We start from the raw sequence: 57671 nt of genomic DNA, 5'->3' as shown, positions 1-57671 counted from the left end.
CCGAGCGCGGGGGAGCGGTGCGGTCCCACGGGGATGCGCCGCCCGTCGTGCGACGCGGGCACGGCCCGTACGACGAGGTCGCCCACCTCCACGCGCGTGCCCGGCTCGACCTCCGTGAGCCGCAGGTGCGTGAGTTTGCGCAGGCCGGGCACCGCGCGCCGGGCCCCTCGCGGGAGCAGGACCAGGGTGCCTGGGGCGAGCCGGGCCAGGGACGGGACGTGCAGATGGTCGGCGTGCAGATGCGAGACAAGGACGACGTCGGCGACGGCGGCCTCGGGCGGCGGGGGCGCCCCGCGGCGCCGGCGCAGATGGGCGAGGCGGCGCGTGAAGAGCGGGTCGGTCAGCACACGGATCCCCGAGTCCTCGACCGTGCAGGTGGCGTGACCCCACCAGGTGATCTCCACCGGCACCTCCAGGACCTCCTCCGTGCGACTCCCCCCGAGCCTACGGGCAGGAGTAGGGTCGTCGGGGAAACCGGAGGTGAGGGGGACACCATGGGTGAACCGGCGGAAGAGACGGCGGCCGGCGCGGTCCGCGTCACGGCGATCGCCAGTCTGACCCCGCTGGAGGAGCTGGACGCCGACCCCTTCCTCGTGGACTCGCGCAGCCAGCACGCGATGTGCGCCCGCTGGGCCGCCGACCGGGGCTACGTCGTGACCAGAGAACTCCTCGTCCACTCACTGCGCTCCGACCACGACGTGCTGTGGACGGACGTCGACGCGGGCCTCGTCGACCTGTTCGTCGCCCCGAGCGACCGGGTCCTGCGGGCCGCGCTGCGCTCCGTCGAGGAGTTCACGGCCGAGTGCGAGCGCCGCGGCGTCCGCCTGGAGACCGCGGGTCTCGCGGAGCCGTCGTACGACGCGGAGATGAAGAAGCGCGTCCACCGCCGCATGTCGATGCCGACGGCCGGTTACGACGGCTGCTGAGCCGGCACCCCGCGCGTCCCGCGCCGGGCACTTGTGTTCGCAGTCAGGGGAAAACCCGGACGTATCGCGCTCATATGACACGCTTGGCCCGGGGTCGACCAGACAGCGAGAGGGTGAGCGAGGCGTGGGCGAGGGGCGGTGGCGGCGGTTCGCCGGCACGTGGTGGCGGTCGATCGCCGTGTGGGCGGTCAGCACCGTCACGATGCTCGTGCTCGCCGGGATCCTGCCGGACTTCCAGCTCCAGTCGGACAACGGCGACAGCGCCACCCGCATCGCCGTCACCGCCGCGCTCGGCGCGGGCGCCTTCGGGATCCTGTCCGCGCTGGTGTGGCCGCTCCTCGTACGCGCCCTGCTCCTGGTGCCCGCGCTCGTCCTCGGCCTCGTCGTCTTCTTCCTCAACGGCGGCCTGCTGATCTTCGCCCTGGCCCTCGTCCCCGACGGCCGGGGCGAGGCCAACCCCGAGACCGCCGTCGTCGTCGCCGCCGTGATGTCCGCGGTCGCGTCCGCCACCGGGGGAGCCCTCGCCGTACGCGACGACGACGCCTACCGCCGCCGCCTGTACCGCCTCGCCGACCGGCGCCGCCGCAGAGGGAGCGCCGGAGCGGGACCGTCCACCCACGGCACGGTCTTCCTCCAGCTCGACGGCGTCGGCCACGACGTCCTGCGCGACGCCGTGGACCGGGGCGTGATGCCCACCGTCGGAGCCTGGCTCGGCGCCGGCACCCATCGCCTCACCCCCTGGCGCACCGACTGGTCCAGCCAGACGGGCGCCAGCCAGCTCGGCATCCTGCACGGCAGCAACTACGACGTGCCCGCGTTCCGCTGGTACGAGAAGGACACCCGCGAGATCCAGGTCTCCAACCGGCCCACCAGCGCCGCCGAACTCCAGCGCCGCGCCATCCAGCACACCGGCGACGGCGGCCTCCTCACGCTGGACGGCGCCAGCCGCGGCAACCTCTTCAGCGGTGGCGCCGAACAGGTCGCCCTCGTGCTGTCGGTCGCGGCCCGCCGCGGCAAGGAGAACCGCTCGCGGGCCGGCTACTTCGCTTACTTCAGCGACCCGGCGAACGCCGTGCGCACCGCCCTGTCCTTCGTCGCCGAGGCCGGTCGCGAGATCGGCCAGTCCACCCGGGCCCGCCTGACCCGGCAGAGCCCCCGCGTCGGCCGCGGCGGGCTCTACCCGTTCATCCGCGCGTTCGCGACCGTCGTGGAGCGGGACGTCGTCGTCGCCGCGGTCGTCGGCGACATGCTCGCGGGCCGCAGCGCGGTCTACGCCGACCTCGTCGCGTACGACGAGGTCGCCCACCACTCCGGGCCCGTCAGCCGCGACGCGGAGAAGGTCCTCGCGCGTCTCGACCGCTCCCTCGCGCTGATCGCGAAGGTCGCGGAGCACGCCCCGCGTCCGTACCGGATCGTCGTCCTGTCCGATCACGGGCAGAGCCCCGGTGAGACGTTCCGCGCCCGCTACGGTCTCGGCCTCCAGGACCTCGTCCGGGCGGGCTGTGGCCTGCCCGTGCCGCGCCGTGCCCGGCGCACGCACAGCGGCGCCGAGGCCCGCGCCGCCGTCAGGGCCGCGCTGCGCAGGCCCGTCGAGGAGGGCGGCGAGAAGCACCGCCCGGCGTCGCGCCGCTCCGAGCCGATCGTGCTCGCCTCCGGAAACCTCGGCCTGGTCTCCTTCCCGGACGTGCCGCACCGCATGAGCAAGGAGGACATCGACGCCCGCCACCCGGCGCTCCTGCCCACCCTCGCCAACCACCCCGGCATCGGCTTCCTGCTGGTGCGCAGCGAGGAGCACGGCGCCGTCGTCCTCGGCGCGCGCGGCGCCGAGATCCCCCTGGCCGACCTCGACGAGCGCCCGGGCCCCCTGGCCGACTTCGGCGCGCACGCCGCCGACGCGGTCCGCCGCACCGACTCCTTCCCGCACACCGCCGACATCATGGTGAACTCCTGGTACGACCCGGCCGAGGGCGAAGTGCTCGCCTTCGAGGAGCAGATCGGCTCCCACGGAGGCCTCGGCGGCGCCCAGGGACACCCGTTCCTGCTGGCCCCGAAGGTCTTCTCGCCGCCCGTCGCCGAGGGCGCCGAACTGGTGGGCGCCCAGCAGGTCCACCACGTGCTCCGCCGCTGGCTGCGCGAGGGCAGCGGACCTCAGGTCCCGGTGGACGAATCCCGGCACGAGCCCGCCCCCGACACATCATTTACGGCCGCGACGGTCCCTCCGCAGGACAAATCCGCCTGATTTTGAACGATGTGTGCCGGGGGCCGACCATGGAACGTCGCCCGGCGATCCCGGTCGGCGCCCGCACGAGAGAGGCGCACCACCCCATGCCCCACACCGGAACCGTGACGAAGCCGGCTCCGGCCCCGCAGCACGAAGAGCACCCCGGCAAGCACGCCCGCCGCTTCGGGCTCCCCATCGCCACCGCCCTCGTGATGGGCAACATCATCGGCGGCGGCATCTTCCTGCTCCCGGCCTCCGTCGCCCCCTTCGGCACCATCAGCCTCGTCGCCTTCGGTGTCCTCACCGTCGGGGCCATCGCGCTAGCGCTCGTCTTCGGCCGCCTCGCCCGCCGCCATCCCCAGACCGGCGGACCGTACGTCTACGCGCGCGAGGCGTTCGGGGACTTCGCCGGGTTCCTGGCGTCCTGGTCGTACTGGATCACCACCTGGGTGTCGAACGCGGCCCTCGCCGTGGCCGCCGTCGGCTACCTCGACGTGCTCCTGCCCATCCACGGCTCCCGGTTCTGGACCATCGCCGCCGCGCTCACCGTCCAGTGGCTGCCCGCCCTCGCCAACCTCGCGGGCACCCGCTACGTCGGCGCGGTACAGCTCGTGTCGACGGTCCTGAAGTTCGCGCCGCTGCTCCTCGTCGCCGTCGGCGGCCTGTTCTTCTTCCACGCCGACAACCTCGGACCGTTCCGGGCGAGCGGCGACTCCTCGCTCGGCGCCGTCTCCGCGTCCGCCGCGATCCTCCTCTTCAGCTACCTCGGCGTCGAGTCCGCCTCGGTCAGCGCCGGCGAGGTCCGCGACCCCGAGCGCAACGTGGGCCGCGCCACCGTCCTCGGCACGGGCCTCGCCGCCCTCCTCTACCTGCTGTGCACGGTCGCCGTCTTCGGGACCGTCGCCCACGACCGGCTCGTCGACTCCAGCGCTCCCCTCACCGACGCCGTCAACGCCATGTTCGGCGGCACCTGGGGCGGCACCGCCGTAGCGATCGCCGCGATCGTCTCCATGCTCGGCGCCCTGAACGGCTGGACGCTCCTGAGCGCCCAGACCCCGTACGCCGCCGCCAAGGACGGCCTGTTCCCCGCGGTGTTCACCAAGAAGAAGCGCGGCACCCCGACCGTAGGCGTCCTCGTCGCCGTCACCCTCGCCTCGCTCCTGACGGTCTACAACTACACGGCGGGCTCGGCCGGGGTCTTCGAGACCCTCGTCCTTGTCACCACGTTCACCGCGACCGTCCCCTACCTCCTCGCGACCGCCGCCCAGATCTACTTCCTGCTGTCCGGGCAGGGCCACCGCGTCAGCGGCCCGCGCCTGGCCCGCGACATGGTGCTCGCCCTCGCCGCGTTCGGCTTCTCCCTGTGGCTGGTCGGCGGCGCCGGATACGCGGCCGTCTACCAGGGGGTCCTGTTCCTCTTCGTCGGGGTCCTCGTCTACGCGTGGATGGCGGCCCGCAAGAAGCGCATCACCGCGGACGTCACCGACTGATCCGTGCCCCGTGCGCATTCCGGCCATAAGCGGTCCGGGTGTGGTCGGATGGTGCCCAACGCCCCAACCGGCACCCGACTGAAGGGAATCACCGTGGCTACCACGCGCTCCGCGCACACCGTGTGGGAAGGCGATCTGCTCAAGGGGAGCGGCGTCGTCACCTTCGACTCGTCCGGCATCGGCCAGCAGGCCGTGTCCTGGGCCTCCCGCGCCGAGCAGGCCAACGGCAAGACCAGTCCGGAGGAGCTGATCGCCGCCGCGCACTCCAGCTGCTTCTCGATGGCCCTGTCCAACGGTCTGACGACCGGCGGCAACCCGCCCACCAAGCTCGTCACGTCCGCGGACGTCACGTTCCAGCCGGGTGAGGGCATCACCGGCATTCACCTCACGGTGGAGGGCTCGGTGCCCGGGCTCGACGAGGCCGGATTCGCCGCGGCGGCCGAGGACGCCAAGAAGAACTGCCCGGTGAGCCAGGCCCTCACCGGTACCACGATCACCCTCACGGCAAAGCTCGTCTGACGGCGCACACGCAGCCTTCACGTGCCGCGGTCCCGCAGAGACGGGCCCGCGGCACTGCTGTCACGACGCGTCGGCGGTCACCATGCGTCGGCGGTCTCGACGCGTCGGCGGTCCCCATGCGTCGTGTGTCAGAGCGCGCCGCGCTTCTCCCGCAGCAGCTCCACCGTGCGCTCCGCGGACGCCGCGTGCGCCGCGATGTGGTCGAGCACCTCCAGATGGGTGCCCACCTCGGCCCGGCCGTCCAGATAGAGCGCGCCCGTGACGTACTCGCTGAAGACCATGTCCGGCAGCTCGCGCACCGGGAACCGGAAGAGCGTGAACGGGCCGAACGTCCCCGGGTGCGGGCCCGCTGCGAACTCGGCGATCTGGAGCGTCACTTGAGGCAGTTCGGCCGCCTCGATGAGCCGGTCGAGCTGGTTGCGCAGCACCTTGGGGCCGCCCGGCGGCCGGCGCAGCACCGTCTCGTCCATCACGACCCACAGGTGAGGCGCGTCCTCACGGGTCAGCAGCTCCTGCCGGGCCATCCGCAGCGTCACATGGCGTTCGAGGTCGCCGGGCCGCGTGCGGCCGACGGTGCCCGCGTCCAGGACGGCCCGCGCGTACTCCTCCGTCTGCAGCAGCCCCGGCACGAAGTGCGGCTCGTACGATCTGATGAGCCCGGCCGCGCTCTCCAGGCTCACGTACAGGCTGAACCAGTCGGGCAGGATGTCGTGGAACCGCTGCCACCAGCCCGGCAGATTCGCCTCCTCGGCGAGCCCGACGAACGCCTCGGCCTCCTGCTCCGGCACCCCGTACAGCTCCAGGAGCATCTGTACGTACGGGATCTTGAGGGCGACCTCCGCGGTCTCCATGCGGCGTATCGTCGCGCCGGTGACGCGCAGCGCGCGGGCGGCCTCGTCGCGGTTGAGCCCGGCCGACTCCCGCAGTTCCCGCAGGCGTCTGCCCAGAACCACCTGACCCACGGTCGGCGCGGGCCGACGTTCACTCACGTCACGTCTCCCCACGTGCCGGGCGGCGAGCGGATTCGGGAGCCGGTGCGCTCCCAGCCGCGGCACTGCGCGCACTGAACATGTGCGCGAGCCGCGTGAACGGTACCAGTGCGATGAGTGGCCTGCCCACTACCGCGTGGGTTCCGCCACGAGGTCCCCGACTACGGCGCGAGCGACCGCAGATACTTCACCGTCGCCGGGTCGGCGGGCAGGAACGTCTCGATCGCCAGCTCGGCCACCGTCACGTCCATCGGGGTGTTGAACGTCGAGATCGACGACACGAACGACAGGACCTGCCCGTCGTGCTCGATCACCATCGGCAGCGCGAAGTAAGGCACCGCCTCGCCGCCCTCCCCACCGTCCCCGTCCCCGTCCTCGTCCCCGTCCCTGTCCGCCACCGGATACGCCTTGACCTCGTCGTACACCGCGCGCAGCGCCTCCGAGCGGTCCAGCGCGATCTGCCGCTCCATCTGCGCCAGGAGATGCCCCCGCCACTCGCGCAGGTTCCGGATCCGTGGCGCGAGGCCCTCCGGGTGCAGGGTGAGCCGCATCGCGTTGAGCGGCGGGGTCAGCAGCGACTCGGGAATCCCCTCCATCAGCATCGCGATGCCCCGATTGGCGGCGACCACCGTGTATGTCGCGTCGACGACCAGCGCCGGGTACGGCTCGTAGCCGTGCAGGAGCCGGTCCAGGCCCTCCCGCAGCGCCCCCATCGACGGGTCGTCGAGCGGGGTCTCCGCGAACCGCGGCGCGTAACCCGCCGCGAGCAGCAGCGCGTTGCGCTCCCGCACCGGCACGTCCAGGTGCTCCGCGAGCCGCAGGACGAGCTCCTCGCTCGGCCGCGACCTGCCCGTCTCCACGAAGCTGAGATGCCGGGCGGAAGAGTCCGCGCGCAGGGCGAGCTCCAGCTGGCTCACCCGCCGCCGTTCCCGCCACTCCCGCAGCAGAGGACCGATTCCGGACTGGCGAGCACGCGTGGCAGTCGACATGCCACGACCGTAGTCGAGGGGCGCGCGGCACCACCCCTGTGGGACGCTGGGACTCTTCGCACATCACAGGGAAAGGACCTGGTCATGTCCGTGGAGCCGCTGTCCCAGAAGGAGATCGAGGACCGTCTCGCCGAGCTGCCCGGATGGAGCGTGGCCGATGACAGACTCACCCGCACCTACCGCCTGGCCAACCACTTCGCGGCCACGGCCCTCGTCGTGCACATCGCGCAGATCCAGGACGAGCTCGACCACCACTCCGACCTGACCCTCGGCTACAACACGGTCGACTTCTCCGTGAACACCCACAGCGTGGGCGGCGCCCTCACCCGCCTCGACTTCGGCCTCGCCCACCGCGTCCAGGAGATCGCCCCCACCCACGGCGCGAGCTGACCGCCGGTGCTGGACTACGACAAGGAAGCCGCGGTCTACGACGCGACGCGCGGCGGCATACCCCGCGCCCGGTCCGCCGCCGAGGCTGTGCTCGGCCTCGTGCCGCCCACCGCCCGCACCCTCCTCGACCTGGCCTGCGGCACCGGGCTCGTCACCATGCGGCTCACCCGGCCGGGCCTGCGCGCCGTCGGTATCGATCTCGCCCCCGGCATGCTGCGGGCCGCGGCGCCCCGCCTCGACGGCGCCGCCGTCCGCGGCGACAGCCGCCAACTCCCTTTCCGCAGCGCCTCCGTGGACGTCGTGACCGGGATCTGGCTGCTGCATCTGCTGCCCGACGCGCGCCCCGTCATAGCCGAGGCCGCCCGCGTCCTGCGGCCCGGCGGCGTCCTGGTGACCACCGTCGACAAGGCCGCCGCCCACGACGTGGGCAGCGACATCGACGCCCTCGTGGCCCCCTACCGCGGCCGCCTCCCCTCCGACGCGGCCGCACGGGTCGCCGCCCACGCCGCAGGCCACGGACTGCGGCCGAGCGGCGAGGCTCGCTTCCCCGGACACGGCCAGGGCCGCACCCCGAGGCGCCTCGCCGACGACGTACGCCGCGGCAGGGTCTACGCGGCCGGGGGCGCCGGGCTCGCCGATCGTCTCGCCGCGCTCCCCGGCCCCGAAATTCCGCGCGCGGAACCGCAGTTCACCGTGCACGCCTTCATACGGCCCGCCTGACCAGGCGCACCTGACGTGGCATCAGTGGGCCGCGTCGAGCCGAGCCCGCTGATCCGCCGTCAGTTCCAGGTCGACCGCCGCCAGGCTCTCGTCGAGCTGGGCCACCGATGACGCGCCCACCAGAGGGATCACCGGAACCTCGCCGCCGATGAGCCAGGACAGGATCACCTGGTTCACCGTGGCGCAGGCCTCCTTCGCCACGTCGCGCAGCGCGGCCAGCCGCGCCGGCGTGCCAGGATGGTCGTACTCGGCGCCCAGCGGCTTGTCGTCCCGCACATACGCGCCCGCGAGCAGCGGCGAGTACGCCACGAGCGCGAGCCTCTCGCCCTCGGCCCTTACATAGCTGAGGAGTTGGCCGTCGACCAGGCCCTGGCTGCCGTCCGGCGACAGATCCGCCGGCAGGTCGGTGCGCGGCCGCAGATAGCTGTGCCGGTACTGCAGCACCTCGTAACCCGGCAGCCCCGCCCGCTCGGCGATCCCCCGCGCCCGCTCCACCTTCCACGCCCAGTGGTTGCTGACCCCGAGCAGTCCGACGCTGCCCTCGGCGACCAGACCCGCGAACGCCTCGACGGTTTCCCGGAGTTCGACCTTCGGGTCCTCGATGTGCGCGTACAGCAGGTCGAGCCGCTCCATCCCGAGCCGCTCCTTGCTGCCCTCCACGGCCCGCCGGATCGCCCCGGCGGACAGGCCCTCCGGGTTGTCGACGTACCCCGTGCCGGGAGTCAGCGGGCTCGCTCCGAGCTTCGTCGCGACGACGATCTCGTCACCGACGCCCCGGCTGCGCCGCCACCGGCCGAGCACGCCCTCGCTCTCCCCGCCCCGGCTGCCGGTGTGCCAGAACGCGTAGTTGTCCGACGTGTCGACGAACGTGCCGCCCGCCGCCACGTACCGGTCGAGGATCGCGTACGACGTCTCCTCGTCGGTCAGCGTGCCGAACAACATCGCGCCGAGACTCAGCACGCTCACCTCGCGGCGGGTGGCCGGATCGGCACCGATCGTACGGAACTTCATGACGGGTCCTTCCCGTGGCCGGCGCGGATGCCGGGCCACGGGAGGGAGTCTCGGCGTTGAAGCGCACACGAAGTCAAGGCGCGACGCAGGACCGGCGCGACGCAGGACCGGTTCAGGCGCGACGGGTGAACGCCATCGTCCAGTTCGACAGCCACGTGTCCCCGCCGTCCGCCGAGAAGAACTGCTCCCAGTGCGCCGTCGTCGCCGAGATCCCCGACCAGACGAACCGCACCCGGACGTCCTTGCCGTCATGGGTGTCGTCGCCCTCGAAGACGCCCCGCCCGGCCCCGTCGAAACGGCCGATGACCGGCGGGAACAGGACGCCCGTGCGGCTGGACGACCAGTTCAGCGACCAGGTACCGGCCGCGTGGTCGAAGAGCCGCAGTGTGAGTCCCTTGAAGCCCTGGGCGGGACAGTCCATCTCGTCGATGTTCGCCGCGCCGTCGAACAGGCTCCAGCAGCGGTTCGTCGCGGCGAACTCCTCCCAGCCGCTGTCCGCGTCGAGGAAGTCCGTGCGCCTGCGGTGGGCGACGTCCCAGTCGCCGAAGAAGAAGTCGAAGTCCTGAGCGGTGCTCATCAGCGGTCTCCCGTGGTGCCGTCGGTGAGTGAATCGGCCAGATATCCGTCGAGGTCGGGGGCGCCCGGGGCCAGCATGTGCCGTACCCACGCGTCGCGTTCGTGCAGCACCGGCGGCAGCTCCCACACACAGCCGATCCACGGCAGGTCGAGGATCACGAACCGCGTCGGATCGCTGTCGGGGCAGCCGATCACCGGCTGCCCCGCCGCCGCACCCCGGAAGTGCAGGACGTTGTCCCACACCCAGCTGTACGCGTTGACGTACGCCCCGTCGTCACCGCCGCGGTGCAGCACGACGAACGTCGCCGGCGGCGTCCCGTCCGGCTCCGGAAGCAGCTCCGGCAGCATGGCGTACGCCGCCTTCTCCACATCCGGCGCGATCCCCGCCGGATCCGCGCTCACGTGATAGCGCTTGACGCGCCGGCCAGCCACCTCGACGGGCGGCAGCGACCACAGCAGTTTCTCCTCGAAAGCCATGGCTGGAAGCTAAGGCCACTTCACTGACATCCTGTGTCAGTGAAGTCCAGCCGACTGGTGTCCATCCTGCTGCTGCTCCAGACCCGCGGCAGAATGACCGCCGCCCAGCTCGCCGCCGCACTCGAAGTCTCCGTACGCACCGTGTACCGCGACATCGACGCCCTGCACGCGGCGGGCGTACCGCTCTACGGCGACGCCGGGCACGCCGGCGGATACCGGCTCATCGACGGCTACCGCACCCGGCTCACCGGCCTCACCACCGACGAGGCCGAAGCCCTCTTCCTCGCCGGAGCACCAGGACCCGCCGCCGAACTCGGCCTCGGCCCCGTGCTCGCCGCCGCCCAGCTCAAGGTCCGCGCCGCGCTCCCCGCCGAACTGCGCGCCCACTCCGAACGCATCAGCGCGCGCTTCCACCTCGACGCCCCCGGCTGGTACGCCGACGAGGACGACGTCCCCCACCTCCCGGCCGTCGCCACCGCCGTCTGGAACAGCCGCGTCCTGCACGTGCGCTACCGGCGCTGGCGCGCACCCACCGACGTCGACCGCCGCCTCGAACCCTACGGACTCGTACTCAAGGCGGGCCGCTGGTACGTGATCGCCGCCGCCGGAACGGAAGGCGCTCGCGCCTACCGCGTCGACCAGATCCTTCAACTCCACCTCGGGGAGGAGCAGTTCGAGCCACCCGCGGACTTCGATCTCGCCGCGTACTGGCGCGCCTACCAGGACGACTTCCACGGCCGCCTGCACAGTGGCGACGCCGTCGTACGCCTGGCCCCGGGCGCCGCCGACCGGCTGCCGGGCCCCGTGCCGCGCGAAGCGGCCCACGCCACCGCCCGCCCGGAACCCGACGGCTGGACCAGAGCGGTCGTCCCCATCGAGTCGGTCGACCACGCCCACGACGAGTTCCTCCGCCTCGGCGCCGACATCGAGGTCCTGGAACCCGCCGACCTGCGCCACCGCATCCAGGACACCGTCAAAGCCCTCGCCGGCCTCTACGGCCGCCCCTGATGCCAGGCCTCACACACGTGTGCCCCGCCTCCGGACGGAGACGGGGCACACGAAGCCGTACGTGTGAAGCGGTCAGGCCACGTCGAACGTCGCCGGGTCGGGGCCCAGGCGGCGGTCCTCGTTCAGCGCGCTGATCGCCGCGATGTCCTCGATGTCCAGCTCGAAGTTGAACACGTCGATGTTCTCCACGATCCGCGACGGCGTCACGGACTTGGGGATCACGACGTTGCCGAGCTGGACGTGCCAGCGCAGCACGATCTGAGCCGGCGTGCGCCCGTGCTTCTGGGCGATGGCGACGATCGCCGGGACCTCGAGAAGGCCCTTGCCCTGACCCAGCGGTGACCAGGCCTCGGTGGCGATGCCCTGCTCCGCGTGGAACTCGCGCGCGGCGCGCTGCTGGAGGTGCGGGTGCAGCTCGATCTGGTTGACCGCCGGGATGATCGACGTCTCGCCGAGGAGGCGCTCCAGGTGCTCCGGATGGAAGTTGGAGACACCGATGGCCTTGGCGCGGCCGTCCGCGTAGATCTTCTCGAAGGCCTTGAACGTGTCGACGTAGCTGTCCTTCGAGGGCAGCGGCCAGTGGATCAGATACAGATCGAGGTAGTCGAGGCCCAGCTTGTCGAGGGAGGCGTCGAAGGCGCGCAGCGTCGCGTCGTAGCCCTGGTCGGCGTTCCACAGCTTCGTGGTGACGAAGAGCTTCTCGCGGGCGATGCCGGAGGCGGCGACGGCCTTGCCGGTGCCTTCCTCGTTGCCGTAGATCGCGGCGGTGTCGATGCTGCGGTACCCGGCCTCCAGGGCCGTCGCGACAGCCTTCTCGGCCTCGGCGTCCGGCACCTGCCAGACGCCGAAACCGAGCTGGGGCATCTCGACGCCGTTGTTCAGGATGATCGGGGGGACCTTGCTCACGAGCTCTCGATCCTTCGCGTTGTCGGTTGGTACTCCCATCGTCAACGATCACGGCCCAGGACGCATTCCCGTTCACGACGTGTTCACAGGGGGTGCCCCGGGCCCCGCTCACCCGGCGGAACCGAGATAGGCGTCCCGCACGGCCGGGTCGGCACGAACAGCCGCCGGGGTGCCCTCGGCCAGCACGGTCCCGAGGTCGAGAACGACTATGCGGGAACAGAGGTCCATGACGAAGGCGACGTTGTGTTCGACGAGGAGCACGGCGCAGCCCTGTTGGTCTGACAGGTGACGGATGACAGATTTCAGCTGACAGATTTCATCATCTGTCATTCCCGACGCAGGCTCGTCGAGCAGCACCACCCGCGCCCCCTCCACCCCCGCCCGGGCCAGTTCCACCATGCGTGCCTGGCCCACGGGCAGCGCCCCCGCGTACTCCCCGGCGAGCGCGTCGAGGCCGCACGCGCGCAGCATCGACGAAGCCCGCTCACGCCGCTGTCGCTCGTACGTCCGTCTGGTCGGCGCTGCCAGCAGGTCGGCGGCGAGCCCGCCCCCGCCGCCCCGCCACTCCTGTGCCACCAGCAGGTTGTCCGCGACCGTGAGCTGGCCGAAGAGCTGCTGGCGCTGGAACGTGCGGCGCATCCCGTGGCGGGCCCGCCAAACGGGGGAGCGGCGCGTGATGTCCTCGCCGTCCAGGAGGACGCGGCCCTCGTCGGGGCGCCGGATCCCGGAGACGACGTCGAAGAACGTGGTCTTGCCCGCGCCGTTCGGGCCGATGAGGCCGCACACCTCGCCGGCGCGCAGGGTCACGCCGACCCCGTCGAGCGCGCGGATCCCGCCGAACCGGACGCGGACCCCGGCCGCTTCGAGCACGGGTCCCCCAGCGGTCCCGCTCATGGCCGCACCGCCCCTTCCTCTTCCGCGTCCTGTGCCGTGCCCGGTCCGCTCGCGGCGAGCCCCAGGTAGGCCTCGGTGAGCCGGTCGGCCCGCACCTCGGCGCGCGGGCCGCACCACGAGACGCGGCCCCGGTCGAGATACGCGACGGTGTCGGCGACGCCGAGGATCTCGGTGGCCTTCTCCTCGACGAGGAGCAACCCCGTCCCGGCGTCACGGAGTTCGGTGAGCAGCCGGAACACGTCCTCGACGATGCGCGGCGCGAGACCGAGGGACGGCTCGTCGGCGATGAGGACCCGGGGCGGCTCCTGGAGGAGCGGGGCGAGGGCGAGCAGTTGCTGTTCACCGCCGGAGAGTGCGCCCGCGGTGACATGGCGGCGGGCGGCGAGCCCGGCGAAGCGCTCGTACACGGCCTCGCGGGCGTTCTTGTCCGGGAGGTGCAGGGTGAGGTTCTCCTCGATGGTGAGGGCGGGGAAGATGCCGCGCCCTTCGGGGGCGAGGAGTACGCCGGCCCGCGCCCGGCGGACGGGGCCCTCGCGTGTGACGTCCCGCCCGGCGACGTACACCTGCCCCCGCAGGGGTGTGAGGAGTCCGGCGGCGGTACGACACGTCGTGGACTTCCCGGCGCCGTTGGGGCCGAGGAGGGCGACGATCTCGCCGGGGTGGACGGCGATGCCGACCCCGTGCAGGACGGGCGCGCCGTCGTATCCGGCGTGCAGGCCGCGCAGTTCGAGTACCGGCGGGGCGCCGCTGTCGGTCGGAGGGGCCGGTGCCCGGCTCGTTGCTTCGACGACAGGTACTTCCGCCCCCGGCTTCGTACTCCTGCGCCTGTGCCGTCGTACGGAGATCGCCGCGCAGTACCCGTCCGGGTCGTTGGCGAGTGCGAGGCCCGCCAGGCCGAACAGGACGACCGGCAGATGGACGGAGTCCGTGACGTAGTCCGCGACGAGGTGCGGCACGATCGCGTAGACGAGGCCCGCGACGACCGCGAACTGCGGGCGCCGTACACCTGCCGCGACGACCACCGCGAGCCAGATCAGGCCCGTCATCGCGGTGAAGTCGGTAGCGGTGATGCGGGTGTTGTACGACGCGTACATCACGCCCCCGAAGCCCGCGAGGCCGGCCGAGAGGGTGAAGAGGAGGAGTTTGGTGCGGATCACGGAGACGCCGGAGGCCATCGCGGCGGCGGGCGCCGAGCGTACGGCGAGCATCGCGCGGCCCGAGGGGGAGTTGCGCAGTGCGCCGAGGGCGGCCACGGCGGCCGCGCACAGGACGACCATCGCGACGCCCATCGCCCGGTCGTCGCTCAGGTCGACGGGCCCGAAGACGGGGCGCGGGATCTCCCAGCCGGTATCGCCGTTCCTCAACCAGCCCATCTGGAAGAGGACTTGGTCGGCGAGGAAGGCGAGGGCGAGCGTGGCGAGGGCGAGGGTACGGCCGCCGAGGCGCAGCGCGGGCAGCGCCACGAGCGCCCCGAGGACGGCCGCGACACAGGTGCCCACCAGCGCCGCCGCGATGAACGGCCAGCCGTGGCTCATCAGGAGCCCTGCCACGAGCGCCGCGCCGGTGACGAAGGTGGCCTGCGCGAGGGACACCATCGCGCCGAGTCCCGTCACGACGGTGAAGGAGACGAAGACGAGCGAGAGGGCGAGGCCCTGGGCGAGGATGCCGCTCCAGAACGGGGTTGTCACCGTGTAGAAGGCGGCAGCGAGCAGCAGGGCGGCCACCGCCCACGGCCCCCACTTCCGTGCCCAGGGGCGGCCCGCGAGGTAGTCGACGGGTGGGGCGTCGGCGGCGGCCGTCCCCGCCGTGCGCTGCCGCCGGGTGAGCAGCAGCAGTCCGGCGAAGAGGATCAGGAACGGGACGGCGGTGCGGAACCCCGTGATGCGTTCGGCGAAGGAGGAGTAGCCGGCGACGAGGTTCTGCAGGACGCCGAGGCCGAGTCCGCCCGCGAAGGCGAGGGGTACGGAGGCGAAGCGCCCGAGGACCGCGGCGGTCGCCGACACGAACAGGAACAGGGTGAAGTCGTGCGCGGACAGGCCGAGCAGCGGGGTCGCGAGGACGCCGGCGAGGCCCGCGAGCCCGGACGACAGCATCCACGCCACGGTGGAGAGCCGGTCGGCGCTCATGCCGCGCAGTTCGACGAGTGAGCGGTTGTCGACGGCGGCCCGCAGGCGCAGACCGAGGGTGGTGTGGCGCATCAGAATCCACAGGCCGAGCGCGACGGCGGCGGTCGCCACCCATGTGATCAGCTGGTCGGAGTCGATGCCGACGCCGTCCATCAGCTGCCAGTTCTCGGCCGGGCTGGGGCCGACGCCCGGCAGCCCGAACTGGTTCTCGGCGGGCTTCACGGACACTCCCGCGCCGTCGAGCAGTTCCACCACCCACAGGCCGAGCGCGGGCAGCGCGACGAGGAGGCCGATGGTCGCGACGATCTGCGCGGTCTCGCCGACGCGCGCCAGCTTGCGGAACATCAGCCGGTCAAGTCCCCAGCCCAGCAAGGGAGATGCGACACAGACGAGGAGGAGCGCGGTCGGCACGGCGGGCCAGCCGAGACCGGAGTGCAGTTCGTAGAAGGCGAGCGCGCACAGGTAAGCGGTGGCGCCATGGGCGAAGTTGAAGAGGCCGGAGGCCGAGTAGGACAGGACGAGGCCGGTGGCGAGGAGCGCGTACAGCGCACCCGACACGAGCCCGCTCAGCACGAAGGCCAGCAGGTCGGACATGCGGGGCGCCCCCTACTTGAACGGGATGGGCTCGTAGCACTTGAAGGGTGACGAGACGTGGTACGCCCCGTTCTTGAGCTGGACGAGGGCGCCGCAGCCGAACGACTCCTTCTGCCCCTTGGGCAGGGCGCGGTCGCCGACCATGGTGCCGGTGTCGGAGAACCCGTTCGCGGCCTTCTGGAAGGAGGCGACGGTGAGGTTCCGGCCGGCCTTCTGCGCGATGGAGAGGAACAGGTCGGCGGACATGTAGCCGGTCATCATGTGCATGTTGAGCGGCACGTCCTTCCCGCCCGACGCCTTCTTGATGTCCGCCTTGAACTGCTTCATCGCCGCCGAGCGCGTCTCGAAGGGCTCGAAGGTCAGCAGGATGTGCACCCCGTCGAGCGCCTCCTTGGTCGCGCTCTTGGCGAGCAGCCCCGGGTCGTAGTCGGTCGGGTCGGTGAGGACGCCGCGGTACCCGGAGCGCTTGGCGGCGGTGAACAGGCCGATGTTGTACGGGGTCTGCATGACGGAGACGACGATGTCGGGCGCCTTGCCGCCGTCGCTGCGCAGGATCTCCTTGGTGTACGCCGACCAGTCGCTCGGCACCGAGGTCGCGGGCACTGACGACTTGGCGAAGGTGACCTTGTATCCGGCGGACGCGAAGCTCTGCTTGTAGGTGCGGATGGCGAAGGTGCCCGCGTCGTTGTCGTTGGCGAGGATGGCGACGGTCTTCCCCTTCGCGCCGTGCGTGACCTGCTTGAGGCCCTCGGGCCAGGTCTGCGAGATGGTGCCGCCGGGCATCGGGACCATGCAGCCGCCGAAGCCGTAGATGTAGGTGGGTCCGCAGAAGGACGGGACCGTGCCCCAGCCGAACGTGGGGACCTTCTGCTTCTGGAGGAAGTCGGCGCCGGAGAAGGTGACCGAACTCATCGGCGAGATCGCGAACACCTTGTCCTGCTGGACGAGTTTGCGGGCCGCGGCGAGGTTCTTGGCCGGGTCCTGGCCGTCGTCCTCCGCGCCCAGGTAGTCGATCTTCCTGCCGTTGATCCCGCCCTCGGCGTTGGCGCGGGCGAAGCGGGCCCTCGCGCCGAGGTCGGTGTCCTTCTTGCTGTAGCCGCTGGCGGTCGTCATCGAGACGATGCCGCCGACCTTGATGGCTTCATCCGTCACTCCGCGTACCGAACTCCCCTTGCTGTCAGGGGAGTTGCCGGTTGCCGCGGAGTTGCAGGCGGTGGCGAGCAGCAGTGCCGCCACAGTGGCGGTGATGGCGCGGACAGTTCGCGACACGATGGGCCCCCTCCGTCGGGTGAGGGTGATTCTGTGTGCGACCTGATGAACCGTCAATAACTGACGCATCGGTAATTGATGAACCGTCAGAAACGGTTCGCGGCCGGGTCAGGGCCTTGTGGCGGGGTTACCGTCGGGAACGTACCGGCGCGCGATCAGCCCCGGTACAGCGCCTCGACCTCCTCCGCGTACGCCGTCTCGATCGCCTTCCGCTTCAGCTTCAGGGACGGCGTGAGCAGCCCGTGCTCCTCGGTGAACTGGTAGGCCAGTATCCGGAACGTACGGATCGACTCGGCCTGCGAGACCAGGGTGTTGGCCGCCACGACGGCCCTGCGCACCTCGGTCTCCAGGTCCGGGTCATGGACCAGCTGGGCGGGCTTCAGCGGCGGCTTGCCCCGCATGTTCAGCCAGTGCTCGACGGCCTCGGCCTCCAGCGTGACGAGCGCGGCGATGTACGGGCGGTCGTTGCCGACGACGATGCACTGGGCGACCAGCGGATGGTCGCGCACCCGCTCCTCCAGCTGCTGCGGCGAGACGCTCTTGCCGCCGGAGGTCACGAGGATCTCCTTCTTGCGGCCGGTGATCGTCAGGTAGCCGTCGTCGTCGAGCGCGCCGAGGTCGCCGGTGGCCAGCCAGCCGTCGTGCAGGGTGGCGTCGGTGGCCTTCGGGTCGTTGAGGTATCCCTGGAACACGTTGCTGCCGTACAGCCAGACCTCGCCGTCGTCGGCGATATGGACCGTCGTACCGGGGATGGCCTGGCCGACCGTGCCGTAGCGGGTCTGCTCCGGCGGGTTCGCGGTCGCCGCCGCCGTGGACTCGGTGAGTCCGTAGCCCTCGTAGATCGTGACGCCGGCGCCCGCGAAGAACAGGCCCAGGCGGCGGTCCATCCCCGAGCCGCCCGACATCGCGTGCCGCACGCGGCCGCCCATCGCCTCGCGGACCTTGGAGTAGACGAGCTTGTCGAAGATCGAGTGCTGCATGCGCAGCGACGCGGACGGTCCGGGGCCGGTGCCGAACGCCTTGGCCTCCTGCGCGTCCGCGTACTTGACGGCGCACTCGACGGCCTTGTCGAACGGCCCCGACTTGCCGTCCTTCTCGGCCTTGCGGCGGGCCGCGTTGAAGACCTTCTCGAAGATGTACGGCACGGCGAGGATGAACGTCGGGCGGAACGACTGCAGGTCGGGCAGCAGGGCCGCCGCATTGAGCTGCGGCTGGTGGCCGAGCTTCACGCCGCCGCGGATCGTGGCGATCTGCACCATGCGCCCGAAGACGTGCGCGAGCGGCAGGAACAGCAGGGTCGAGGCCTCGTCGCCGCGCTTGGAGTGGAACACCGGCTCCCAGCGGCTCACCATCGTGTCCGACTCGAACATGAAGTTCGCGTGGCTGATGACGCAGCCCTTGGGGCGGCCCGTGGTGCCCGAGGTGTAGATGATGGTGGCGACGGAGTCGGGGGTGACGGCGCGCCGGTGGCGGTGCACCACCTCGTCGTCGATGTGGGCGCCGGACTCGATGAGACGGGGCACGGGATCGGCGTCCAGCTGCCACATCCGGCTGAGCGTGGGCAGCCGGTCGATGACGGTGGCGATCGTCATCGCGTGGTCCTCGTGCTCCACCATCGCGGCCGACACCTGCGCGTCGTGCAGGGACCAGAAGACCTGCTCGGCGGAGGCCGTCGGGTAGATCGGCACGACCTGGGCGCCGATCGTCCACAGCGCGAAGTCGAAGAGGGTCCACTCGTAGCGGGTCCTCGACATGATCGCGACGCGGTCGCCGAAGCGGACGCCCTGCGCGAGCAGCCCCTTGGCGAGCCCGAGCACTTCGTCACGGAATTCGGCGGCGGTCACGTCGCACCAGCGGCCCGCATCGTCCTTGCGGCCGAGCGCGACGCGCAGCGGATCCTCTAGGGCATGGTCGAACACGGCGTCGGCCAGGCCGCCCACCGGCGGCGCCGACGCCAGAGGGGGGTTGGTGAACTCGCGCAATGTTGCTCCTTGTGGCGCTCCGCACAGCGCCGGTGACGGTACCCCACCGCGCGCCCCGGCGGGAGGGGTCCATATGGGCCGGAGCGCGCGGAATATGCACTGGTCAGCCGGTGAAATACGGCCACAAGGGGAAGGGCGGGACAGAATTCTTACGGTTCAGTAAGTTTCGGTGGCGTAATCTCCACGGAATCTGTACGGGGCGCTTACCGGGGGTCCGCTGCGGGGTTTTTGGGCGGACTGGTCGCTTCCGATTTCGCCGCGGTCGCCGGGGACGGTCCACGACCGTCCCCGGCGGCGGTCGCTCCCCGTGGACGGTGAGCGGCTCGCGGCGCCCTCACCAGGGCAAGGACCAGCACCCCCGCGACGAGCGCCGCACAGCCCGCGACCAGGGACGCCGTGTTCAGCCCCGACGCGAAGGCCACCCGCAGCTCGTGCTCCGGGACCACCCCGTCCAGGGCCCGCGCCCCGCCGCCCGCGAGCGTGTGCGCGGCGCCGTGCGACAGGGAGGAGACGAACCCGGTCCGACGCCGGCCAGGACGAGGCCGGGCACGAGCGCCGTCCACGGTCGCGGCGCTCGGCGCGCCTCTCCGGTCCAGCGGGGACCTCGTCCGCGTCACCCCCGACGACGCGGCGCTGACCGCCGTACTCAAACGCGACGGCCGCGCCGGATACCCCGAACTCCAGCGCGGCACGGGCCGCTCGGAGTCGTCCGTGAAGCGCCGCCTCGATCAGCTCATCGCCTCGGGCTCCCTCTACATCGACAGGTCGAGCAGCTGACGTACCAGCCGCCCGTTCGCCGGCGCCCCTGCTAACGGTTGCGGTGCAGCCGGTCGCCCCCGTCGAGGATCGCCTGGGCCAGCGCCTGCGCCGCCTCGCCCTGCGCGCGGCCGTGCCGCGGCCCGTGCAGCAGCACGAAGTCCACCTCGCCCAGCTCCGGCAGCCCCGCCCGTTCCGGTACGCGGACCAGGCCGGGCGGGATCAGGCCGCGCGAGTGCGCCATCACGCCGAGGCCCGCCCTGGCCGCCGCGATCAGGCCGTTGAGGCTGCCGCTGGTGCAGGCCACGCGCCAGGCGCGGCCGTGCCGCTCCAGGGCTTCGAGGGCCAGGGCCCGCGAGATGCCCGGCGGCGGGTACACGATGAGCGGCACCGGGCGGTCCGGGTCCAGGCGCAGCCGCTCCGCGCCGATCCAGACCAGCCGGTCGTGCCACACGGACTCGCCGCGCGGGTCCTCCGGCCGCCGCTTGGCGAGGACCAGGTCGAGCTTGCCCGCGTCGAGCTGCTCGTGCAGCGTCCCGGACAGTTCGACCGTCAGCTCCAGGTCCACCTCGGGGTGGTCGTGCCGGAACGCCTCCAGGATCTCGGTGAGCCGGGTCAGGACGAAGTCCTCCGACGCCCCGAAGCGCAGCCGCCCGCGCAGCCGCGTGCCCGTGAAGAACGCCGAAGCCTGCTCGTGCACCTCCAGGATCCGGCGCGCGAAGCCGAGCATCGCCTCGCCGTCCTCCGTGAGCTCCACGGTGTGCGTGTCCCGCGTGAACAGGGTCCGCCCCGTGGCGTCCTCCAGGCGCCGCACATGCTGGCTGACGGTGGACTGGCGCAGGCCGAGGCGGCGGGCGGCCTGCGTGAAGCTCAGCGTCTGGGCCACCGCGAGGAACGTACGCAGCTGCGAGGGGTCGTACATGTCCTCGACCCTACTCGCGCCTATCGCGGAACGTGATGACAGTCAGTGCGGTATGCAGGATTCCCGATCGCGGTGATCAGGAGGACGATGGAGAGGGCACGACCTGAACCGACAGCAAGGAACATGGAACCCGTGAAACGCCTGACTTGGCCGTCCTGGATGCCGGTCGACCCCTACATCCTGGCGCTCATAGGGACGGTGGGCCTCGCGGCGCTCCTGCCCGCGCGCGGTGGTGCGGCCGATGTCGCGTCCGGCGCCTCGACCACCGCCGTCGCATTCCTCTTCTTCCTCTACGGAGCGCGCCTGTCGACCCGCGAGGCGCTCGACGGGCTCAGGCACTGGCGGCTCCATGTGACCGTCCTCGCCGCCACGTTCGTCGTCTTCCCGCTCCTCGGCCTCGCGGCCCGCGGCCTCGTCCCTGTGGTCCTCACGCCGTCGCTCTACGACGGCCTGCTCTTCCTAACCCTCGTCCCCTCGACGATCCAGTCGTCGATCGCCTTCACCTCCATGGCCCGCGGCAACGTGCCCGCGGCGATCTGCGCGGGCTCCTTCTCCTCGCTGGCCGGCATCGTCGTCACTCCGGTGCTCGCGGCGGGCCTCCTCGGCAACAGCGGCGGTGGGTTCTCGGCGGACTCCCTCGTCAAGATCGTGCTGCAGCTGCTCGTACCGTTCCTCGCCGGGCAGTTCCTGCGTCGCTGGGTCGGCTCCTTCATCACGCGGCACAAGAAGGTCCTGAGCTACGTCGACCGCGGCTCGATCCTCCTCGTCGTCTACACCGCGTTCAGCGAGGGCATGGTCCAGGGCATCTGGCACCAGGTCAGCGCGGTGCGCCTGGGCGGGCTCCTCGTCGTCGAGGCGGTGCTGCTCGCCGTGATGCTGGCGGTCACCTGGTACGGCGGCAAGGCGCTCGGCTTCGGGCGCGAGGACCGCATCGCGATCCAGTTCGCCGGGTCGAAGAAGTCCCTGGCGGCCGGACTGCCCATGGCGAGTGTCCTGTTCGGGGCGCACGCGTCCCTCGCCGTGCTGCCACTGATGCTGTTCCACCAGATGCAGCTGATGGTGTGCGCCGTGATCGCCAAGCGCCGGGCGCTCGACCCCCTGGAACAGGTCAGCGCGGGGGAGAAGCGAGCCGCAGAGCCACGAACCGCGGCCGGTACAGCGACACGTTCCGGCTGACCTGCGCCTGCGCGGTGGCGGGCGCCGCGTCCAGCCAGTTGACGTCGTAGCTGAGCAGCACGCGCCCGTCACCACCGCCGAGCGCGGGGTGCGCCTGCGGGTTGTACGCGGCCGTGTCCTGCCGGAGCGCCCCGTCACGCGGCAGCGGCGCCTCGAAGCCCTTCGCGGGGCCGTGCCAGGGCCCGGTCGGCCTACATGCCCAGTAAGAGGTGACGCGGGTCAGGCCCGCGATGCCGGCGGCCATCGTGAACAGGACGTACGTACCGCCGTCGCGCACGACGGTGAACGCGCTGCCGACCCCACGCCGTTCACCGTCGCCGAGGACCGCCTGTGGCCGTGGAGCGCGCGTCCAGCGCGAACCGTCCCAGTAGCGCCACGCCCCCGGCTCGGCGAGCCGGCCGTGCGGCACCCGCGCGACATAGGCGCGGCGCGTGGCCCCCTGCCCGTCGTCACCGCCGAACACGTACGTCCATCCGCCCCGGTCGACGGCCGTCGTGCCGAACAGGACGCGCCGCGCCGGGTCCGGCACGCCCCGCTGGTCGAGGACCGTGGTGACGCTCTCCACGCGCAGGCCGGGCAGCGAGATCGTGGCGACCTCGGTGGCGGCGGGCATGCCGTAGATCCAGGGACCCGTCCCCGTCGTACGGGTCCACAGCAGGACGCGGACGACCTGCTCGGCGGAGCCGGGGGAGCGGGGCTCGACGCGGGCCGCGACGGGCCAGCGCCACTGCTGCGGCGCCGGGTCCGGGAACAGGGGCGCGGGGAGCGTGCGCTCGAGGGCGCCCGAACGGCCCATCACCACGGCCGAGTTGCGCACGAACGGCGCCGAGATGTCCCGCCAGGCGTGGGGCTGGCCCGCCGGGTTGGGCGGCGCGTGCACCTGCCCGAGATAGGTGTCGGAGAACAGCCACAGGACCCGCCCGTCCGGGAGCCGCACCGAGTGCGTGCCGTCGCCGCCCGTCCAGTCGTCGCCCCGCGACGCGTCGTCGCCGTAGCGGGCGAACGCCCCCGTGAGGCCGGGGTCGGCGGACCACGAGGCGACGGTGCGCGCCGCGCACGGGCGACCGCCCTCCCGGTCGTGGTCCGGGAGGGCGGTCAGCAGGGCGGCGGCGCACACCAGGGCCAGCAGCAGGCCGAGACCCGCCCCCACGCTCCTGCGGCGCACCGCCTCCGTGTCCGCGGGCACCTTTCGGACGCTAGTGGCCGCCGCGCACGCGGTCCATGGGCAACCACAGGACGGTGTCCGGGGTCACAGTGGTGATCGGGGTGTTGAGCTCCTCGTCGCTCACCGCCCGGTCCTGGATGCTGACTTCGTCGATCGCGCCGGTGAAGTGCGCCCGGCTGTCCAACCGTTCGCCCACGTGCACGCCGAACGGCGAGTTACGGCTGACGGAGCCCGGCACATCGGGCGCACCGACCGACGTCCCGTCGACGGCGAGCGTCAACTGTCCGCCGCCGCGCCGCAGTACGGCGTGGTGCCACTGGCCGTCGTTGTACGCGGCGGTGGTGCGCACCGAGGCCGTTCGCGGGGCCGCGGCTCCGTCCCGCGTGGTGATCAGGCCCGTGATGCGGTTGCTCGCGGGCTCGGCGCGCAGCCACACCTGCGGCTGCGTGGTGCCGATGCCGCCCATCCACAGCAGGGGCTGCTCACCGGTCGTGGCGGAGTAGCGGAACCACAGGGACGCGGTGAAGTCCTTCGTCCCGAGCGGTAGCCGGTCGCTGTACGGGAGCCGTACGGCGTCGTCCGTGCCGTCGAAGGAGAGCGCCCCGCCGAAGCGGCCGGCGGTCGGGGAGGCGCCGCCGAGCACGGCCGCGTCCCGCGCGTGGCGGGCCCGGTCCTCCGTCGTCGGGTCGGCGCCGCGGCGCGGCGTCAGCCAGCCCTCGGTGAAGCGCGCGAAGCGGATCTCGTCGCGGGCGTCGACCGCGCCGCCCTCGTACATGAGGCCCACGTGGTCACGGGTCGCCTGCACGAGGTCCGAGTAGCCGGACCAGTCGGTCGTCACCACGGTCGAGCGGTCGAAGCTGTCCCAGGTCCGTCCGCCGTCGTACGAGGACCGGATGGTCATGGTCCGGCGCCGGTCGGGGTCGCCGGGGCAGGCCAGCAGGAGCCGGTTGCCGGTGCGCAGGACCGAACCCTGCACCTGCGGGGTGTAGAGGTCGGGGATCGCCGTGAAGCGCCGCGTGAACGAGTCGCCGCCGTCCCGGCTCCATGTGTGCGTGCGGTGACCGAGGTCGGTGCCGTCCTGCTCGCGCCCCGACACGTACAGGGTGCCGCCGGGCAGTTCGGCGACGGTCATCTCGGACGGTTTCTGGCGGAAGGTGCCGTCGTCCGCGATCGGCCAGGAGTCCTTCGCGCCGACCCGCCAGTGCCTGCCGCCGTCGTCGCTGACCATGAGCGCGGCGTGGTTCGCGGTGACGCGACTGCCGTTCCAGGTCTCGGCGTTGACGGTGAAGACGAGCCGGCCGCGGTGGCGCCCCTGGGCGAGCTGGATGCCGTGCACGGGCCCGGTCGCGTACCAGGAGTTCCAGTCCTTCGGCAGGATCTCGTCGCTCAGGTCGCGCGGCGCCGACCAGGTGCGGCCGTCGTCGTCGCTGTACTGGAGGTGCGGGGTGCGGTCGCACGGCACGTCGCAGTTCTTTCCGTCCGTGCGGCCGGTGTTGTACGTCTCCGCGAGCAGGATGCGGCCTGTCCTGAGGTCGACCACCGGGGCGGGGTTGCCGTGCGTGTCACCGGCGCCCTCGTTGACGACCTGGAGCGGGCTCCAGGTGCGGCCGCCGTCCTCGGACCGCTTGACGACGATGTCTATGTCGCCCGCGTCGGAACAGTCGTTCGTCCGCCCCTCGGCGAAGGCGAGCAGCGTCCCCTGCTTCGTCTTCACCACGGCGGGAATGCGATAGCAGGCGTACCCGGGATCCTGGGAAGCCTTGAAGAGGACCTGCTGCTCGAACGGCGGCTGCGTCGCGGCCGCTCGGGCCGCCTGCGCCGCGCCGGCCGGTTCGGCGGCGTGCGCGGGCAGTGCGGCTCCGGCGGCGACGGCGAGCAGCGCGACGACGGATGTGCCCAGGGATCTCAGACGTACGCGGAGACTTGACGGCATGGTGCGGCCACCCTTCAACGGCTCATGTCAAGGCTGATGTCACGGATCATGCGTCTGGACATCAAGACATCCCACGTCCAATGTCCGGGTCACAGACGCTACTTGGGACGCTCGGCACGCCACAAGCACCGTGCATCAGGGGATCAGGACGACCTTGCCGAGATTGGCGCGCCCCTCGATGGCCTCGTGGGCCCGCGCCGCGTCCTCCAGGGCGGACTCCGCGTGCACCACGGGCCGCAGGGCCCCCTCGAAGAACAGCCGCCACAGCTCTTTGCGCCACCGTTCGTACGTCTCGGGCTTCCCTCGCGCGATGAGCGCCATCTGGAAACCGATGACCGGACTTGGCGCCCACCAGCAGGTCGTACGCCTCGACGGTGCCGCCGCCCGAGCTGTACGCCACGAGCCGCCCGTGCGGCGCGAGCGCCTTCAGGCCCGGCGTCAGCAGCTCGCCGCCCACCGCGTCCAGGACGTAGTCGACCGGATCGCCCCAGGTCTCGTCGCCGTAGATCACCACGTCGTCGGCGTCGAGTCCGCGTACGAACTCCGCCTTGCCGGGCCCCGACACCGCGCCCATGACCCGGGAAGCCCCGCTCGACGCCGCGAGTTGCACGGCCAGGTGGCCGACCCCGCTCGCCGCCGCCGTGACGAGCGCCGCCTCGCCCGGCTCGGGACGTGCGGCCTGCAGCGCTCCGTACGCCACGAGCCCGCTGCGGACCAGGGCCACCGCGTCGGTAGCGCTCGCGCCGTCCGGTACCGGTGACGCCATGGCGACGTGCAGGAGCGCGTAGTCGGCGTATCCGTGCCGGAAGACGAGGCCGGTGACGCGGTCGCCAGGGGCGTACTCCGTCACGCCGGGACCCACGGCCGCCACTTCACCGGCGATCTCGCCGCCGAGCGCGATGGGTTCGCGCGACTCCCGCACCTTGCGGACGACGGGCAGCGCGACGCTACGGCGGTGCGCCGCGGCCGCCGAGGACGCCAACGCCGCGCTCCTGGCCCCGCTTTCGGCCGAGGAGCGCGGCGCCCTCATGGGCATGCTGGGGCGGATATCCGGCGAGCCGGACACGTAGCAAAGAGGGATGTCGGGGCGTCGGCGCGTGGGGCCCGGCCGGCGCAGGGGGCGCTCCCCGCCGGATCCGGGCCCCGTCGCCGTGCCGCGGGGAAACCGGTCAGCCCTGGGCGGCCGCGGCCCGCAGGGCGATGCGGTGTTCTCCCGCGTACACGTTCATGTTGGGCCCGCGCAGGAAGCCGACCAGCGTGAGGCCGGTCTCGGCGGCCAGGTCGACCGCGAGCGACGACGGCGCGGACACGGCCGCGAGGACCGGGATGCCCGCCATCACCGCCTTCTGCGCGAGCTCGAAGGAGGCGCGGCCCGAGACGAGCAGGATCGCGCGCGACAGCGGAAGCCCGCCGCTCTGGAGGGCGCGCCCGACAAGCTTGTCCACCGCGTTGTGCCGGCCCACGTCCTCACGGATGTCGAGCAGTTCCCCGGCCTCCGAGAACAGCGCCGCGGCGTGCAGACCCCCGGTCCGGTCGAAGACCCGCTGGGCCTCGCGCAGCCGGTCGGGGAGGCTCGCCAGGAGCGAGGGCTCGATCCGGACCGGGGGAGTGTCGTCGATCGCGAACCGGGTCTGCGTACGCACCGCGTCCAGGCTCGCCTTCCCGCACAGGCCGCACGACGACGTCGTGTACACGTTGCGTTCGAGCGTGATGTCGGGGATCACCACACCGGGAGCGGTCCGCACGTCGACGACGTTGTAGGTATTCGATCCTCCCCCAGCGCCTGAAGGGCCTGGGGGGACCCCCAGAGTGGCCCCCGCGCAGTACACGATGCTCTGGAGTTCCTCCGTCGCGCCGAGGACGCCCTCGCTGACCAGGAACCCCGCCGCGAGCGCGAAGTCGTCGCCCGGGGTGCGCATCGTGATGGCGAGGGGCTTGCCGTTGAGCCGGATCTCCAGGGGCTCCTCGGCGACGAGCGTGTCGGGCCTGCTGGAGACCTGCTCGCCCCGGATGCGGAGTACCTTGCGTCGTTCCGTGACTCGTCCCATGTGTCGATCAGTCCCGGTTCTGTACGTGCTGATAGCCGAAGCGGCCCTTGATGCAGAGATTGCCGTGGGTCACCGGGTTGTCGTGCGGCGAGGTGACCTTGACGATCTCATTGTCCTGGACATGGAGAGTGAGGTTGCAGCCCACTCCGCAGTACGCGCACACCGTCGTCGTCTCCGTCTGCTCCGCCTCGTTCCAGGTCCCCGCCGCCCGCATGTCGAACTCCGACTTGAAGGACAGCGCGCCCGTCGGGCACACCTCTATGCAGTTGCCGCAGTACACGCACGCCGAGTCGGTCAGCGGCGCGTCGTGCTCCACGGCGATCCTGGCGTCGAAGCCACGCCCCACGACCGAGATGGCGAACGTGTTCTGCCACTGGTCACCGCACGCGTCGACGCACTTGTAGCAGAGGATGCACTTGTCGTAGTCCCGGACATACAGGTCGTTGTCGACGCGCGGCTCCTCGTCCACACGCGCCGCGTCCGGTCCGAACCGGTCGGGCTTCGCCTCGTACTCCTTGATCCACTCGGCGGCGCGCGGCGTCGTCGACAGGTTCACGGACGAGGCGAGCAGTTCGAGGACGACCTTGCGGCTGTGCCGGGCCCGCTCCGTGTCCGTGCGCACCTCCATCCCCGCCTCGGCCTTGCGCGAGCACGCCGGGGCGAGGGTGCGGGCGCCCTCGACCTCGACGACGCAGACCCGGCACGCGTTCTTCGGCGTGAGGGTGTCGCCCTGGCACAGTGTCGGGATGTCCTTGCCCGCGGCCCGGCAGGCGTCCAGGATCGTCGACCCCTCGGGCACCCGCGCCTCCTGCCCGTCCAGCGTGAACTCGACGAGGCGGCGCGGCACTCCCAGCGGTATGGCGGTCATTCGTACGCCCCCAGGCGGTCGATGGCGGATTCCACGGCGTTCCACGCGGTCTGCCCCAGACCGCAGATCGAGGCGTCCCGCATGGCCCGCCCCACCTCCCTGAGCAGCGCGATGTCACCGGCGGCCGCCGCGCCCGTCCGCTCGGCGATCCGGTGCAGCGCCTCCTCCTGCCGCACCGTGCCCACCCGGCACGGCACGCACTGCCCGCACGACTCGTCCCGGAAGAACTCGGCGATGCGCAGCAGGATGCGCGGCAGCGGCACGGTGTCGTCGACGGCAAGGACGACGCCCGAGCCGAGCGTCGTGCCGGCCGCGCGCGTCCCCTCGAACGTGAGCGGGATGTCCATCTCGTCGGCGCGCACGAAGCCGCCCGCGGCGCCGCCGAGCAGCACGGCCCGCAGGTTCTCGGGCTTCCCCGCGAGGCCGAGCAGTTCGCCGAGCGTCGCGCCGAACGGCAGCTCGTAGATCCCGGGCCGCTCGACGCTCCCGGACACGCAGAACAGCTTCGGCCCGGTCGACTTCTCCGTGCCGATCGCCGCGTACGCCTCGGCGCCCATGGTCAGGATCGGCAGCACGTTCACGAGTGTCTCGACGTTGTTCTCGGCCGTCGGCTTCCCGAACAGGCCCTTCTCCACGGGGAAGGGCGGCTTGGAGCGGGGCTCGCCGCGGTAGCCCTCGATGGAATTGAAGAGCGCTGTCTCCTCGCCGCAGATGTAAGCCCCCGCGCCCCGCCGGATCTCGATGTCGAAGGCGTAGCCCTGACCGAGCACGTCGTCACCGAGCAGCCCGCGGGCGCGCGCCTGCTCGATCGCGTTGCCCAACAGCCGTAGCGCGCGCGGGTATTCACCGCGCAGATACAGGTACCCCTTGTGGGCGCCGACCGCGTACCCGGCGATCGTCATGGCCTCGATCAGGGAGTACGGGTCACCTTCCATCAGGACCCGGTCCTTGAAGGTGCCGGGCTCGGACTCGTCGGCGTTGCACACCAGGTAGTGCGGATGGTCGGGCTGCGAGGCGGTGGCCTTCCACTTCACGCCGGTGGGGAAGGCCGCCCCGCCGCGCCCGACGAGGCCCGCGTCGGTCACCTCACGGATCACCCCGGCGGGCCCGAGCTCGAACGCCCGGCGCAGGGCGGTGTATCCGCCGTGGGACCGGTAGTCGTCGAGCGAGGAGGGATCCACGACGCCGATGCGGCGCAGCAGGGTGAGGCCGGGCTGCCCGGCCTGCGGGACGGCGAGGGAGGCGGGCGGTTCGGGCTCGGCGGCCTCGGGGGCGGAGGCGGCGAGGACGGCGGCCTCGGGGGTGGCGGGGGCTATGACGGCTGTCGTATGCGTTTTTTCAGCCCCGCCGGCGTTCGAGGAGTGGGGGTCCGGGGGCTGGCCGCCGAGGCCCGCCGCAGGCGAACCCGCCCGCACCACAAGCGCAGCCGGAGCCCGCTCGCACAGCCCCAGACAAGGACTCCGCTCGACCGAAACCCCACTGCCGAGCCCCAGCCGCCCCTCCACCCCCGCGCACAGGTCCGCCGACCCCTTTGCCGCGCACGCCACGTCCGTGCACACGTGCAGTACGGTCGCCGGGCGCGGTTTCACCGAGAACATCGAGTAGAACGTCGCCACCCCGTACGCCTCCGCCGGCGGCACCGTCAGCCGCCGGCACAGATAGTCGAGGGCGCCCTCGCTGATCCAGCCGACCCGGTCGTTGACCGCGTGCAGCCCCGGCAACAGCAGGTCCCGCCGCTCCCGCGCCGCACGTCCGCCGCGCGCCCAGCGCAGATCCGCGTCCGAACGGACCGTCGAGTCACCGAAGGCCGTTTCCCACGCCGACCCGGGCGGCCCGAGCAGCGCGTCCACCGCCTCCCGTTCCTCGTCGGTCGGCTTGCTGTCACCGAAGCGCAGATCCATTGCTCTCCTACGTGTTACGTTCCTAATGCCCCGGAAGGGGTCGGTTCGGGCTGGACCGCAACCCTCGGGTTGGAAGCCCCCGCCTTTCAGCGGGGAGCGGAGTCACGTCCTGCCTCAGCTCCTGATGGCCGCGACCGGCAGCTTCTCGATACGGATCGCCGAGGCCTTGAACTCCGCCGTCCCCGCGATCGGGCAGTTCGCCTCGATCGTCAGCTGGTTGGTGTCCACCTCGTCGGGAAAGTGCATGGTCATGAAGGCGAGGCCGGGCCGCAGCGCCGGGTCGACCCACACGGGCGCCACCACGACGCCGCGCCGCGACGACACCCGCACCTCCTCGCCCACCACGACGCCGTACCGCTCCGCGTCCTCCGGGCACAGCTCGACGTACTCGCCGCGCCGCAGCGGAGAGGCGTAACCCCCGCTCTGGACACCGGTGTTGTACGAGTCCAGGCGCCGGCCCGTCGTCAGGCGGATCGGGTACGACTCGTCCGTCAGGTCCACCGGCGGGTCGTGCGCGACGAGCCCGAAGGGTGCCGCGGGACCGCGCAGCGCCGCGTCCGACTCCCACAGTCTCCCGTGCAGGAAGCTCGAGGGCAGGACCTCCAGGTCGGGGCACGGCCACTGAAGGCCCTGGTGCTCCGCGAGGCGGTCGTACGTCATGCCGAAGTGGTCCGGCGACAGCGAACGCAGCTCGTTCCACACGGCCTCGGAGTCGGCGAACTTCCAGTCGTGACCGAGGCGCGCGGCGACCTCGCAGATGATGTCGATGTCCTCGCGGGCCTCGCCGGGCGGGGTGAGCGCGGCACGCACGCGCTGAACCCGCCGTTCGCTGTTGGTCGTTGTGCCGTCGGTCTCCGCCCACGCGGCGGTCGCGGGCAGTACGACGTCGGCCATCTCCGCCGTCTTCGTCAGGAAGATGTCCTGCACGACCAGGTGGTCGAGGGCCGCGAGACGGCGTATCGCCTGCTCGCTGTCCGCCTCGGACTGGGCGGGGTTCTCGCCGATGCAGTACACGGCGTGCAGTTCGCCGTGCTCCATCGCCTCGAACATGTCGGTGAGCGTCATCCCGTATCGCGGCGGGATCTCCGTGCCCCACGCCTGCTCGAACTTGACGCGGTGCGCGGCGTCGAGGATGTCCTGGAAGCCGGGCAGGCGGTTGGGGATGGCGCCCATGTCGCCGCCGCCCTGGACGTTGTTCTGCCCGCGCAGGGGCTGGACGCCGGAGCCGTAGCGGCCGACGTGCCCGGTGAGCAGCGACAGATTGATCAACGCCCTTACGTTGTCCGTGCCGTTGTGGTGCTCCGTGATGCCGAGGGTCCAGCACAGCTGGGCGCGCTCGGCGGTGGCGTAGGCGTGCGCGAGGTCGCGGATGGCGGCGGCGGGGATGCCCGTGACCTTCTCGGCGAGGGAGAGGGTCCACGGCTCGACCAGCTCGGCGTACTCGTCGAAGCCGGTCGTGGCCCGCTCGACGAACGCCCTGTTGTGCAGGCCCGCGTGGATGATCTCGCGCCCTACGGCGTGGGCGAGCGGGATGTCCGTGCCGACGTTCAGGCCGAGCCAGCTCTCCGCCCACTCGGCGGTCGAGGTGCGGCGCGGATCGACGGCGTACATCCGTGCCCCGTTCCTGATCCCCTTCAGGACGTGCTGGAAGAAGATCGGGTGCGCGAAGCGGGCGTTGGAACCCCACATCACGACGAGGTCGGTGTGCTCGACCTCCTCGTACGAGGAGGTGCCGCCGCCCGAGCCGAACGCCGCGGAGAGGCCCGCGACGCTCGGGGCGTGACAGGTGCGGTTGCACGAGTCGACGTTGTTCGTGCCCATCACGACGCGCGTGAACTTCTGTGCCACGTAGTTCATCTCGTTCGTGGCGCGCGCGCAGGACAGCATCGCGAACGCGTCCGGGCCGTGCGCTTCCTTGGTGCGCCGGAACCCGTCCGCCGCCCTGGCGAGCGCCTCGTCCCAGGTGGCGCGGCGGAACGGCGCGTCGCGTGAGTCCCGGACGAGGGGATGGGTGAGGCGGGTGTACGTCTTCGGGGTGCGGTCCCGCTTCTTCATGCCGCGCTCCTCATGCGGTCGGCGAGCAGATCCGAGATGGCGTGGACGGTGCGGAGCGTCGGGACCGGGACGCCGGTGATCTCCGCGAGTTCCACGACGGCCGCGAGCAGCACGTCGAGTTCGAGCGGTTTGCCGCGCTCCAGGTCCTGCAGTGTCGAGGTGCGGTGGTCGCCTACGCGCTCGGCCCCGGCCAGGCGCCGTTCGACGGAGATGTCCGGCCGGCAGCCCAGCGCCCCGGCGACGGCGAGCGTCTCGGTCATCATGATCTCGATGACCCGGCGCGTGCCGCCGTGCAGGCACATCTGCCGCATGGTCGCCCGGGACAGCGCACTGATCGGGTTGAACGAGATGTTGCCGAGCAGCTTGATCCAGATGTCACCGCGCAGCTCGGGCTCGACCGGGCACTTGAGGCCCCCGGCCTGCATCGCCTGACTGAACGCGAGGCACCGGTCCGACACCGAGCGGTCGGGCTCCCCGACGGAGAACCTGGTCCCTTCGAGGTGGCGTACGACGCCGGGGCCTTCGAGCTCCGTCGCCGCGTAGACGACACAGCCGATGGCCCGCTCGGGCGCGAGCACCGCACTGACCGCGCCGCCTGGGTCCACACTCTCGATGCGCTGCCCGTCGTGCGGGCCGCCGTGCCGGTGGAAGTACCACCAGGGGATGCCGTTCTGGGCCGCGATCACGGCCGTCGAGCTGTGCAGCAGTGGCTCGATGAGCGGCCCGCACGCCGCGTACGAGTTTGCCTTGAGGCCGAGGAAGACATAGTCGACCGGGCCGATCCCCGAGGGGTCGTCGGTCGCGTGGGCCCGGGCGGTGAAGTCACCACGGGGGCTGCGTACTTGGACGCCGTGCTGCCTCATGGCCGCGAGGTGCGGTCCACGGGCTACGAGATGCACGTCGGCGCCGGCGCGGTGCAGCGCGGCTCCGACGTAGGCGCCGATCGCACCGGCGCCGAGGACTGCGACTTTCACGATGGCGAGCTCCGTTCGGTCGAGGGCTCCTGCTCTCACGGGAGGAGAGTGCGGAGGACCGTCGGACTGTCGATGGAATATTGTCTACAGTATGGAAGATGGGCCGACAAGAGGTGGCGCATCGCATACCGTGTACGGATTCCGGTGCGTGCTCTTCCCAACTCCCGTGCGGCTCCCTAACGTTCGGGATCATGAGGCCCCCTGTCGCGCCAACCGGCTGGAGCCGCTGGCTCGTTCCGCCCGCCGCTCTGTCCGTCCATCTCTCCATCGGCCAGGCCTACGCCTGGAGCGTCTTCAAGCCCCCGCTCGAGTCCGCCATGCACCTCAGCGGTACCGAGAGCGCCCTCCCCTTCCAGCTCGGCATCGTGATGCTCGGCCTCTCCGCGGCCTTCGGCGGCACGCTCGTCGAGCGCAACGGCCCGCGCTGGGCGATGACCGTCGCCCTCATCTGCTTCTCCTCCGGCTTCCTGCTCTCCGCCCTCGGCGCCGCCACCGGACAGTTCTGGCTGATCGTCTTCGGCTACGGCTTCGTCGGCGGGATCGGTCTCGGTATCGGCTACATCTCGCCCGTGTCGACCTTGATCAAGTGGTTCCCCGACCGGCCCGGCATGGCCACGGGCATCGCGATCATGGGCTTCGGCGGCGGCGCGCTGATCGCCTCGCCCTGGTCCGCGCAGATGCTGGAGTCCTTCGGCGCCGACTCCTCCGGCATCGCCCTCGCCTTCCTCGTGCACGGACTCGCCTACGCCGTGTTCATGTCGCTCGGGGTGCTGCTCGTGCGGGTGCCCCGTACCGAGGGAGCGCCCAAGCCGGGGGCGCCCGCACCGCTCGAAGGGGTGCAGGTCTCGGCCCGCAGCGCCGTGCGCACCCCCCAGTTCTGGTGCCTGTGGCTCGTGCTCTGCATGAACGTGACGGCGGGCATCGGCATTCTGGAGAAGGCCGCCCCGATGATCACGGACTTCTTCAAGGACAGTGGCACCCCCGTCAGCATCTCCGCGGCAGCGGGCTTCGTCGCGCTCCTGTCGGCGGCGAACATGGCGGGCCGCATCGGCTGGTCCTCCGCCTCCGACCTGGTCGGCCGCAAGAACGTCTACCGCCTCTACCTGGGCGTGGGCGCCGTCATGTACCTGCTGATCGCCCGCTTCGGCGACTCCTCCAAGCCCCTGTTCATCGGCTGCGCGCTGGTGATCCTCTCCTTCTACGGCGGCGGCTTCGCCACCGTCCCCGCGTACCTCAAGGACCTCTTCGGCACCTACCAGGTCGGCGCGATCCACGGCCGGCTGCTCACCGCGTGGTCCACCGCCGGCGTGCTCGGCCCGCTGATCGTCAACCGGGTCGCCGACAGCCAGGAAGAGGCCGGCAAGCACGGTCAGGACCTCTACGGCCTGTCCTTCACGATCATGATCGGTCTGCTCGTCGTCGGTTTCGTCGCCAATGAGCTGATCCGTCCCGTCCATGCCCGCCACCACATCCCCGCCCCGAGGGAGGCCACCGATGACGCAGCCGCAGAGCGCCGGCAGTCCGCCTAGCCGCCGCACGCTCACCCTGTTCGCCTGGCTGTGGGTCGGGGTGCCGCTTGTGTACGGCCTGTACGAACTCGTGCAGAAGGCGAGGCAGCTCTTCACGGGGTAGACCGGGGCGGACCCCGGGCGCCGCAGGGTGATGTGGGGCACCCTCCAACCAGGGCGCCCCAATCCTGTCGCTTTACGTGCCCTCGTACCGGTGAGTCGCTCACCAGACTGGTGGATCCGCATCTCGAACACGAGGGGGCCCACCCATGACCGGTTCGCGCATCACCGCCGTAGGCCACTACCAGCCCGCCAGGGTCCTCACCAACGAGGGCCTGGCGGCCATGGTGGACACCGACGACGCGTGGATCCGCAGCCGCGTGGGCATCCGCACCCGTCACATCGCGGGGCCCGACGAACCGGTCGACGAGCTGGCCGCGCACGCCGCGGCGAAGGCCCTCGCGACGGCGGGGCTGATGGCGAGCGACATCGACCTGGTCGTGGTCGCCACCTCCACCGCCGTCGACCGCTCGCCGAACATGGCCGCACGCGTCGCGCACCGCCTCGGCGTGCCCTCGCCCGCCGCGCTCGACGTCAACGTGGTGTGCGCGGGCTTCACGCACGCGCTCGCCACCGCCGACCACGCCGTACGGGCGGGCGCCGCGACGCGCGCCCTGGTGATCGGCGCCGACAAGATGTCCGCCGTCACCGACTGGACGGACCGCACCACCTGCGTGCTCGTCGGCGACGGCGCGGGCGCCGTCGTGGTCGAGGCCTGCCCGCCCGGCGACGAGCCGGGCATCGGGCCGGTCCTGTGGGGTTCCGTGCCCGAGATGGGCAACGCCGTGCGCATCGAGGGCGAGCCGGCGCGCTTCGCGCAGGAGGGCCAGAGCGTCTACCGCTGGGCGACACAGCAGCTGCCGCCGCTGGCCCGCGCGGCGTGCGAGCGGGCCGGGTACACGCCCGCGGATCTGGCCGGTGTCGTCCTGCACCAGGCGAACCTGCGGATCATCGAACCGCTCGCCGAGAAGATCGGCGCGGTGAACGCCGTCGTCGCGCGTGACGTCGTCGACTCGGGCAACACATCCGCCGCCAGCGTCCCGCTCGCCTTCTCCAAGCTCGTCGAGCGCGGCGAGATCCGCAGCGGCCAGCCGGTGCTGCTCTTCGGATTCGGCGGCAACCTGTCCTACGCGGGCCAGGTCGTCCACTGCCCCTGAGCAGGCGTGATTTCGCGGCGTTCACGGGTGTGACGAGCCCAACTCCCGCCCCTACTGGCCATTGTGCTCGGTAGACTGTAGACGAAAGCCAATTCATACTGGCTTCTCCGTTGCACAGGAGGGGGACCGCGATGTTGTCCACAGGACTGCCGCAGGGGGCGGTGCCCAAGCTCGAGCGCCCCGGACCGCTGCGCGAGCGGGTCTACGAGGCGCTGCTCGAACTGATCACGACGCGTGCACTTCAGCCCGGCCAGCACCTGGTCGAGAGCGAACTCGCCGGGCACCTCGGGGTGTCGAGGCAGCCCGTGCGGGAGGCGCTCCAGCGGCTGAACACGGAGGGCTGGGTCGATCTCCGTCCCGCGCAGGGCGCCTTCGTGCACGAGCCGACCGAGGACGAGGCGGACCAGCTCCTCACGGTCCGTACGCTGCTGGAGGCCGAGGCGGCCCGCCTTGCCGCAGCGAACGCCGGCAAGCCCGGGATCACCGCGCTCGAAGAGCTGTGCGCCAGAGGTGAGCAGGCAGTCGCCGACGGCGACGTCGAGCTCGTCGTCGCCACGAACGCCGCCTTCCACGCCAAGGTCATGGAACTCGCGGGGAACGTCGTCCTGGGAGAGCTCGCCGGACAGGTCGACCGCCGCGTGCGCTGGTACTACCAGCCGGTGGCCCGCCAGCGCGGCAAGCAGTCCTGGATCGAGCACCGCGAGCTGATCGCAGCGATCGCGCAGCGGGACGAGGCACGCGCGACGGCGGTCATGCGGGCCCACACCGAGCACACCCGCGAGACGTACCACCGGCGCGACCGGTCGTAAGGGCCGTGCCGCCCACGGATCACGGTCGGGGCGCGCCTCTGGAGGGGGGCGCGGGACCGCTACATATGCGGCTCCGCCGCGTGGGCGCGACCAGCCACGGACATCCCAGCGCCCGAAGGAACGCCCCGACAGGCCCGCGTCTCAACGGCCAGCATCGCCACAAGGATCACGACGAGCGCGACGAGTTCCGCCACGGCGGCCACGTACGTCCCGAGCAGCGCCGAGCCGAGCACCACCGGCACGGCTGCCGTCCTGAAGGCCAGCGGGGAGAGCCGCATCGCGGTCCTGAACGCGACATCGCCGGCCAGGAACAGCGCGACACCGCCCGCGAGCGCGAGCGCGGGCCCGCTGTGCAGATGCTCGCCGAGGTGTCCGAGCGACTTCTTCACGCCCGCCGCGAGGAACGCGACGCCGAGCAGCATCGGCAGGAAGGCGTAGTAGTACGCGTTCATCGCGAGGCGGAACCGGCGCGCGGGCGACGTTGCCCGGAACGTCTCCTCGGCCGCGCCCTCGTCCCGTACGAAGTACGTCCACCACAGCGCGACCGCGACCGCCAGCGCCAGGAATGCTCCCCCGAACAGGCCCACCGTCAGCGGCTGGTCGCCGATGCCGATGCCGATCGCGATGACGGACTCGCCGAAAGCGATGATCAGGAGCAGGCCGTGGCGCTCCACGAAGTGCCCCGGCTCCAGTCCGCCGAGCTGACCACTGAGGTCGTCCGTCGTGCGCCCGCCCCGGCGGCGGGGGCCGATCTGGGCGAGGAACGGCGTCACGATCTGGAGCACGATCGCGAGCACCCACCACGCGTCGGCGGCGAGCCCGTGGAAGAACCCGGCCGTCGTCACGGCGAGCGCGGCCAGCGCGTTCGGCACCGCGTACCAGATCACGTCACGGCCGTGGCTGCGCGTGTACAGCGCGCTGTGCACCACGACCACGAGCAGGAACCCGAGGCCGAAGACCACGCCGCCGTCGGTGAAGGCGCGCGGGATGGCGAGCGCGCACACGAGGAACGCGCCCATCCCGACGATGAGCAGCAGTCGGCGTGAGGGCCGGTCGGGCGGCACCTGGTTGGTGAGGTAGGCGTAGGCGCCGTACATCCAGAACAGCACGACGAAGACGATGACGACCCGCCCCGCCGTGGCGAACGACAGGTCGTGCGCCAGCAGCACCGTGATCTGCGTCAGGGTGAAGACGAAGACGAGGTCGAAGAAGAGCTCCAGCGTGCTGACCCGCAGTTCCGCGGCGGGCTGCTCCGCTCTCCGCACGGCGGGCCGTTCCTCTCCCTGCTCCGCCGGCGCCCGCGTGCTCTCCGTCATTCCAACCCCCTTGTGACGTCCATCAGTTGTGCGAGCGACAGGCTACGCGGCCCCTCCCTCCCGGCTCTTTGTCCTGTCACTGGAGAAAGTCATGGGTAATTGCTGCGCAACTTCTTCCCACTCCCGGCAAGCACTGCTACGTTCCCCTCGAAAGCCCGAAGACGGGACGACAGGCGGCCCGGTGAGGCGGTGAGGGACACGTGAGACGCATGACGGCTCGACCCGCGAACGCGCACCAGGCGCGTCTGCTGCGTCTGCTGCGTGACGGCGGACCCAACTCCCGGGCCCAGCTGGGCGATCAGATCGACCTCTCGCGGTCGAAGCTGGCCGTCGAGGTGGACCGGCTCCTGGAGACGGGCCTCGTCGTGGCCGACGGACTCGCCGCCTCGCGCGGCGGGCGCCGTTCCCACAACATCCGGCTCGCCCCCGAACTGCGTTTCCTCGGCGTCGACATCGGCGCGACCTCGGTCGATGTCGCCGTCACCAACGCCGAACTGGAAGTCCTCGGGCACATCAACCAACCCCTGGACGTCCGTGAGGGACCGGTCGCCGTCTTCGAGCAAGTGCTCGCGATGGCAGCCAAGTTGAGGGCCTCCGGGCTCGCCGAGGGGTTCGACGGAGCCGGGATCGGCGTCCCCGGACCCGTCCGGTTCCCCGAGGGCGTGCCGGTCGCGCCGCCGATCATGCCGGGCTGGGACGGGTTCCCCGTCCGCGAGGCCCTCAGCCAGGAACTCGGCTGCCCGGTCATGGTCGACAACGACGTGAACCTGATGGCGATGGGGGAGCAGCACGCGGGCGTCGCCCGCTCCGCGCGCGACTTCCTCTGCGTCAAGATCGGCACGGGCATCGGCTGCGGCATCGTCGTCGGCGGAGAGGTCTACCGCGGTACGACGGGCAGCGCCGGCGACATCGGCCACATCCAGGTCGAGCCCGACGGACGCCAGTGCGCCTGCGGCAACAAGGGCTGCCTGGAGGCCTACTTCAGCGGCGCGGCACTCGCCCGCGATGCCGAGGAGGCCGCCCGCGAGGGCCGTTCCGACGAACTCGCGGCCCTGCTCGAAGGGGCCGGGAAACTCAGCGCCGCCGACGTGGCCGTCGCGGCGGCCGCCGGTGACGCCACCGCACTCGATCTCATCCGCGAGGGCGGCAACCGCACCGGGCAGGTCATCGCCTCACTCGTCAGCTTCTTCAACCCGGGCCTCGTGGTGATCGGGGGTGGCGTGACCGGCCTCGGTCACACGCTGCTCGCCGCCCTGCGTACCCAGGTCTACCGCCAGTCGCTGCCCCTGGCGACCGGCAACCTCCCCATCGTCCTGGGCGAGCTCGGCCCCACCGCCGGAGTCATCGGCGCGGCCCGCCTGATCAGCGACCACCTGTTCTCACCGGCGTAACACCGTCCGGCGTAACACCGCACGCGATCACCACACCAGTACGGCGTTCAGCTCCGCCCTGCCCTGACACCGGCCCGCACCCGCCGAGGGGAAACTCATGGCACCGGAACCACCCCTGCTCACCATGTCCGGCATCACCAAGTCGTTCCCCGGCGTCCGCGCCCTCGACGGCGTGGACCTGGAGGTCCTGGCCGGTGAGGTCCACTGCCTCCTCGGCCAGAACGGCGCGGGGAAGTCCACCCTCATCAAGGTCCTCGCCGGCGCCCACCAGCCCGACGACGGCACGATCACCTGGCGCGGCGAGCGCACGGTGCTCAAGTCGCCCATCGCCGCGATGCGCCTCGGCATCGCCACCATCTACCAGGAACTCGACCTGGTGGAGGGGCTGTCCGTCGCCGAGAACGTCTACCTCGGACATGAGCCGACCACCGCCGGCTTCGTGGTCCGCGGACGGGACGCCCGCACCACAACGGCCGCACTGCTCAAGCGACTCGGGCATGACGAGATCGGCCCCGGCACGCTCGTCGGTGACCTCTCGGCGGCCCAGCAGCAGATCGTGTCCATGGCCCGCGCGCTCTCCCACGACGTCCGTCTCATCGTCATGGACGAACCCTCGGCCGCCCTCGACCCGGACGAGGTCGACAACCTCTTCCGCATCGTCGACTCCCTAACCGCCGACGGCGTCGCCGTCGTCTACATCTCGCACCGCCTGGAAGAGATCCGCCGGATCGGCGACCGTGTCACCGTCCTCAAGGACGGCCGTGCGGTCGCGGGCGGACTGCCCGCGAAGGAGACGCCGACCCGCGACGTGGTCGCCCTCATGACCGGCCGGAACGTCGAGTACGTGTTCCCCGAGCGACCCGCGGGACCCCCGCTCGCCGAACCCGTCCTCACTGTCAAAGGCCTTTCCCGGCAAGGGGAGTTCGCGCCGCTCGACCTGGAACTGCGGCCCGGCGAGATCGTCGGCCTCGCGGGCCTCGTCGGCTCGGGACGCTCCGAGATCCTGGAGACGATCTACGGCGCGCGCAAGGCCAGTGCCGGACAAGTCGTCGTCGACGGACAGGTGTTGCGGCCCGGCAGCGTACGCGCCGCCGTCCGCGCCGGTCTCGGCCTCGCCCCCGAGGAGCGCAAGGCGCAAGCCCTCCTCATGCTGGAGTCCGTCACCCGCAACGTGTCGGTCTCCTCCATGTCCCGTTTCTCGTACGGAGGTTGGCTCGACCGCGGCAAGGAGCTCGACGCCGCGCGGGCCGCGACCCGCGAGCTGTCCCTGCGCCCCGACAACCCGTCCGCGCCGGTGCGCACCCTCTCCGGAGGGAACCAGCAAAAGGCCGTCCTCGCCCGCTGGCTCCTGCGCGGCTGCCGCGTCCTCCTCCTCGACGAGCCGACCCGAGGCGTGGACGTCGGCGCCCGCGCCGAGCTCTACGCCGTCATCCGCCGCCTCGCCGACGACGGCCTCGCGGTCCTCATGGTCTCCAGCGAGGTCCCCGAGGTCCTCGGCCTCGCGGACCGGGTCCTGGTGCTGAGGGAGGGCGCGGTGGTCCACGAGTCGGCGGCGGCGGACCTGGACGAACACAGAGTGCTCGACCTGGTCCTCGCCGGGGGCCGATAGGGGCGCCGGGCCGCTACATATGCGGCTCCGCCGCGTGGGCGCGACAAGCCCCCACCTTCCCGCACCCGGAAAGCCGCCGCACGCACCAGCCACCCGCCCGATCAGGGGCGCGGGGAACTGCGCGCTCAGCCACAGACAACCGCACCCGAAGGGAGCCCGGCACCATGACCCAGCCCGCATCCCCCGCCCGGCCCGCCACCCCGAAGACCACGCCCGCCGGCCCCCGCCCGAGAGGGTTCCGCCCGGACGTGCGGACCCTCTCCCTGGTGGGCGTGCTCGCCGCCCTGGTCCTGGTCGGCGGCATCACCCAGCCCGACTCGTTCCTCGACACGAACAACCTGCAGCTGATCCTCACGCAGGCGTCCGTCATCGGTGTCGTCACCGTCGGTATGACCTTCGTGATCATCTCCGGCGGCATCGACCTGTCGGTCGGCGCGATCGTCGCCCTCGCGAGCGTCTGGGCGACCACCGTCGCGACGCAGGACTACGGCTTCGCCGGAATCCTGTTCACCGCCGTCGTCGTAGGCGTCGGCTGCGGGCTGGTCAACGGGCTGCTGATCGCGTACGGCGGCATGGTCCCCTTCATCGCCACCCTCGCGATGCTCGCGTCGGGCCGCGGTCTCGCCCTCCAGATCACCGACGGCAAGACGCAGACCGTGTCCGTGGACAGCGTCCTCAAGCTCGGCGAGCGCGATGCCTACATCCTCGGCATCCCGCCGCTCGTCCTCGTCTTCGCCGCCGTCACGGTCGTCGGCTGGCTGGTCCTGAACCGTACGACGTTCGGCCGCCGCTCCGTCGCCGTCGGCGGCAACGCCGAGGCCGCGCGGCTCGCCGGCATCGACGTACGCCGCCAGCGCCTCTACCTCTACCTCCTGTCGGGCCTGTGCTGCGGCATCGCGGCCTTCCTCCTGATCGTCCTGGCCGGTTCGGGCCAGAACACCAACGGCAACCTCTACGAACTCGACGCCATCGCCGCCGCGATCATCGGCGGCACCCTGCTGACCGGCGGCCGGGGCACCATCACCGGCTCCGTGCTCGGCGTACTGATCTTCACCACGATCACCAACATCTTCGCGCTCAACAATCTGCAGAGCGACGTCCAGGAGATCGCCAAGGGGGCGATCATCGTCGCCGCGGTCCTGGTCCAGCGACGCACCTCCACCACCACTTCTTGACCCGGGAAGGGCCTACCGACATGCCAGAGACCACGAGCCGCAGAGGACTGCTCTTCGGAGCGGCAGCCGCCGTCACCACGGGCGGACTGCTCACCGCCTGCACGAGCAACGAGCCCAAGGACGCGAAGCCCGCGGCGAACGACAAGCCCGCCGCGGACGACAAGCCGGGCAAGCACGTCACCATCGGGTTCGCGGGACCGCAGGCCGACCACGGCTGGCTGAACGCGATCAACGACAACGCCACGGAGCGCGCCAAGAAGTACTCCGACGTCACCCTGGAGGCGACGGAGGGCTCGAACGACACCGCCGCGCAGATCGGGCAGGTCGAGACCCTCATCAACAAGAAGGTCGACGTCCTGGTGATCCTGCCGGCCGACGGCAAGGCCCTCACCCAGGTCGGCCTGAAGGCGATGCGCGCCGGGATCCCCGTCGTCAACCTCGACCGGATCTTCAACACCCCGCAGGCGTACCGCTGCTGGATCGGCGGCGACAACTACGGCATGGGCCTGAGCGCCGGCAACTACATCGGCGAGCAGCTCAAGGACAAGAAGAACGCCAAGGTGGTCGAGCTCGCGGGCCTCGACAACCTGGAGCTCACCAAGCAGCGCACCCAGGGCTTCGACGACGCCCTGAAGAACTTCCCGAACATCAAGAAGGTCGCCCGCCAGGCCGCCGAGTTCACCGTCGAGTCCGGCCAGGCGAAGATGGCGCAGCTCCTCCAGGCGCAGAAGAACTTCGACGCCGTGTGGAACCACGACGACGACCAGGGTGTCGGCGCCCTGCGCGCCATCAAGCAGGCCGGACGCGACGACTTCCTCATGGTCGGCGGCGCCGGAGCGCTCTCCGCCATGCAGGCCATCGAGGCCGGCAACAGCGTCCTGAAGGCGACCGTCCTCTACCCGCCGACCATGGCCGCCTCCGCGATCGACCTCGCGCGCGCCCTCGGCCAGGGCAAGGGAGTCAGCGGCATGGCCGAGTTCGAGATCCCGGCCCACGTGACGCTCTTCTCGGCGGTCGTCGACAAGGACAACGTCGCCCAGTACATGCCGACCGGCTTCAAGTGATGGATGCCCCCACAGCGCATCTCGCGGGACCGGCGTCGACGAGGAGGACTACTGCATGGGCACGACTCAGGAGCCCGGGGCCGGACCGCGCCCCCTGGGTGTCGGCATGGTCGGCTACGCCTTCATGGGCGCCGCCCACTCCCAGGGCTGGCGCACCGTGGGCCGCGTCTTCGACCTGCCGCTGCGACCGGTCCTCGCGGCCGTCTGCGGCAGGGACGGGCAGGCCGTCCGAGCCGCCGCCGACCGGCTCGGCTGGGCCGCGGCCGAGACGGACTGGCGGGCGCTGATCGCCCGGGACGACGTCGACGTCGTCGACATCTGCACCCCGGGCGACAGTCATGCCGAGATCGCCGTCGCGGCCCTTGAGGCGGGCAAGCACGTGCTGTGCGAGAAGCCGCTCGCCAACACGGTGGACGAGGCCGAGGCGATGGTCGAGGCCGCCGAACGGGCCAGTGCACGCGGTCAGCTGGCGATGACCGGCTTCAACTACCGGCGCGTCCCCGCCACCGCGCTCGCCCGCCGCATGGTTGAGGAGGGCCGCCTCGGCGCCCTGCGCCACGTCCGCGTCTCCTACCTCCAGGACTGGCTCGTCGACCCCGACTTCCCGCTCACCTGGCGGCTGAAGAAGGAGTACGCGGGCTCGGGCGCCCTCGGCGACCTGGGCGCGCACGCCGTCGACCTCGCGCAGTACCTGGCAGGGGAGCCCCTCGTCGGGGTCTCCGCGCTCACCGAGACGTTCGTACGGGAACGGCCGGTCCTGGAAGGGGCGTCGGCCGGACTCGCGGCGGGCGGCGGCGGGACCGGGCGCGGCCCCGTGACGGTGGACGACGCGGCGCTCTTCACGGCCCGCTTCGCCTCCGGGGCGCTCGGCTCCTTCGAGGCGACCCGCTTCGCGTCCGGCCGCAAGAACGCCCTGCGCATCGAACTCAACGGCGAGAAGGGCTCGTTGGCCTTCGACCTGGAGCGCCTCAACGAGCTCTCGTTCCACGACCACACCGAACCCGGGGTCAGCGCCGGCTTCCGCCGCATCCTCGTCACCGAGCCCGGCCACCCCTACCTGGAGGCCTGGTGGCCGCCGGGCCACGGCCTCGGCTACGAGCACACGTTCGTGCACCAGGCCCGCGATCTGGTCCATGCCATCGCGGCCGGCCGGCAGCCCGAACCGTCCTTCGCCGAGGGCCTGCGCGTGCAGCGCGTGCTCGCCGCCGTGGAGGAGAGCGCGCTCAAGAACTCCGTCTACACCACCATCCCGGTCTGAGGAGGCACGGCTCATGCCACGCCAGTTCACCCTGTTCACCGGACAGTGGGCCGACCTGCCGCTCGAAGAGGTGTGCAGGCTGGCCCGCGACTTCGGCTACGACGGCCTCGAACTCGCCTGCTGGGGCGACCACTTCGAGGTCGACAAGGCCCTCGCGGACCCCGGCTACCTCGACTCGCGCCGCGCCCTGCTCGACAAGTACGGCCTCAAGTGCTGGGCGATCTCCAACCACCTGGTGGGGCAGGCGGTGTGCGACGCGATCATCGACGAGCGCCACCGGGCGATCCTGCCGGCCCGCATCTGGGGCGACGGCGAGGCCGAGGGCGTACGACGGCGGGCCGCGGCCGAGATGGAGGACACCGCACGGGCCGCGGCGGCCTTCGGCGTCGACACCGTCATCGGCTTCACCGGCTCGTCCATCTGGCATCTGGTCGCCATGTTCCCGCCTGCGCCCGAGTCGATGATCGAACGCGGCTACCAGGACTTCGCCGACCGCTGGAACCCCATCCTCGACGTCTTCGACGAGAACGGCGTCCTGTTCGCGCACGAGGTCCACCCGTCGGAGATCGCGTACGACTACTGGACCACGCAGCGCGCCCTCGACGCCGTCGACCACCGGGCCGCCTTCGGCCTGAACTTCGACCCCAGCCACTTCGTGTGGCAGGACCTCGACCCGGTCGGCTTCCTGTGGGACTTCCGTGACCGGATCTACCACGTCGACTGCAAGGAGGCCCGGCGCCGCCTGGACGGCCGCAACGGCCGCCTCGGCTCGCACCTGCCCTGGGGCGACCCGCGCCGCGGCTGGGACTTCGTCTCCGCGGGCCACGGCGACGTGCCCTGGGAGGACGTCTTCCGGATGCTGCGCTCCATCGACTACGAGGGGCCCGTCTCGGTCGAGTGGGAGGACGCCGGGATGGACCGGCTCCAGGGCGCCCCGGAGGCGCTCAAGCACCTCAAGGCCTTCGACTTCGAGCCGCCCACGGCGTCCTTCGACGCGGCCTTCGGCGGCTCCGACTAGCAGTACGGCGGCCACGTTTGTCCTGCGCGGAGAGAAAGTCAACTCCTTTGCTGTGCAAGGGCTTTCCGTTCAGGACAAACGTGGCTACGGTCCAATGTTGTACAGACCATGCACAGTTCCGGGGTGACGGCGCACCCCGGCGTACCGATCGCACCCGCAGAGCGCATGCGCGACACGCCCCCGTCCGTACGCACGCCCTTTTCCGGAGGAACTCCGTGCACAGGAAACGCCCGAGATTCCGCAAGGCACTCGCACTCCTCACCGGCTCACTTCTCGCCGGAGCCTCACTCGCGATCGGCGCCCCGCACGCCGGCGCGGCGCCCGCCCCCGACGCCGCGGTCGCCGGCGCGGAGGACTTCCAGCAGGTCACCCTCGCCAAGGGCGCCGAAGAGGTCGGCGAGCCCATGTCGCTCGCCGTCCTGCCGGACCGCAAGGTCCTGCACACCTCGCGCGACGGCGTCCTGCGCCTGACCGACGAGAACGGCACCACCAAGGTCGCCGGCAAGCTCGACGTCTACTCCCACGACGAAGAGGGCCTCCAAGGCGTCGGCGTGGACCCGAAGTTCAGCGACAACCACTTCATCTACCTCTACTACGCGCCGCCGCTCGACACCCCCGCGGGCGACGCCCCGAACGACGGCACGGCCGCGGACTTCAAGCCCTTCGACGGCTACAACCAGCTCTCGCGCTTCGTGCTCAACGCGGACGGCACACTCGACAACGCCAGCGAGAAGAAGGTCCTGGAGATCCCCACCTCGCGCGGCATCTGCTGCCACGTGGGCGGCGACATCGACTTCGACAAGGACGGCAACCTCTACCTTTCGACGGGCGACGACTCCAACCCCTTCTCTTCCGACGGCTACACGCCGATCGACGAGCAGCCCACCCGCAACCCGGCCTACGACGCCCGGCGTTCGGCCGGCAACAGCAACGACCTGCGCGGCAAGGTCCTGCGCATCAAGGTCAACGACGACGCCACGTACTCCATACCCGACGGCAACCTCTTCGCCCCGGGCACGGACAAGACCCGCCCCGAGATCTACGCGATGGGCTTCCGCAACCCGTTCCGGATCAGCGTCGACAAGCCGACCGGCATCGTCTACGTCGGCGACTACGGACCCGACGCCGGCACCGCCGACCCGAAGCGCGGCCCCGCGGGCCAGGTCGAGTTCAACCGGATCACCAAGGCCGGCAACTTCGGCTGGCCGTACTGCACCGGCAACAACGACGCGTACATCGACTACGACTTCGCCACCAAGACGTCCGGCGCCGCCTTCGACTGCGCCGCGCCGAAGAACACCTCGCCCCACAACACGGGCATCGTCGACCTGCCGCCCGCCCAGCCGGCCTGGATCCCCTACGACGGCGCCTCGGTGCCCGAGTTCGGCACCGGCTCCGAGTCCCCGATGGGCGGCCCGGTCTACCGCTACGACGCGGCGAACACCTCGCCCGTGAAGTTCCCCGAGGCCTACGACGGCGACTTCTTCGCCGGTGAGTTCGGCCGGCAGTGGATCAAGCGGATCGAGCAGGACGGGGACGGCAAGGTCACCTCGATCAACCCGTTCCCGTGGACCGGCACGCAGGTGATGGACATGGCCTTCGGACCGGACGGCGCGCTGTACGTCCTGGACTACGGCCTGTCCTGGTTCGGCGGCGACGAGCACTCCGGCCTCTACCGCATCGAGAACGCCACCGACGGCCACTCGCCCGTCGTCGACGCCAAGGTCGACAAGACCTCGGGCCAGGCCCCGCTCAAGACCCGCTTCTCCTCGACCGCGACGGACGCCGACAGTGACGCCCTGACCTACTCCTGGAACTTCGGCGACGGCACCAGCGGCACGGGCGCGGCGCCCAGCCACACGTACAAGAAGAACGGCACCTACACGGCGACCGTCACCGCCAAGGACGCGACGGGCCGCACCGGCAGCGCCGACGTCCACATCGTGGTCGGCAACACCGCGCCCAAGGTGACCCTCGAACTCCCCGCGGACGGCCAGCTGTTCACCTTCGGCGACAAGGTGCCCTTCAAGGTGAAGGTCACCGACCCCGAGGACGGGACGATCGACTGCTCCAAGGTCAAGGTCACGCACATCCTCGGCCACGACAGCCACGGCCACCCGGTCACCTCGGCCAACGGCTGCTCGGGCACCATCCAGACCTCCGCGGACAGCGAGCACGACGCCAACGCCAACGTCTTCGGGGTCTTCGACGCCGAGTACACCGACCAGGGTGCCAACGGCCAGCCCGCGCTGACCACCCACGACCAGAACGTCACCCAGCCCAAGCACCGCCAGGCCGAGCACTACGGCGACTCCAAGGGCGTCACCATCGCCAGCCACACCCCGGCGAACGGCGGCAAGACCGTCGGCGACATCAACAACGGTGACTGGATCTCCTTCAAGCCGTACGTCCTGAGCAACGCCACCTCGTTCACGGCGCGCGTCGCGTCCGCCGGCAGCGGCGGCACGCTGGAGATCCGCAGCGGCTCCGCCACCGGACGCCTCCTCGGCAGCGCCAAGGTCGAACCCACCGGGTCCTGGGAGACGTACAAGGACGTCACCGGCACCATCAGCCGGGCGCCCGCCAAGACCACGACGCTCTTCCTGGTCTTCAAGGGTGCGGGCACCGACGCGCTCTTCGACGTGGACGACTTCACCTTCACCACCAGCTGAGGAAGGAGCAGGACTGTGCGCACCTCCACCCGTATCGCGCTCGCGGCCTCCGCGGCCGCCCTGCTCATCGGCTGTGTCTCCGCTCCCGCGTCCTCCTCACCGGGGGACGCGGGGGCGGGGGGCCGGGTCCTGGTCTTCTCCAAGACCGCGGGCTTCCGCCACGACTCGATCCCCGAGGGGATCGCCGCCGTGCAGGACCTGGGCGCGGCCAACGGCTTCGCCGTCGACGCCACTGAGGACGCCGGCGCCTTCACCGACGCCAATCTGCGCCGCTACGACGCCGTCGTCTTCCTCTCCACCACCGGCGACGTGCTCGGCCCCGACCAGCAGACCGCCTTCGAGCACTACATCAAGAAGGGCGGCGGATACGTCGGCGTCCACTCGGCCGCCGACACCGAGTACGACTGGCCGTTCTACGGAGGCCTCGCCGGCGCCTACTTCCAGAATCACCCGGCGATCCAGCCCGCCACGGTCAAGGTCGAGGACCGGGGCAACCCGGCCACCGCCCACCTCGCCCCGACGTGGAACCGCACCGACGAGTGGTACAACTACCGCTCCAACCCGCGCGAGCACGCCCACGTCCTCGCCTCGCTCGACGAGTCGTCGTACACCGGCGGCACCATGGCGGGCGACCACCCCATCTCCTGGTGCCAGAACTACCGGGGCGGCCGCTCCTTCTACACCGGTGCAGGCCACACCAAGGAGTCGTACGCCGACCCGGCCTTCCGGCAGCATCTGCTCGGCGGGATCCGCTGGGCGAGTGGCGCCGCGCAGGCGGACTGCCGGCCCGAGAGCGGCTACACGTCCCTGTTCGACGGGACCGCAGAGTCGCTCAAGGACTGGAAGCAGGCCGGACCCGGCTCCTTCGAGCTCTCGGACGACGGCACGCTCACCTCGTCCGGCGGCATGGGAATGCTCTGGTACGCGGGCCGCCCGCTCGGCTCGTACTCCCTGAAGCTCGACTGGAAGATGGCCGGGGACGACAACTCCGGTGTCTTCGTGGGCTTCCCGGAGTCGGACGACCCCTGGTCGGCCGTGAACAACGGCTACGAGGTCCAGATCGACGCGACCGACGCACCCGACCGCACCACCGGGTCCGTCTACAGCTTCCAGTCGGCCGACGTGAAGAAGCGCGACCGCGCGCTGAACCCGCCGGGGGAGTGGAACACGTACGAGATCCGGGTCGAGGGCGAGCACCTGCGGATCTGGCTCAACGGCGTGAAGGTCAACGACTTCACCAACACCGACCCCGCCCGGAGCCTGCGCGACGGGTACGTCGGGATCCAGAACCACGGCAACGACGACCAGGTGTCCTTCCGTGACATCCGGGTCAAGGACCTGCCCGCGAAGCCGGGCGCCGGGTCCGGCCACTAGACGACGGCGGGCGGGGGACGCCGGACCCCCGCCCGTCGTCCCGCACCACCACCGCAACTCCGGCTCCAGGTTCGCGTACGACAAGGAGGCTGCCCATGTCCGCCGAACCCACTTCCCCCACCGCCCGCTTCGGAGTCTGGCTCATCGGGGCCCGTGGCTCCGTCGCCACCACCGCGATCGCGGGCTGCGCCGCCGTCGGCGCGGGCCTGCACCCCCCGACCGGCATGGTCACCGAGACCGAACCCTTCGCCGGCGCCGGGCTCCCCGCGCTGTCGTCCCTCGTCTTCGGCGGACACGACACCGTCGACTGTCCGCTGCCCAAACGCGCCGAACACCTCGCCGCCGGAGGCGTCCTGCCGCACGGCCTGCCGACCGCGGTCGGCGCCGAACTCGCAGCCGCCGACCGGCAGATACGCTCGGGAGGCCCCCAGCCGGGGGACTCCCGCTCCGACGACGAACTCATCGCCGACTTCGCCGCCGACATCCGTGACTTCGTCGACCGCGGCGGACTCGCCGGCGCCGTCGTCGTGAACGTGGCGTCCACGGAACCCGCCCCCGACAGCAGCCGGCTGCCCGCCAGCTCCCTCTACGCGGCGGCCGCCCTGCGCGCGGGCTGCCCGTACGTCAACTTCACCCCCTCCACCGGCCTGCACCACCCCACGCTCGCCGATCTCGCCGCCACCAGCGGCCTGCCCTACGCAGGGCGCGACGGCAAGACCGGCCAGACCCTCCTGCGGTCCGTGCTCGCGCCGATGTTCCTCCAGCGCTCCCTGTCCGTGCGGGCCTGGTCCGGCACGAATCTCCTCGGCGGCGGCGACGGCGCCGCGCTCGCCGACCCCGGCGCCGCCGCGGCGAAGAACGCGGGCAAGGAACGCGTCCTCGTCGACGCGCTCGGGGCCGCGCCCGAGGGCGAGGTCCACATCGACGACGTGCCCGCGCTCGGCGACTGGAAGACGGCCTGGGACCACATCGCCTTCGACGGGTTCCTCGGCTCCCGCATGATCCTCCAGACGATCTGGCAGGGCTGCGACTCCGCGCTCGCCGCCCCCCTCGTCCTCGACCTGGCCCGCCTTCTCCTGCGCGCCCACGAGAAGGGCGTCGACGGGCCCCTGCCCGAACTCGGCTTCTACTTCAAGGACCCCGACGGCGACGCGTCCCCCGCACTCGCCGAGCAGTACGCGACACTCGTCGGTTTCGCGGGACGCCTGCGGTGACCGGCCGCGCGCAGCACCTGCGGGCCTGGGCCGAACTCCTGCGCCTGCCCGCCCTGTTCACGGTCCCCGGCGACGCGCTCGCGGGCGCGTCCGCGGTGGGCCTGCGCCCCGGCCGAGGCACCTTCCTCGCCATCGGGTCGTCCCTGTGCCTCTACGAGGCGGGCATGGCCCTCAACGACTGGGCGGACCGGGCCGAGGACGCCGTGGACCGCCCGCACCGCCCGCTGCCGTCAGGGCGAATCCGCCCCGCAGCGGCCCTCGCGGCAGCGGGCGGCCTCACCGCCGCGGGCCTGGCCCTCGCGACCCGGGCGGGCCGTCCGGCCGCCCTGGCCGCGGGCGCGCTCGCGGCGACGGTATGGGCGTACGACCTGGGCCTGAAGAAGACACCGGCGGGACCGGTGGCCATGGCGGCGGCGAGGGGGCTCGACGTGCTGCTGGGAGCGGCGGCGACCTCGGGCCGCCTGCATCGCACGGCTCTGCCCGCGGCCACGACGCTGGCCGCCCACACTCTCGCCGTCACCGCGGTGTCCCGCAACGAAACCCGGGGCGGCGACGTCAAAGCCCCCTTGGGCGCGCTCGCCGCGACCCTCGCGCTGACCCGGATCACCGGGCGCGCCCCACGACTCCCGGCAGGCCGGCGGGTAGCAGCCGCCCCCGGCCTGTCGGGGACCACCACCGCCGCCCTGGCCGCCGCCTACGCGGCCACCGCGGCCCGCCCCTACTTCCACGCCGCCCTCAACCCCTCCCCGCCCCTGACCCAGCGGGCGGTGGGCGGCGGCATCCGCGCCATGATCCCCCTCCAGGCCGCCCTCGCGGCCCGGGCGGGCGCCCCCCTGACCGCCCTGGCCACCGCGTCGCTGGCCCAACTGGCCCGCCTGGCCCCGAAGGTGAGCGTCACATGACCATCCGCTGGGGATACGGCACCAACGGCCTGACCGACCTTCGCCTGGAGGACGCCCTCGCGGTCCTGGCCGACCTGGGCTACGACGGCGTCGGCCTCACCCTCGACCACATGCACCTGGACCCCCTGGTCCCCGACCTGCCCACCCGCACCCGGCAGGTGGCCCGCGTCCTCGACCGGCACGGCCTGAGTGTCACCGTCGAGACGGGAGCCCGTTACGTCCTCGACCCGCGCCGCAAGCACGGCCCCTCGCTCCTCGACCCCGACCCGGACGCGAGGGCCGCGCGCACCAGGCTGCTCATCAGGGCCGTGCAGGTCGCCGCAGACCTCGGCGCCCACGCCGTGCACTGCTTCAGCGGCATCACCCCGGACGGCACGGACGACGGCACCGCGTGGAAGCGGCTCGCCGACGCGCTCGCCCCCGTCCTCGACACGGCCTCCGCCGCCGGCGTCCCGCTCGCCATCGAGCCCGAGCCCGGCCACCTCCTGGCCACACTCGCCGACTTCCACTACCTCCGTGAGGAGTTCGGCGGCCCCGAAGCGCTCGGCCTCACCCTGGACATCGGCCACTGCCAGTGCCTGGAGCCGCTGCCGCCCGCCGACTGTGTGCGCGAGGCCGCTCCCTGGCTGAAGCACGTACAGATCGAGGACATGCGACGGGGCGTCCACGAACACCTCCCGTTCGGCGACGGCGAGATCGACTTCCCGCCGGTGCTCGAAGCCCTCGAAGCCACCGGCTATCAGGGACTGACGGTCGTGGAACTGCCCCGCCATTCCCACGCGGGACCCCAACTCGCCGAGGAATCACTGCGGTTCCTGCGCACTGCCGCCGAAGGAGGCACCCCATGACCGACACACCTCCCGGCATCGCGGCCCTCCGCGCCCGCACCGACGCCTCCCTCGGCGAGACGGCCCGCACATGGCTCGACAAGGCCGCGTCGGAGGCCGCCGCCGATGACAAAGGCATGCAACAGACGGACGCCGCCTGGGAGTTGAAGTTCGCCGAGGCCGGGCGCCGCTGTGGATCCGAGTACGCCGACAGCGCCCGCATCGTCCTCCTGCACGCGGCCCGCGCCGACACCGCCACCCTCACCCGCCTCTACGAACAGGGCGCCGCCGCCGAACGCCGCGCCGTCCTCGCGGCTCTTCCTCACCTCGTCGCAGGACCCGAAGCGCTGCCCCTCGTCGAGGACGCGCTGCGCACGAACGACACCCGGCTCGTCGCCGCCGCCGTCGGCCCCTACGCCGCCGAGCACCTCACCGCGCACCACTGGCGCCACGCCGTCCTGAAGTGCCTCTTCACCGGCGTGCCGGTGTCCGCCGTCGCCGACCTCGCCGAACGCGCCCGCGGCGACGCCGAACTCGCCCGCATGCTCGGCGACTACGCGAACGAGCGCACCGCCGCGGGCCGTCCCGTCCCCGACGACCTGCACCGCGTACTGGCCCTGACCACGCCGCCTCCCCACAAGGCCGAGGAGTCCTGATGCGCATCTTCGACCCGCACATCCACATGACGTCGCGCACCACCGACGACTACGAGGCCATGTACGCCGCCGGCGTACGGGCGATCGTCGAGCCGTCCTTCTGGCTCGGCCAGCCCCGCACCTCGCCCGCCTCGTTCTTCGACTACTTCGACGCACTCCTCGGCTGGGAGCCCTTCCGTGCCGCGCAGTACGGGATCGCCCACCACTGCACGCTCGCCCTCAACCCCAAGGAGGCGAACGACCCACGCTGCGCACCCGTCCTCGACGCGCTGCCCCGCTACCTCGTCAAGGACAACGTCGTCGCCGTCGGCGAGATCGGCTACGACTCGATGACGCCCGCCGAGGACACCGCGCTCGCCGCCCAGCTCCAGCTCGCCGCCGACCACGAACTCCCCGCGCTCGTGCACACCCCGCACCGCGACAAGCTCGCCGGACTGCGCCGCACCCTGGACGTCGTACGCGAGTCGGCCCTGCCGCTCGACCGGGTCCTCGTCGACCACCTCAACGAGACCACGGTGAAGGAGGCCAAGGACGCGGGCTGCTGGCTCGGGTTCTCCGTCTACCCCGACACCAAGATGGACGAGGAGCGGATGGTCGCGATCCTCACCGAGTACGGACCCGAGCGGGTCCTCGTCAACTCGGCCGCCGACTGGGGCAAGAGCGATCCCCTCAAGACCCGCAAGGTCGCCGACGCGATGCTGAAGGCCGGCTTCACCGAGGACGACGTCGACCGCGTCCTGTGGCGCAACCCGGTTGCGTTCTACGGCCTCAGCGGCCGGCTCGACCTCGACGTCGCCGGGACCGACGCCACCCACGAGGGGAACTCCATCCTGCGCGGCGGGGCGTGAGCGATGCGCTTCCGCCACCCCGACGGGTCCACCGTCCACCTCGCGTACTGCACGAACGTCCATCCCGCCGAGACCCTGGACGGCGTGCTGGCCCAGCTGCGCGACCACTGCGAACCCGTCCGTAAGCGCCTCGGCCGCGACCGGCTCGGCATCGGCCTGTGGCTCGCCAAGGACGCCGCGCGCGCCCTCACCACCGACCCCGTCGCCCTGCGCGGCCTGCGCACCGAACTCGACCGGCGCGGCCTCGAGGTCGTCACCCTCAACGGCTTCCCGTACGAGGGGTTCGGCGCCGAAGAGGTCAAGTACCGCGTGTACAAGCCCGACTGGGCCGACCCGGAGCGCCTCGCGCACACCGTCGACCTGGCCCGCCTCCTCGCCGCGCTGCTCCCCTCCGACATCACCGAGGGCACCATCTCCACGCTGCCCCTCGCATGGCGTACCGCCATCGACCCGGCCCGCCGGGACATCGCGTACGCCGCGCTCACCACCCTTGCCGAGCGGCTCGACGCCCTGGAGGAGCTGACCGGCCGCTCCATCCGCGTCGGCCTCGAACCCGAGCCGGGCTGCACCGTCGAGACGACCGGCGACGCGATCGCCCCGCTCACGGCCGTGGCCCGCGACCGCATCGGCGTCTGCGTCGACACCTGCCATCTCGCCACCTCCTTCGAGGACCCGGCCGACGCGCTCGACGCGCTCGCCGCCGCAGGGATCCCCGTCGTCAAGTCCCAGCTCTCCGCGGCCCTGCACGCCGAGCACCCCGAAAGGGCCGAGGTCCGCGAGGCGCTCGCCGCGTTCGACGAACCCCGCTTCCTGCACCAGACCCGCACCCTCACCCCCGAAGGGCTGCGCGGCACCGACGACCTCGGCGAGGCGCTCGCCGGCGGCGCGCTCCCCGACACCGCGCCCTGGCGCGCCCACTTCCACGTACCGCTGCACGCGGCGCCCGCGGCCCCCCTCACCTCCACGCTCCCGGTGCTCAAGGAGACGCTCACGCGTCTGGTCGGCGGCGCGCATCCGCTCACCCGGCACCTGGAGGTCGAGACGTACACCTGGCAGGCGCTCCCGCCGGAGCTGCGCCCCCGCGCCCGCACCCAGCTCGCCGACGGCATCGCCGCCGAACTCACCCTGGCCCGCGACCTCCTGACGGACCTCGGCCTGAAGGAACTCCCATGACAACTGCCAGTACCGACACCACAGTCGACCGGCCGGACGTGAGCCCGAACCCGCTGCTCGTCCTGGACGTCGTGGGCCTCACCCCGCGCCTCCTCGACCACATGCCCCACCTCAAGTCGCTCGGCCGGACGGGTTCCCAGGCCCACCTCGGCACGGTCCTGCCCGCCGTCACCTGCGCCGCCCAGTCGACGTTCCTCACCGGCACCATGCCGTCCGAGCACGGCATCGTCGCCAACGGCTGGTACTTCCGCGAGCTGGGCGACGTACTCCTGTGGCGTCAGCACAACGGACTCGTCGCCGGCGACAAGCTCTGGGACGCGGCCCGCCGCAGCCACCCCGGGTACACGGTCGCCAACATCTGCTGGTGGTACGCCATGGGCGCCGACACCGACATCACCGTCACACCCCGTCCCGTCTACTACGCCGACGGCCGCAAGGAACCCGACTGCTACACCAGGCCGCCGGCCCTGCACGACGAACTCACCGAGAAACTCGGCACGTTCCCCCTCTTCCACTTCTGGGGCCCGGGCGCCGACCTCGTCTCCAGCCGGTGGATCGTCGACGCGACCCGCCACATCATCGCCACCCGCCATCCCGACCTGGCGCTGGCCTACGTCCCCCACCTCGACTACGACCTCCAGCGCTTCGGCCCCGACGACCCGCGCTCGCACCGGGCAGCGGCCGAACTCGACGCCACCCTCGCGCCACTCCTCGACGACGCGAAGGCCGAGGGCCGCACCGTCGTCGCCCTCTCCGAGTACGGCATCACCCGCGTCGAGCGGCCCGTCGACATCAACCGCGCCCTGCGCCGCGCCGGACTTCTCGAGGTGCACACGCAAGACGGCATGGAGTATCTCGACCCGATGACGTCGCGGGCGTTCGCGGTCGCCGACCACCAGATCGCGCACATCTACGTGCGCCGCCCGGAGGACCTCGACATGGTCCGCGAGGCGCTGAAGGACGTGCCCGGTATCGAGCAACTCCTCGACGACGAGGGAAAGAAGGCCCACCATCTCGACCACCCGCGCTCCGGTGAACTCGTCGCCATCGCCGAGCCCGACGCCTGGTTCACGTACTACTACTGGCTCGACGACGACCGCGCGCCCGACTTCGCACAGCTCGTCGAGATCCACCGCAAGCCCGGCTACGACCCCGTCGAGCTGTTCATGGACCCCCAGGACCCCTACGTCAAGGTGAAGGCCGCCGGCGCCCTGGCCCGCAAGAAGCTCGGCATGCGCTACCGCATGGCGGTCGTGCCCCTCGATCCCTCACCCATCCGCGGCAGCCACGGCCGCCTCCCCTTGAGCGACGACAGCCCCGACGGTCCGCTCATCCTGTGTTCCACCCCCCGCGCCGTCACCGGCCGTGTCGCGGCCACCGACGTGAAATCGCTGTTGCTCGACCTGGCGGGTCTCGCATGAGCCCGGTGCGCACCCGCACACGTCCCGCACCAACCCGAGAAAGAGAGTGACCGTGACCGCGTTCAACGATGAATCCGGACCCGGCGACGCCCTGCGCCGCGCCCTCGGCGTCAGCCGCCGCCGTTTTCTGAGCACCTGCACCGCAGCGGGGGCCGCCGCCGTCGCCGCACCCGTCTTCGGTGCATCGCCCGCCCTCGCCCAGAGCGCGCACAACGGCGGCGGGGGCGGCGGCCACGCCCTCGTCCCGGCGTCCAAGCGCGGCATCATCCTCTACACCGTGCGCGACGCCACGGGCAGAGACCCGCTCGCCTCCAACCTGCCGTCCGGGTTCCGGGAGGTCTTCAAGGAGCTGGCCCGTTACGGCTACAAGCAGGTCGAGTTCGCCGGCTACGGCCAGCACGCCAACGCGCCCGGCGGCGCCAACCTCGAAACCGTCGAGGGTGCCAAGCTGCTGCGCTCCTGGCTGGACGAGTACGGCCTGCGCGCCCAGGGCAACCACGGCTTCATCCCGGGGTCGTGGCCGCTCAGCCAGCCCGACCTCGACACGTTCAAGAAGCACCTGGAGATAGCCAACATCCTCGGCATGGACCACATGGGCACCGGTGGCGACCCCACCGGCAGTGCCTACCGGTCCGACTGGGACGCCGCCGCCGACAAGTGGAACGCGCTCGGCAAGATCGCCCACAGTGCGGGACTCAAGCTGTACACGCACAACCACGACGCGGCGTACGGGTTCCTGCTCGACGGCGGGCCCCTCGACGCGCAGGGCAAGCCGACCCGCAGCTCCGGCATCCGCAAGCTGGAGTACTTCCTCGAGGTGACCGACCCGAAGACGGTCTGGCTGGAGATGGACATCTTCTGGGCGCACGTGGCCCAGTACAAGTTCCACACCTACACCGCCCACGACGGCTCCCAGCGGGAGAACGTCTTCGACCCGGCGGCGCTCGTCCGCCGCAACAACAAGCGTTACCCGCTGTTCCACGCCAAGGACGGCACGGTCAACACGACGAACGGCATGGGCTACGACATGGTGCCGTTCGGCACCGGAGTCATCGACTACGAGAGGTTCTTCACCCGCGTCGGGGCGATGAACTACCACAACCCGATGGTCGAGCAGGACAACGCGCCCAGCGACACCGACCTCGGCCAGTCCCTGAAGCACGCGAAGATCGGCTACGACAACCTGGCCGGGCTGCGCAAGAAGCACTGACGCCGGCACGGCAGAAATGAGTGGGGGCCCGCCCCAATGGCGGGGCCCCCCCACAATGGGGAAACCCCCCCGGCGCCCCAGGGGGGCGGGAGGGGGGGGGGCGCCGGCGCCCCCCCCGGCGGGC

General features: G+C 71.6%; 49 protein-coding genes and 1 pseudogene (1 of these 50 only partly in view). 29 read left to right on the top strand and 21 right to left on the bottom strand.

The window, feature by feature from the left end; all coding sequences use genetic code 11:
- Positions 1-410, bottom strand: partial view of an MBL fold metallo-hydrolase gene (locus tag ACWFR4_RS05775; protein ID WP_453466369.1) — the 5' portion only. Its footprint begins 364 nt before the window's first position; 410 of the gene's 774 nt are visible here — the first part of the coding sequence; the start codon lies at positions 408-410; its stop codon lies off the left edge, out of view.
- An 84-nt stretch (positions 411-494) separates the two neighbouring features.
- On the opposite strand from ACWFR4_RS05775, the gene ACWFR4_RS05770 reads away from it, so the two are divergent.
- The 4 genes from ACWFR4_RS05770 to ACWFR4_RS05755 all read left to right on the top strand — a co-directional run bounded on the left by ACWFR4_RS05770 (position 495) and on the right by ACWFR4_RS05755 (position 5156).
- A complete protein-coding gene (locus ACWFR4_RS05770) occupies positions 495-926 on the top strand; it encodes a hypothetical protein (RefSeq protein ID WP_453466371.1) in 432 nt (143 codons plus the stop codon).
- 124 nt (positions 927-1050) lie between these two features.
- Complete coding sequence (locus tag ACWFR4_RS05765) at positions 1051-3165, top strand: phage holin family protein (protein WP_453651034.1); 2115 nt, start codon at positions 1051-1053, stop codon at positions 3163-3165.
- Positions 3166-3251: 86 nt separating this feature from the next.
- The gene (locus tag ACWFR4_RS05760) at positions 3252-4637 is read left to right on the top strand and encodes an amino acid permease (RefSeq protein ID WP_453651411.1); all 1386 of its coding nucleotides are present in this window, start codon (positions 3252-3254) and stop codon (positions 4635-4637) included.
- Positions 4638-4730: 93 nt separating this feature from the next.
- Complete coding sequence (locus ACWFR4_RS05755; RefSeq protein ID WP_453466375.1) at positions 4731-5156, top strand: OsmC family peroxiredoxin; 426 nt, start codon at positions 4731-4733, stop codon at positions 5154-5156.
- A gap of 128 nt (positions 5157-5284) precedes the next feature.
- Here ACWFR4_RS05755 and ACWFR4_RS05750 read toward each other — a convergent pair whose 3' ends face one another.
- Together ACWFR4_RS05750 and ACWFR4_RS05745 are read right to left on the bottom strand one after the other, a co-directional pair.
- A complete protein-coding gene (locus ACWFR4_RS05750; RefSeq protein WP_453651032.1) occupies positions 5285-6145 on the bottom strand; it encodes a helix-turn-helix domain-containing protein in 861 nt (286 codons plus the stop codon).
- 161 nt (positions 6146-6306) lie between these two features.
- Positions 6307-7134 (bottom strand): helix-turn-helix domain-containing protein, encoded by an 828-nt coding sequence (locus ACWFR4_RS05745; protein WP_453651030.1) that lies wholly within the window; start codon positions 7132-7134, stop codon positions 6307-6309.
- A gap of 84 nt (positions 7135-7218) precedes the next feature.
- Here ACWFR4_RS05745 and ACWFR4_RS05740 point away from each other — a divergent pair, with 84 nt between their 5' ends.
- Positions 7219-7524 (top strand): 4a-hydroxytetrahydrobiopterin dehydratase, encoded by a 306-nt coding sequence (locus ACWFR4_RS05740; protein WP_453466380.1) that lies wholly within the window; start codon positions 7219-7221, stop codon positions 7522-7524.
- Between the two features lie 6 nt (positions 7525-7530).
- Entirely contained in the window at positions 7531-8244 is a 714-nt protein-coding gene (locus ACWFR4_RS05735; RefSeq protein WP_453651028.1) for a class I SAM-dependent methyltransferase, read from the top strand.
- A gap of 21 nt (positions 8245-8265) precedes the next feature.
- Here the strand turns inward: ACWFR4_RS05735 and ACWFR4_RS05730 are convergent, their stop codons facing one another.
- The 3 genes from ACWFR4_RS05730 to ACWFR4_RS05720 all read right to left on the bottom strand — a co-directional run bounded on the left by ACWFR4_RS05730 (position 8266) and on the right by ACWFR4_RS05720 (position 10308).
- A complete protein-coding gene (locus ACWFR4_RS05730; RefSeq protein ID WP_453651026.1) occupies positions 8266-9255 on the bottom strand; it encodes an aldo/keto reductase in 990 nt (329 codons plus the stop codon).
- 112 nt (positions 9256-9367) lie between these two features.
- Positions 9368-9832: a hypothetical protein gene (locus ACWFR4_RS05725; protein WP_453651024.1), complete on the bottom strand. Its 465-nt coding sequence runs from the start codon at positions 9830-9832 to the stop codon at positions 9368-9370.
- Positions 9832-10308 (bottom strand): hypothetical protein, encoded by a 477-nt coding sequence (locus ACWFR4_RS05720; RefSeq protein ID WP_453651022.1) that lies wholly within the window; start codon positions 10306-10308, stop codon positions 9832-9834. Before ACWFR4_RS05720 ends, ACWFR4_RS05725 begins: the two co-directional genes overlap by 1 nt.
- Before the next feature lie 39 nt (positions 10309-10347).
- Between ACWFR4_RS05720 and ACWFR4_RS05715 the strand changes: the two genes are divergently transcribed.
- Entirely contained in the window at positions 10348-11316 is a 969-nt protein-coding gene (locus tag ACWFR4_RS05715; RefSeq protein ID WP_453651020.1) for a helix-turn-helix transcriptional regulator, read from the top strand.
- Between the two features lie 72 nt (positions 11317-11388).
- On the opposite strand, the gene ACWFR4_RS05710 is transcribed toward ACWFR4_RS05715, so the two are convergent.
- The 5 genes from ACWFR4_RS05710 to ACWFR4_RS05690 form a co-directional block, all read right to left on the bottom strand.
- Positions 11389-12261, bottom strand: coding sequence for an aldo/keto reductase (locus ACWFR4_RS05710; protein WP_453468300.1), 873 nt, complete (start codon positions 12259-12261; stop codon positions 11389-11391).
- A gap of 69 nt (positions 12262-12330) precedes the next feature.
- Positions 12331-13116, bottom strand: a complete 786-nt coding sequence (locus tag ACWFR4_RS05705; protein ID WP_453651018.1) for an ABC transporter ATP-binding protein — start codon at positions 13114-13116, stop codon at positions 12331-12333.
- Complete coding sequence (locus ACWFR4_RS05700) at positions 13113-15836, bottom strand: ABC transporter permease subunit (RefSeq protein ID WP_453651016.1); 2724 nt, start codon at positions 15834-15836, stop codon at positions 13113-13115. Before ACWFR4_RS05700 ends, ACWFR4_RS05705 begins: the two co-directional genes overlap by 4 nt.
- A 12-nt stretch (positions 15837-15848) precedes the next feature.
- On the bottom strand, positions 15849-17105 hold the full coding sequence (locus tag ACWFR4_RS05695) for an ABC transporter substrate-binding protein (protein WP_453468297.1): 1257 nt from the start codon (positions 17103-17105) through the stop codon (positions 15849-15851).
- 155 nt (positions 17106-17260) lie between these two features.
- On the bottom strand, positions 17261-19087 hold the full coding sequence (locus ACWFR4_RS05690; protein ID WP_453468296.1) for an AMP-dependent synthetase/ligase: 1827 nt from the start codon (positions 19085-19087) through the stop codon (positions 17261-17263).
- 396 nt (positions 19088-19483) lie between these two features.
- Between ACWFR4_RS05690 and ACWFR4_RS05685 the strand changes: the two genes are divergently transcribed.
- Positions 19484-19864 carry a hypothetical protein gene (locus ACWFR4_RS05685; RefSeq protein WP_453651014.1) on the top strand — a complete coding sequence of 127 codons (381 nt, stop codon included), beginning with the start codon at positions 19484-19486 and terminating at the stop codon, positions 19862-19864.
- Positions 19865-19895: 31 nt separating this feature from the next.
- Here ACWFR4_RS05685 and ACWFR4_RS05680 read toward each other — a convergent pair whose 3' ends face one another.
- Entirely contained in the window at positions 19896-20765 is an 870-nt protein-coding gene (locus ACWFR4_RS05680) for a LysR substrate-binding domain-containing protein (protein ID WP_116507873.1), read from the bottom strand.
- Between the two features lie 132 nt (positions 20766-20897).
- Between ACWFR4_RS05680 and ACWFR4_RS05675 the strand changes: the two genes are divergently transcribed.
- Positions 20898-21941 carry a bile acid:sodium symporter family protein gene (locus ACWFR4_RS05675; RefSeq protein WP_453651012.1) on the top strand — a complete coding sequence of 348 codons (1044 nt, stop codon included), beginning with the start codon at positions 20898-20900 and terminating at the stop codon, positions 21939-21941.
- On the opposite strand, the gene ACWFR4_RS05670 is transcribed toward ACWFR4_RS05675, so the two are convergent.
- From ACWFR4_RS05670 to ACWFR4_RS05635, 8 genes and pseudogenes are all read right to left on the bottom strand, one after another.
- A complete protein-coding gene (locus ACWFR4_RS05670; RefSeq protein WP_453651010.1) occupies positions 21874-23127 on the bottom strand; it encodes a hypothetical protein in 1254 nt (417 codons plus the stop codon). The genes ACWFR4_RS05675 and ACWFR4_RS05670 overlap by 68 nt on opposite strands.
- 10 nt (positions 23128-23137) lie before the next feature.
- Positions 23138-25039 (bottom strand): exo-alpha-sialidase, encoded by a 1902-nt coding sequence (locus ACWFR4_RS05665; protein ID WP_453651008.1) that lies wholly within the window; start codon positions 25037-25039, stop codon positions 23138-23140.
- Between the two features lie 135 nt (positions 25040-25174).
- A pseudogene (locus tag ACWFR4_RS05660) lies at positions 25175-25985 on the bottom strand (quinone oxidoreductase family protein); the annotation flags it as partial.
- 223 nt (positions 25986-26208) lie between these two features.
- The gene (fdhD, locus tag ACWFR4_RS05655; RefSeq protein WP_453464324.1) at positions 26209-27087 is read right to left on the bottom strand and encodes a formate dehydrogenase accessory sulfurtransferase FdhD; all 879 of its coding nucleotides are present in this window, start codon (positions 27085-27087) and stop codon (positions 26209-26211) included.
- A gap of 7 nt (positions 27088-27094) precedes the next feature.
- Positions 27095-27955, bottom strand: coding sequence for a 2Fe-2S iron-sulfur cluster-binding protein (locus tag ACWFR4_RS05650; RefSeq protein WP_453464327.1), 861 nt, complete (start codon positions 27953-27955; stop codon positions 27095-27097).
- Positions 27952-29856 carry an NAD(P)H-dependent oxidoreductase subunit E gene (locus ACWFR4_RS05645; RefSeq protein WP_453651006.1) on the bottom strand — a complete coding sequence of 635 codons (1905 nt, stop codon included), beginning with the start codon at positions 29854-29856 and terminating at the stop codon, positions 27952-27954. Before ACWFR4_RS05645 ends, ACWFR4_RS05650 begins: the two co-directional genes overlap by 4 nt.
- 114 nt (positions 29857-29970) lie before the next feature.
- Positions 29971-31911 carry a molybdopterin oxidoreductase family protein gene (locus tag ACWFR4_RS05640; RefSeq protein ID WP_453651004.1) on the bottom strand — a complete coding sequence of 647 codons (1941 nt, stop codon included), beginning with the start codon at positions 31909-31911 and terminating at the stop codon, positions 29971-29973.
- Positions 31908-32885 carry a 2-dehydropantoate 2-reductase gene (locus tag ACWFR4_RS05635; protein WP_453464333.1) on the bottom strand — a complete coding sequence of 326 codons (978 nt, stop codon included), beginning with the start codon at positions 32883-32885 and terminating at the stop codon, positions 31908-31910. Before ACWFR4_RS05635 ends, ACWFR4_RS05640 begins: the two co-directional genes overlap by 4 nt.
- Before the next feature lie 191 nt (positions 32886-33076).
- Here ACWFR4_RS05635 and ACWFR4_RS05630 point away from each other — a divergent pair, with 191 nt between their 5' ends.
- The 4 genes from ACWFR4_RS05630 to ACWFR4_RS05615 all read left to right on the top strand — a co-directional run bounded on the left by ACWFR4_RS05630 (position 33077) and on the right by ACWFR4_RS05615 (position 36419).
- Positions 33077-34414: an OFA family MFS transporter gene (locus ACWFR4_RS05630; protein WP_453651002.1), complete on the top strand. Its 1338-nt coding sequence runs from the start codon at positions 33077-33079 to the stop codon at positions 34412-34414.
- Positions 34380-34517, top strand: coding sequence for an MFS transporter small subunit (locus ACWFR4_RS05625; protein WP_453464339.1), 138 nt, complete (start codon positions 34380-34382; stop codon positions 34515-34517). The genes ACWFR4_RS05630 and ACWFR4_RS05625 overlap by 35 nt, the downstream gene beginning before the upstream one ends.
- A 145-nt stretch (positions 34518-34662) precedes the next feature.
- The gene (locus ACWFR4_RS05620) at positions 34663-35610 is read left to right on the top strand and encodes a beta-ketoacyl-ACP synthase III (protein WP_453464341.1); all 948 of its coding nucleotides are present in this window, start codon (positions 34663-34665) and stop codon (positions 35608-35610) included.
- Between the two features lie 131 nt (positions 35611-35741).
- Positions 35742-36419 (top strand): GntR family transcriptional regulator, encoded by a 678-nt coding sequence (locus ACWFR4_RS05615; protein ID WP_227298245.1) that lies wholly within the window; start codon positions 35742-35744, stop codon positions 36417-36419.
- Between the two features lie 59 nt (positions 36420-36478).
- Here the strand turns inward: ACWFR4_RS05615 and ACWFR4_RS05610 are convergent, their stop codons facing one another.
- Positions 36479-37735, bottom strand: a complete 1257-nt coding sequence (locus tag ACWFR4_RS05610) for a low temperature requirement protein A (protein ID WP_453651001.1) — start codon at positions 37733-37735, stop codon at positions 36479-36481.
- Between the two features lie 209 nt (positions 37736-37944).
- Between ACWFR4_RS05610 and ACWFR4_RS05605 the strand changes: the two genes are divergently transcribed.
- From ACWFR4_RS05605 to ACWFR4_RS05530, 16 genes are all read left to right on the top strand, one after another.
- A complete protein-coding gene (locus tag ACWFR4_RS05605) occupies positions 37945-39126 on the top strand; it encodes an ROK family protein (RefSeq protein ID WP_453650999.1) in 1182 nt (393 codons plus the stop codon).
- Positions 39127-39223: 97 nt separating this feature from the next.
- Positions 39224-40735 (top strand): sugar ABC transporter ATP-binding protein, encoded by a 1512-nt coding sequence (locus tag ACWFR4_RS05600; protein ID WP_453650997.1) that lies wholly within the window; start codon positions 39224-39226, stop codon positions 40733-40735.
- Positions 40736-40899: 164 nt separating this feature from the next.
- The gene (locus ACWFR4_RS05595) at positions 40900-41910 is read left to right on the top strand and encodes an ABC transporter permease (RefSeq protein WP_453464352.1); all 1011 of its coding nucleotides are present in this window, start codon (positions 40900-40902) and stop codon (positions 41908-41910) included.
- 20 nt (positions 41911-41930) lie between these two features.
- On the top strand, positions 41931-42974 hold the full coding sequence (locus ACWFR4_RS05590) for a substrate-binding domain-containing protein (RefSeq protein ID WP_453464355.1): 1044 nt from the start codon (positions 41931-41933) through the stop codon (positions 42972-42974).
- Between the two features lie 55 nt (positions 42975-43029).
- On the top strand, positions 43030-44232 hold the full coding sequence (locus tag ACWFR4_RS05585) for a Gfo/Idh/MocA family protein (RefSeq protein ID WP_453650995.1): 1203 nt from the start codon (positions 43030-43032) through the stop codon (positions 44230-44232).
- Positions 44233-44245: 13 nt separating this feature from the next.
- The gene (locus ACWFR4_RS05580) at positions 44246-45250 is read left to right on the top strand and encodes a sugar phosphate isomerase/epimerase family protein (RefSeq protein WP_116507835.1); all 1005 of its coding nucleotides are present in this window, start codon (positions 44246-44248) and stop codon (positions 45248-45250) included.
- 215 nt (positions 45251-45465) lie between these two features.
- Positions 45466-47922, top strand: coding sequence for a PQQ-dependent sugar dehydrogenase (locus ACWFR4_RS05575; RefSeq protein ID WP_453464361.1), 2457 nt, complete (start codon positions 45466-45468; stop codon positions 47920-47922).
- Positions 47923-47937: 15 nt separating this feature from the next.
- Positions 47938-49296, top strand: coding sequence for a ThuA domain-containing protein (locus tag ACWFR4_RS05570; RefSeq protein ID WP_453464364.1), 1359 nt, complete (start codon positions 47938-47940; stop codon positions 49294-49296).
- 95 nt (positions 49297-49391) lie between these two features.
- Positions 49392-50510, top strand: a complete 1119-nt coding sequence (locus tag ACWFR4_RS05565) for an inositol-3-phosphate synthase (RefSeq protein ID WP_453464367.1) — start codon at positions 49392-49394, stop codon at positions 50508-50510.
- The gene (locus tag ACWFR4_RS05560) at positions 50507-51412 is read left to right on the top strand and encodes an SCO3242 family prenyltransferase (RefSeq protein WP_453650993.1); all 906 of its coding nucleotides are present in this window, start codon (positions 50507-50509) and stop codon (positions 51410-51412) included. Before ACWFR4_RS05565 ends, ACWFR4_RS05560 begins: the two co-directional genes overlap by 4 nt.
- The gene (locus ACWFR4_RS05555) at positions 51409-52260 is read left to right on the top strand and encodes a sugar phosphate isomerase/epimerase family protein (RefSeq protein ID WP_453650991.1); all 852 of its coding nucleotides are present in this window, start codon (positions 51409-51411) and stop codon (positions 52258-52260) included. Before ACWFR4_RS05560 ends, ACWFR4_RS05555 begins: the two co-directional genes overlap by 4 nt.
- A complete protein-coding gene (locus ACWFR4_RS05550; protein WP_453650989.1) occupies positions 52257-52895 on the top strand; it encodes an EboA domain-containing protein in 639 nt (212 codons plus the stop codon). The genes ACWFR4_RS05555 and ACWFR4_RS05550 overlap by 4 nt, the downstream gene beginning before the upstream one ends.
- Positions 52895-53743 carry a TatD family hydrolase gene (locus ACWFR4_RS05545; RefSeq protein ID WP_453468712.1) on the top strand — a complete coding sequence of 283 codons (849 nt, stop codon included), beginning with the start codon at positions 52895-52897 and terminating at the stop codon, positions 53741-53743. The genes ACWFR4_RS05550 and ACWFR4_RS05545 overlap by 1 nt, the downstream gene beginning before the upstream one ends.
- Positions 53744-53746: 3 nt before the next feature.
- Positions 53747-54916: a metabolite traffic protein EboE gene (gene eboE, locus ACWFR4_RS05540; RefSeq protein ID WP_453650987.1), complete on the top strand. Its 1170-nt coding sequence runs from the start codon at positions 53747-53749 to the stop codon at positions 54914-54916.
- Positions 54913-56337, top strand: a complete 1425-nt coding sequence (locus ACWFR4_RS05535) for an alkaline phosphatase family protein (RefSeq protein ID WP_453468714.1) — start codon at positions 54913-54915, stop codon at positions 56335-56337. Before eboE ends, ACWFR4_RS05535 begins: the two co-directional genes overlap by 4 nt.
- 52 nt (positions 56338-56389) lie before the next feature.
- Complete coding sequence (locus ACWFR4_RS05530) at positions 56390-57547, top strand: sugar phosphate isomerase/epimerase family protein (protein ID WP_453650985.1); 1158 nt, start codon at positions 56390-56392, stop codon at positions 57545-57547.
- Positions 57548-57671 lie beyond the last annotated feature (124 nt).

The sequence above is a fragment of the Streptomyces sp. NPDC055140 genome, assembly GCF_053607285.1.
The sequence above is the reverse complement of the archived record's forward strand: the minus strand, read 5'-3'. Positions and strand labels throughout refer to the sequence as shown.

Excerpts from the sequence above, each read along its gene's own strand:
- ACWFR4_RS05770 (WP_453466371.1), top strand. The coding sequence starts at position 495 with ATGGGTGAACCGGCGGAAGAGACGGCGGCCGGCGCGGTCCGCGTCACG.
- ACWFR4_RS05760 (WP_453651411.1), top strand. The coding sequence starts at position 3,252 with ATGCCCCACACCGGAACCGTGACGAAGCCGGCTCCGGCCCCGCAGCAC.
- ACWFR4_RS05745 (WP_453651030.1), bottom strand. The coding sequence starts at position 7,134 with ATGTCGACTGCCACGCGTGCTCGCCAGTCCGGAATCGGTCCTCTGCTG.
- ACWFR4_RS05740 (WP_453466380.1), top strand. The coding sequence starts at position 7,219 with ATGTCCGTGGAGCCGCTGTCCCAGAAGGAGATCGAGGACCGTCTCGCC.
- ACWFR4_RS05730 (WP_453651026.1), bottom strand. The coding sequence starts at position 9,255 with ATGAAGTTCCGTACGATCGGTGCCGATCCGGCCACCCGCCGCGAGGTG.
- ACWFR4_RS05725 (WP_453651024.1), bottom strand. The coding sequence starts at position 9,832 with ATGAGCACCGCTCAGGACTTCGACTTCTTCTTCGGCGACTGGGACGTC.
- ACWFR4_RS05720 (WP_453651022.1), bottom strand. The coding sequence starts at position 10,308 with ATGGCTTTCGAGGAGAAACTGCTGTGGTCGCTGCCGCCCGTCGAGGTG.
- ACWFR4_RS05710 (WP_453468300.1), bottom strand. The coding sequence starts at position 12,261 with ATGGGAGTACCAACCGACAACGCGAAGGATCGAGAGCTCGTGAGCAAG.
- ACWFR4_RS05705 (WP_453651018.1), bottom strand. The coding sequence starts at position 13,116 with ATGAGCGGGACCGCTGGGGGACCCGTGCTCGAAGCGGCCGGGGTCCGC.
- ACWFR4_RS05700 (WP_453651016.1), bottom strand. The coding sequence starts at position 15,836 with ATGTCCGACCTGCTGGCCTTCGTGCTGAGCGGGCTCGTGTCGGGTGCG.
- ACWFR4_RS05680 (WP_116507873.1), bottom strand. The coding sequence starts at position 20,765 with ATGTACGACCCCTCGCAGCTGCGTACGTTCCTCGCGGTGGCCCAGACG.
- ACWFR4_RS05665 (WP_453651008.1), bottom strand. The coding sequence starts at position 25,039 with ATGCCGTCAAGTCTCCGCGTACGTCTGAGATCCCTGGGCACATCCGTC.
- fdhD (WP_453464324.1), bottom strand. The coding sequence starts at position 27,087 with ATGGGACGAGTCACGGAACGACGCAAGGTACTCCGCATCCGGGGCGAG.
- ACWFR4_RS05650 (WP_453464327.1), bottom strand. The coding sequence starts at position 27,955 with ATGACCGCCATACCGCTGGGAGTGCCGCGCCGCCTCGTCGAGTTCACG.
- ACWFR4_RS05645 (WP_453651006.1), bottom strand. The coding sequence starts at position 29,856 with ATGGATCTGCGCTTCGGTGACAGCAAGCCGACCGACGAGGAACGGGAG.
- ACWFR4_RS05640 (WP_453651004.1), bottom strand. The coding sequence starts at position 31,911 with ATGAAGAAGCGGGACCGCACCCCGAAGACGTACACCCGCCTCACCCAT.
- ACWFR4_RS05630 (WP_453651002.1), top strand. The coding sequence starts at position 33,077 with ATGAGGCCCCCTGTCGCGCCAACCGGCTGGAGCCGCTGGCTCGTTCCG.
- ACWFR4_RS05625 (WP_453464339.1), top strand. The coding sequence starts at position 34,380 with ATGACGCAGCCGCAGAGCGCCGGCAGTCCGCCTAGCCGCCGCACGCTC.
- ACWFR4_RS05620 (WP_453464341.1), top strand. The coding sequence starts at position 34,663 with ATGACCGGTTCGCGCATCACCGCCGTAGGCCACTACCAGCCCGCCAGG.
- ACWFR4_RS05615 (WP_227298245.1), top strand. The coding sequence starts at position 35,742 with ATGTTGTCCACAGGACTGCCGCAGGGGGCGGTGCCCAAGCTCGAGCGC.
- ACWFR4_RS05610 (WP_453651001.1), bottom strand. The coding sequence starts at position 37,735 with ATGACGGAGAGCACGCGGGCGCCGGCGGAGCAGGGAGAGGAACGGCCC.
- ACWFR4_RS05605 (WP_453650999.1), top strand. The coding sequence starts at position 37,945 with ATGACGGCTCGACCCGCGAACGCGCACCAGGCGCGTCTGCTGCGTCTG.
- ACWFR4_RS05600 (WP_453650997.1), top strand. The coding sequence starts at position 39,224 with ATGGCACCGGAACCACCCCTGCTCACCATGTCCGGCATCACCAAGTCG.
- ACWFR4_RS05595 (WP_453464352.1), top strand. The coding sequence starts at position 40,900 with ATGACCCAGCCCGCATCCCCCGCCCGGCCCGCCACCCCGAAGACCACG.
- ACWFR4_RS05590 (WP_453464355.1), top strand. The coding sequence starts at position 41,931 with ATGCCAGAGACCACGAGCCGCAGAGGACTGCTCTTCGGAGCGGCAGCC.
- ACWFR4_RS05585 (WP_453650995.1), top strand. The coding sequence starts at position 43,030 with ATGGGCACGACTCAGGAGCCCGGGGCCGGACCGCGCCCCCTGGGTGTC.
- ACWFR4_RS05580 (WP_116507835.1), top strand. The coding sequence starts at position 44,246 with ATGCCACGCCAGTTCACCCTGTTCACCGGACAGTGGGCCGACCTGCCG.
- ACWFR4_RS05565 (WP_453464367.1), top strand. The coding sequence starts at position 49,392 with ATGTCCGCCGAACCCACTTCCCCCACCGCCCGCTTCGGAGTCTGGCTC.
- ACWFR4_RS05555 (WP_453650991.1), top strand. The coding sequence starts at position 51,409 with ATGACCATCCGCTGGGGATACGGCACCAACGGCCTGACCGACCTTCGC.
- ACWFR4_RS05550 (WP_453650989.1), top strand. The coding sequence starts at position 52,257 with ATGACCGACACACCTCCCGGCATCGCGGCCCTCCGCGCCCGCACCGAC.
- ACWFR4_RS05545 (WP_453468712.1), top strand. The coding sequence starts at position 52,895 with ATGCGCATCTTCGACCCGCACATCCACATGACGTCGCGCACCACCGAC.
- eboE (WP_453650987.1), top strand. The coding sequence starts at position 53,747 with ATGCGCTTCCGCCACCCCGACGGGTCCACCGTCCACCTCGCGTACTGC.
- ACWFR4_RS05535 (WP_453468714.1), top strand. The coding sequence starts at position 54,913 with ATGACAACTGCCAGTACCGACACCACAGTCGACCGGCCGGACGTGAGC.